Here is a 57,671-nt window from a genome sequence, read left to right as displayed (position 1 = left end):
TCATGGTAAAAACAGCTTCCTTATGGCACTTTGCTGTAATAATATCTTTTATAAGCAGTTGTTTGGAGGGATAAAAGCCTATCTTCCTGAAAAAAGACAGAGTGAAAGGTGTAAAATCTATCCCTTGTAGTAGCCATATTTAATCTGATTGATCCTTAGCTAGGGGAAACCAGTTTTAGAGTGAAGAAACCGCACTTCAGGTAGGAAGATACAATCACCGAACTACAAGAGATTATTATTTCATTGGAGGAACTATCTGAGTGGAAATGAAAGGAGGACTTTTATGGGATACGATGTGAGCTTCCACCCGATTTCACCAGAAGAAATGCGGGAATGGTACTTTACCCCTCTTACATGGATACAGCAAGGTCAGGAGAAAAAGGTGCTGATCTTTGCAACACAGCATGGAATGGAAGATTTCTATGCAAAAAAATATCTGGATACTCTGCGGGTCGGAGCTGGGACAGAGTCCAGCGAGCTGTTTGACAAGAGCCATGGCTTCTATCTTGCAGTAATTCAGGGATTTTTCCGGGATTATTATTACACCCGTGGGAGCAGCTTTTCCTTTTTGGTGGAGGAAAAGCCAGAATATGCGCAGTATTTCACTCCATGGGAACAGGTGGTGCCAATTGCCTTTCCTAACCCGGCGGAAAATCGGATCATAGAAAATTATTGCTCCGGTGTGTACCTGTCTCCAGAGCAGGTTGCGCGGCTTTTACGGAATCTGGAGCAGGAACCGAAGGTACAGGAAGATCTGGAGAGGCTTTGGAGTGGTGGACAGCTTGCGGTGCTGAAAAAGGCCCTCACTGCTGCGGCGGAGCTGGGTGTTGGTCTTCTGGAAGCCACCGAGGTGGTGGAGCCCAACCCCATTCACCCCAATGAGAGTACGAGCTATTCCAACTTGTACCACTGCGATCGGGATGGCGTGTATCTCTACATGGATACCGTCAGTAGACAACTGGAGGATGCTCTCAGAGGAAGAGGGGGACAGGCATGAGCAACAAGATGTTTCATCAAAGCTTGGACGATAAAAAAATTGTACCTTAGCGTACCGTTTCTCGTCCAAATGCTGTTTAAAAAGCCAGTAGTCGTGCCGGATAAAGAAAAAAATCCAATATATTAGTATTAGGTGAAATAATTTTTGATGATAATACAGTTATCTTATATGGACAAATGTGAAAAAACTTTTTTATAGAAGAACATAACACAGCAACCAAACACTTTTTTATTAACAAGGGTTCATAGAAATTTTTGAGCGATGTTATTTGCAAATCCATCCGATTTCTGTTAACGAATGTTTGAAAACTCTTTTGGAAAAACTCGAACCTATGACTTACCGCCTTTTTTAGCAAAAGGTAAAATCTCGTTAGCAAATGTTAGCAAACCGAGGCTTTCCACAAAAAAGCCGCAAACCTTGATAAATTAAGGAGTTTCGGCATCTTTGCTGGGAAGCGTTGATAAAAAAGATATCCGCTACAAGTGCGGGAATAAAAGTTCAAAATAAAGAAAAAAATCTACGGTCGCGAATTGTTAATTATAGGTTTGGATTTATGCTACAAAAAAGATATCGCTACCAACGGGAGCATCTTCGTTCAAACGAAAGAAAAGAGTCTGAACGCAAATTGCGTCCAGACTCCGTCTGGCGTCCCTGGCGAGATTCGAACTCACGGCCTTTCGCTTAGGAGGCGAACGCTCTATCCTGCTGAGCTACAGAGACATCTATTCAATTAAAACTGCTACCTATCGTTTTTTTCATTACAACCTTAAGAGGTGGACGATCTATCTAGCTGAGTTACAGAAATATCTTATATATTATATAATAATTGTGATAAAAACGCAAGAGTTTTTTTATAGCAACTATTTTATACTTTTCCGATACGAATTGAAAATAAGATACGATTCTTATTGGAATAATCTGATTTTATTTAGAGTTTGTTGGCCTTGATAAAACTGTAATTTAATGAAATCGAGAAGTAAGTATTATAAACCATTCTCAATAAGAATAATAAAAATAACGTTAAAACTTTTTTTCTTCAAATTTGAATGAATTATTAGTAGGCATATATTCTAGAATTGTTACAAATAATCACAAAAGGCTGGTTCTAATAAAACCAGCCTTTTGTATTATATTGAGAGAAAAGAGAAGAAGAAAACGTTAGTTAATTATTTTTTTCTGCGTGTAATAGCCAATGCTGCACCTGCAACTGCCAATGCTGCGATTCCAGCAATTGGAGCAAAGTCGCCTGTTTTCGCTGCATTTGCTTTGGTTGTAGTAGATTCTTGCCCTGTTTGTGTTCCATCAACAGTATTGCCATTGTCTGTTGGTGTTTCAGCTGGGGTACCATCTACTGCTACCAACCCGTCTATTGCTGTTCTTACTGCATTTACAGCTAAGTCTACATCGTCTTGGGTTGCATTTTCATCTGCTAATACTGCGTTTGCATTATTTACTGCTGCTTCCAATACGCTGTAAGATTCTGCTGTATATGCACTTGCATCCAGTTTGCTTGCTTCTGCAAGAACATCTTCCAAAACGGATTTATCTGCTTTAAATCTTAGTTCCATCATAGCATCAAGTAATGCACTGGATACTGTGTCGATTTCAGCTTGCATTGCATTGTCATCTTCGTAAACCGCACGAGCTGCTTTCAGTGCGTCAACAAATTCTTGTTTGCCAGCTTCTACGTACCGGTCTAGGTTTGTTTCGATGCTGCCTGCTGCGGAAATCAAACTACCAAGGGAAGCTTTGTCACCTTGTACAAATCCGAGTTTATGGATTTCATTTAATAATGTTCTCCAAGCATTATCCACTGTATCCTGGTCCGCTGTGATATCTGCTGCAACGTTTTTCGCGTTTGTCAAAGCTGCTTCAAATGTTTCACGAACCATTGGGATTACATTCTGATATGCTTCATCTTGCATTTGTGCATCTGCGTAATCAATTACATCGTTCAAGATAGTTTTGTTTGTTTCTACAGCTGGAACGTAGCCATCTGCTAAGGAAACTGTCAGAACACCATCGTTAACAGCGAAGTTATAAGAACCAGCAGCAACGCGGAAACTTGCAACTTCCATGTCATTGTGGATGGTCATACCTGTGAATTCGATACCAGTGATATTTGTGAAGTTTTCCACTGCGGAAGCTTCAACTGGTAGATAAAGTGTAGCTGTTGTGTTCGCTGGAACAGTGGTATTATAAGTAGTTAATTTTCCGTTTTCAGCAGTCCAACCGCTTTCAATTACACCATAGTAAGAGTCATAAGAAGCTTGAACATCATTGATTCCGCCTGTTGTATCAATAGAAGGTGTTAAATCAATGTGTTTGAAGCCTGGATTTGCTTCATCTCTGCTGATACCAGCCATTTCTTGGTACATCCACTCTAAGCAAGCGCCGAAGGAGAAGTGGTTAAAGGAGTTCATACCAGGTTCCATAAAGCTGTTTTCTTTCGAGTAGGAGTTCCAACGTTCCCAGATAGAAGTAGCGCCCTGTTCTACAGAGTACAACCAGGATGGGAATTGATTTTGTTGTAACAGTTTATAAGCGTATTCACGTTGGCCATTTCCGGACAGAGATGGCAGGATTACGTTTAAGCCTAAGAATCCAACTGCCAAAGTATCTTCTGCATAGCCAGGACGGAAGGAACCATCTTCATTTTTAATGCTTTCCAACAGTTTGGAAATGATGTACTGTCTGTGTGCTTCATCTTTGTAGAAGCCGAGTTTCAGTGCCCAGGAAATAGCTGTCTGAGAGTTATCCACATATTCGGTGTGGTAAGTATCACCTTCGGATTTACCATCAGCGGTTGCACTGAGGATGTCTCCATTTTCAGCAACATATTTTTCAAAGAAGAATGCTTTTGTTTCATCAAAGATCTGGTTGTATTTATCAACTTTTTCTTGATAACCTAATGCTTCTGCCATTTTAGCCATTAATTGAGCATCGTATGCGCGATAACAAAGATTTAAATATTGGATAGAGCAAGCCTGTAAAGATACCCAGTCTCCATACCAATTTTCATTATAACCTTCACCATTTGGACCAATTGCATCCATGTAAGCATCCATCTGGTCAAAACTTTCTTCGATAATAGAGATATCACCGGTTTGTTGATACAGAGTCCATGGAAGAACAATACCAACGTCACTCCAACCACTACTTACATTTTTACCATAACCTTGTTGAGCGGGCATAACTGCGGTATAAAGGTCATTATAACTAGCAGCCTGATCATCACAAATTGCCTGATAGTTTTGCAGGAATGCTACAGAATCAAAGTTAAAGGTACCTGTTCCTGCAAACAGCTGTACGTCACCTGTCCAACCACAACGTTCGTTTCTCTGTGGGCAGTCTGTTGGAATGGAGAGGAAGTTGCTTCTCTGGCTCCACAGAACATTGCTGAACAGTTGGTTTAAGTCTGCGTTATTTGTTGTGATGTTACCAGTTTGTTTGGTTGCGGATGTAATTGGCACACCAACAACATTTTTAATGGTAACTGGTTTTGTAGCAGTGATTTGAACGTATTGGAAACCGAAGAAGGTAAAGTCTGGACGATAAGTTACTTCAGCTTCTTCACCAAATTTGTATACTGCTGTTTTTTCACCTCTAAGGCTAGCAGTATAAATGGTACCATCTGGACCTGTACTACCGCCTCTTGGCATATCTGGGTTTTTATTACCATCGTTTAACATTTCAGCATGGCTGAATACGACAGTAGTACCTGGTTCTGCTTCCATAGTGGTTTCCAGAACACCAGCCATATTTTGGCCCAGGTTTACAATTAATCTTTCGCCAGGTTGAATGGTTACTTCTTCATTCATCAGGTCTACGTTGTGTCTTACAACTTCGCCCAGAACATGTTCAGAAGTGCCACCTTCTTCTTTAGAATAGTTGATTTCAGAATCTTTGTAGGTGAAAGAACTGGTTTGAGGATACTGGTTGTTTTCTTCATTATAGTAAGCAACCGCTGCACCGTTGTTGGAAATGATATCTCCATTATAAGTGATGATGCGAACATCATTCCAGTCTTCAGACTGTGTGGTGTCAAAGCTTGGTAAATTCCATCCTGGAACTTCCTTGCTTGCGTCGTATTTTTCACCGCCCCATTTAACGCCGTCTACAAAGTTATCTGGATCGGTTGTAGCGTTTGGATCAAAGGATCCATTGGTATAGAAATCGTGATTGTAGATAGGGCCGTTTTTATTGTATTCCCAAGTATCATCGGTAGCGATGGTTTGTTCTGTGCCATCTTCGTATTCAATTACCAATTTACCAATCATCGCTAGGTCAAGATCGCCTTCACCGCCAATAGCAACACCTTTGTATCCGTTAGCGGAGATGCTGCTCTTATACCAGCCTCTACCGAGTTCAGCACTCAATACCAAGTCTGTGCCAGAGATATAATCAGTTACATCATAGGTTTGATATTGGATATAGTTGTTATAGTTTACCCAGCCTGGATCAAATGCGGTTTCGCCTTTTTCACTTTCAACCAATTGGCCGTTGATGTACGCTTTGTAATCACCCAAAGCGGTCATGTACAATTTCGCATTTTTGATAGTTTTATCCTGAATGGTCTGTTTTGGGCTACGCATCATTGCTACTGCGTAATCGGTTTCGCCAGGGGATACCCATTTTGCGTCATCCCAGCCGTCTACACCCGTAGAAAAAGTAGTGTCAGCAGTTGCCTGGTTTCCGTAGTTATCCCAAGAGGTAACAGAAACAACATAATCTGTCTCTGGAGCCAATGGGGTTTTGCTTGCATATTCAACAGCAATACTGTTATCGCTGTTTACTTTTCCGCTATCCCAAGCCAGATTACCATCTGTATCTTTTACTACAATCTGATAAGCAGTTTGTTCTGCGCCAACCAAGTTGGAATCCATTTTCCAACCAAAACGTGGAGCTTCAACATCAATTCCTTCTGGGGAATCCACATATTCAACAGTTAAATCTTTCAGGTTTACGTTTGTATCTGGTGTTGCTGATACATTAATGCTAGCCATTAGTGTTGTCATTGTTAATGAAGTTGCAACCAGTGCAGATAAAACTTTTGCCCATTTTTTGTTCTTCATAATACAATAATTTCCTCCTTTATGATAGATTACCTTTTGAATAAAGCGAATACCAAAATTGGTATAAACTGTTTCCCTCCTTCTCATTTATATTTGCGGTTTATTTTTTCTCCATTCTTTATGTCCAGCATACTTTTTAACCCCAATACCGAACTTGTGGAGAGCCATCCGCCTTGATTGCTATTATGCACTACTTTATGCAATTTGTATATTGTCCAGTGGGTAAAAGCTTAACTTTTAGGTAAAAAATCAAGTTAACATTTGGGTACAATATTCTCTTTTGGATATTTTTTCATAAAAATCTACCATTTTGTGATAATTTATGATAAAATAGATGCAAAAGGAATTTTGGGAGGAAAAGATATGTTTAAAGTATTTAAAAAATTATCATTATTGATCGTATTGGTCTTTGTTTTAATTTTTATTGTATCTAATGCGATTATTGATGTTTCTTATTATACTTATTTTGAACATATGATGGCGGATAAGCTAAGCCAATCGGTTGAAGTTGCAAGTTCTTCTTACACACAAAGTTTTTTTGATACGATTAAAAGGGAAGCTGTAAAATTAGTAACGGAAGAACCATTAAAAAACTTTTTAGATGGTTCTAATGCTCCAGAAGATACACAGGAATTTTTAACTTACCGTACTGATGTATCTGTTTCAGAATATATTGAGGTATATTCTGCCCAAAGGGATGAAGCGGTTTTTTACGATGAACAAGGGGATTATTTCGGAACTAGGAACGGCAGTGCGGAAGTGGACTTTTCAAATAGTGACAGAGTTTTTTCATCAGTAGCGATTCCAAATGCCCAGGGCGAAATGGACCCCAATAATCCATTTCAATATCGTACTTTGATCTACCAAAAAATATCGGAGGATGGTTCTTATATCGCTTCTGGATTGTGCGCTCATGTGACAAGAGTCAGTATTTTATCCGGGCTTATCCTTCCAAAAAATATCTCTTATACCGATATTCGGAATGGGATAGTAACAAATACTGGCAGCAATATGTATTTAGTGAATTCCGATGGGGTTATTTTATCGGATTACTTTTTACAAAGCACTGGAAAATCATTAAAGGATTATGACCTGGATGCTCAATTTAAAAATAGTCCATTTGATGAGGAAAATAAATATTTTGATTATAATGAGCCATCCCGCTTGGTTAGTTGTGGATATCAGCCAAAACCGGGGTTATATATTGTAGGGGTAATACAAAAGCAGGATATTATTTCCGCGATTCTCCCAACATTATTGATTATTGGCATCTCTATTTTTGTGGTACTGGCGATTTTCTGTACCCTCTGCCTATTGATCTTATACCGTGCGTTTTCCCCGTATGAAAAACTGGTGAAAAAGGTATCTGAAACCTCGAATTCTCAGCTTGATGGCGCCCAATTATTGGATGAAGCGATTCAAAAAGGATTAAAAGCAAAACAAAAAGCATATGAAATGGCGATTTCCGATTATATTTTGGATATCGAAACCGATGTGGATACCATTACAGAATTGGAACAATGCTATATTGGTTCCTATACCCCTGTTATTTGCCAAATTGATAATTATAATCGGATTTCCTACCATACAAAAGCAACCCATAAATGCCGCGAAGTAATTGAGAGCATTTTTGGATTAATTGGAAAAACATTATGTGTGCACTTGGATAAAAACAAACTGTTTTTTATCCTGTGTGGCGATACAACCACAATCGCTCTAAAAGAGGTGTTGACAGATTGCCAAAATGCATTAAAAAATTCCGAAATTAGTACTTCTTATATTATAGGGCAGACCCAAACGCAGTTAAAGGATATTAAAGACTCCTATGATGAGATGCAAAAAAATATGTTTATGTCAATTTGTTATGGACCTGGTAATATCCTTACGGAAATTCAGGAAGTAGATCCAGTAGAGTTCCCAACCAACACAATCTCTGCTTTAATTGGAAGCATAAACACTTGTGATACCGAAAAGGTTACCAAATTGTTAGACCAAATCTTTGAAGATTTCCAGGGAAAAGTTAGTCCGCTCATCCCCATTTACCTGCTTCAGATTGCCTTGAATGTCATCAGTCATATCACTTCGTTTGACAGCAACCAGACCCTTTTTGATTATCAGGATATCCTCAATAAAATAACAGAGGCATCCAGCCTATCGGATGCTAGGACGGTTCTTTCCCAATTGTGCTTTGATGCTTGTAGCTATTTGGTTTCTTTCCAAAATAAATCCAAAAGCAAACAGGATATTGAACAAAAAATGATTGACTACTTAAATGAAAACTACAGCAACCCCAATCTTTCCCTTACCTATATTTCCAATATCTTTGGTTATTCTCCAAAATATCTGGGTCGTATTTTCAAAAATTATACCAACACCTTCTTTACCCAGTATTTAACTACCTTACGTATGGAAAAAGCACGGGATTTAATCTTAAATACCGATTTACCAATTGCGGATATTTTTGAATCGGTTGGTGTAACTACCTTGCAGCATTTTTACCGGCTGTTTAAAAAGCAGTTTGGAAATTCTCCCGCCGCTATGCGGAAAAACAAACCAAAAGAATAAATTTGTTTGCCCAGCTTTTTTGCTGGGCTTTTTTAGGTGCTTTAGCTGGAAGCCGGAACGCACATCTTTGCGTTGTGTGGCAACATCAGATGTGATTACTATTCAGCAAGCCACTTCAATATAGCAAGCAATGCAAACATATACATGTTTGCGATTTTGGCGGATTTTCTCCCCGCCAAATAACTCCCAAGCCCCCAAGATCGTCCCCTTCATTGACGGCTGCGAATCCTGTGGACGCTGAAATGTGAAATAAACAAAAAACTCTAAATGGTTTGTCCATTCACATAGAGTTTTCTTATTTCTCGTTCACTTGGCATAGGTCAGTATTTTTACAATACTTCTTTATGCACCTCTGCTATTTTTGGGCACACTATAAAACTCAATCGAAATAAAGAATATTATTCCGTTTAATAGTACTACAGAGAACCCCCTATTATGATACCAATGTACTTTTTCCTTAGAAAACTGTAGCGCTTTTTTAAGTCATCCAAATAATTGTGGTCAAGCATTAGTACATTTTGTTTAAGTGACTTATATTCATAATCGTGATCTGACAAACAGGTAACTAAAATAATCCCAAGTCCTATCACAACACATATTGCACAAAAAATCAGACCGACGACCGTATTTTTACCGAAAAGAAAAAGCGGAACAGATTATTATGCCAATACCAATCGCTATTCTGCGGGAAAAATTTTTCTCGTGTAAAATTCACGATTCGGCTTTTTCACGGCTTACATAACACCCATCTGTTGATTGTGTATCAAAAGATAGTCAATGGAAACTTCAAAAATATTATTAAGTATCATTAACTTTTCTGTTTCAGGAAAACCTTGATTATTTTCCTATTTGCTAATCGCCTGACAAGTGGTGTTAACCTTCTCTTCCAATGCCTCTTGTGACAGACCTCTTTCTTTTCTCAGCTTAAATAGTTTTTCACCAAATGCCATAGAGGGTACCTCCTTCTGTTTGAATTCTAATAATATTATATCAAAACAGAACTTTTTAATCTATCACTCTGAAAATGCACTTTGTCAACTACGGGTTGCGCCTTTGTTTTTCATAGGGTGAGCCTGTATTTAGTTGCTTTGTTATTTTCTCAATCAACACATTTGAATTTTTCGCCTCAATTGGGATGCTGTATTCATTTGCTTTATTGCAAACGAATAGCCTCAAATCATTTGTGAGAAGCATAAAACCGATATCGAGATAATTTTGATGAACATAGTTATACAGTTCAAAACCATTTCCATCTGGCATATTCAAATCCGAACCTACAAGCTCCGCTTGATCTATTTCGAGAAATTGTTTTGCAGACTGTAAACTATCTGTTTCCGCAACAGAAAAACCATTTTTCTGGAAAAATTTCGCTAATAGCTGCCGAATAAAAGAGTCATCATCGACAAGCAAAATTGTTTTCATTTTCTCGCCTCTAATCTTTTTTTAGGAATAGGGAAAAGATGCTGCCATTTTCATTAGATATTACTTTGATATACCCGTTCTGCTTATTCACAATATCACGGGTAAGATAGAGACCGATCCCTACGCCGTCAACTCCCGCCGACTGCTTTCCACGGTAAAACCTACCGAAGATCTTTGCCTGTTCTTCTTCGGGAATCCCAATTCCGTTGTCGGATATATCCAGCCGCAGATAGGATGGGTATTCGATAATTTTTAAACCCACAACACCACCGTTTGAGGTGTATTTCACAGCATTGTCAAGCACGTTGGTAATGGCTTCTGCCGTCCAGTTAAAATCGAGCAGGGCTTCAAAGGTCTGTTCGCAGTCAAAGGTAATGGTGATGTTTTTTCCCCTTGCCTTGGCATAAACCGTTTTTACCGCCTGCAAAACAATATCGTTTAGGCTGTTTCGTTCGGGTTTTAGACGGATAATGCCACTTTCCAAACGGGACATTTTAATCAGGCTGTTTGTCAAAAAGGTCAGCTTTTCCAGGGATATTTGCAGAGTGGCAATATATTCGTTTCGCTCCTCGTCGGATAATCCTGTATCACCGAGCAGCTGCGCAAAGGTGTTCGCCGCCGCTACCGGCGTTTTGATTTGGTGGGAAATATCAGAAATCAAAGTCTTAATATGCTCTTTTTCCTGTGCCAGCATTTGATTCTGCGCTCTTAAAATATTGCGGAGCTTTAGAAGCTGGTGCTGCAGCCGTGCGGTCAGGGTGTCCTCAGCTTCTGAAAAAACCGTCCGTTCCTGCTGCTCCACCAAAGCTTCAATGAGCAGTGTGATCTCTTCCAAGAGGTTATCGTTATAGCGGTTGTGCAGAAAGTCCAGCAGAAACAACAATCCGCATAAAAACACAAAAGCAGCAACGATAAAAAGCATACGGAAAAGAATGTCCTCCATAAAAAAGAACACACCAATCGATACCGCCGCTGTGGCAGCACCTGCCATTAAAATCAGTTTTCTGTAAATTCCAAAATGCTTCATCGTCATTCTCCAAAGGTATAGCCCATACCAAAAACCGTCACAATGTATTCCTGCTTTTCATCATTCAGCTTCTGCCGCAGCCGCTTAATGTTCACACGCACCGTATTGTCATCCACAAAGTTCCCGTCTATATCCCAAAGCTGTTCCAAAAGCATGGCCTTTGTAACAACCCTGCCCCTGTTTTCCATCAGATAAAGGAGAAGTTTGTATTCCGTTGAGGTCAGGTGTATTTCCTGTCCCTTCATCAAAACAAGGCACTTTTCCTTATCCACTTCTAAATCCCGGTATCGGACGCGGGCAGTTCCGCCACCGGTCCGTTTTAAGACCGCCAGCACCTTTTTCCGCAAAACTTCAATAGGAAAGGGTTTGGAAATATAATCGTCGCAGCCCGCCGAAAAGCCGGAAAGCATATCTTCCTCGGTGTCGTTGGCGGTCAGGAACAAAACAGGTGTTTCAGAAGTTTCACGGATTTTTTCACAAAGGGCAAGGCCGCTGCCGTCGGGCAGGTTAATATCCAGAAGGAACAAATCAAACTTTTGCTTTTGGTATTGCTGCAAGGCTTCCAGATAGCCATAGACTGCTGTAACCGTATGCTCGTCCTTTTTTAAGGCGATAGAAATGCCCTTGCTCAAAATTTTGTCATCTTCAAGGAGAAAAATATTTGCCATAGCCGCAGAACACACCACCTTCCTCAATATACAGAGTTGCGGGAACAGACGCAGCAGCGCTGCGTCCGTCCCGCAAACTCACTTAGTTTTCAAAATTGTGCAGCCGCTCAATGACCGTTTCATCTGAAGTCGCCTTGTAAACAATGGCAGGAACGCTCAGGCAGATCACAAAGATTGCTGCGATCAAACCGATGACAAGTGCAACAGGGTACTCAAATACCGCATAGTTTGCTATGTGGGGAACGGCGTCCGCCACCAACATTAGGAAAGTATTTCCAAAAGTCATAATCAACAACGTAGAGATGAGAGCGTAAATACCGCCTTCCAAGGTCAATATCTTTCTAATCTGCTTTTTCGTTGTACCAATGCTTTCCATAATAGCAAATTCATTTTTTCTTGCTACTACGCCGGTCAGCATCACATTAACAAAGTTAATCAAGCCAATGATAATGAGCAGAATTGCTGCACCGTTTCCTAACAGATTGACAGAATAGAACGTCTGATTAAATAGTTCTTTCTGGTTAACAGCAGATTTCATCTGCCACTCCGATGTGGTCAAGGTACTGTTGATTGCCTGTAATTCGCTGTCAATTTGTTCCAAGTCATTGAAATTCTTAATATCCACGCCGATTGCGGAAATGATCGGTTCTGTCGTCAGGCGTTCCATACCCGCTTCGCTGACGAAGATGATATTCGGCACAATATGAATGTCTTTTCGTCTGCCAATACTATCGGAAAGATTATTCCCATAATCGTCATAGTAAAAAGCTCCGTCGATTTTGAAATCGGTTGCCTTGCCATCAGTGCTGTCGGCGGTCAGCGTCAGTGTTTCACCCACTAAAGCGGTATTGGGAGCGTTATATTCGGTATCTTTTCCTGCAATCGCTGTTTCGCCACGCTTGAATGCTTCCATGTCAATGGGCGTATCCGGATGCTTGGCATTGTATTCTTCCAGCGCCTTGTCATCGTCAAGCGTTGTGATATAGCAGCCGTACTCACCGGATTCAGCGTACCCTTTCAGCGTCTCTATCGTCTGTTCATAGGATTGCCCTTTGGACTTATATCTGCTGTCCTCATATTGGATTTTCATAAAGCCTTCCAAAGCGGTTTCATCAAAGTCAATGCCCGCCCAAACGGTCTTTTGAACATCCACATTTTCAATACCATTGACTTGCTTGATCTGTTCCACAAAATGTTCGTCAAACTGCGGTACTTCCTTGTTGGGCTGTTCAGCCTGCTCAAACTGGATATCGTTGTACTCAAAGTGATAATCCATATATTCTTTAATAAAGTTTTCGGCGTTCATACTTCTTATGACTCCGTTTACGCCTAAAATCATGGTGATACCCATAAAGAGGGACATAAACACAAGAATCGCACGTTTTTTGTCACGGAATACATTGTGGAACGCCATCACGTGCAGCTTACCGCCATTGGTAGAATTTCTGCTTTTCGTTTTCTTCGGCGCGAAGTTCTGGAATTTCAGCGCTTCCACAGGGGAAATTTTTGCCGCCGCTTTTGCCGGCGCATTGCAGGCAATCCAAACTGTTACCGCCGAAAAGAGGATAGACAGGATATAGATCGACGGATGGAAGAACACCTCGGCATCCATTATCGACTTGCCCTGTTCAAAGCCCTCATTCAAGACAAGAGGAACAATGCCAAAGGAAACGGCGGTAGCTAACAAAATGCCAATGGGAATACCGATACAGGCAAACTTAACCGCCTGACTTTTCACCAGCGATTTGATCTGCGCCTGTGTTGTACCCAGCGTTTTCATCAAACCATAAAAACGGGTATCCTTTGAAATGGAGATATATAGGATATTGTAAATGAGCAGATAACCGCTGCCAATGATGAAGAATACCAAGAGGATCACCATTGCGATAACTGAACCGCTTGATGATTTCATTGAAGCCGAACCGCTAAAAGACTGGTTCTCGTTTAACTCCACATCTTTTTGAATCCGTATAAAATCGTCGGGCATTTTCTTCAGCGATAAAGAGAGAACGCCGTCCTGTGCCATTGTATAGCCTGCGTTTTTACAATAGCTTTCTGAAACAAAGCCCATTCCCGTGCCTGCATAGGAATGGAACCAGCCGCTTAATGTGAAAGTCCTTTCCTGCTGACCGTTTTTATCATAGTAGGACAAGGGGATTTCCATATTCAGCTTCGGGTCTGTAATGCCAAGCTGTGAAAGTGCGTCCTCCGATAGCATGATTTCATTTTCGCTTGCGGGGTATTTGCCCTCCAAATCCTTAATGGCTTCCTGATAGTGTTTTTCCCATTCAGTGGTGTCGTAATACTGGAGTGCAATGGAAAGCTCTCGTCCCTCGTCATTCTTCTCGGCAACCGAGCCGACCATATACTGCGTACCAATGGTTTTGACATAATCTAAGTTTCTAATCTGCTGTTCCTGCTCCGCCGTCGGCATCGCAAGGGACACATTTGCGGTTGTACCGGCCGTTCGTACCTGCATTAACTTCATATTTTCCATATAGTTAATGCCTAAACTGAACACCGTGGTGATCATAAAGGTGGTGAGGACGATTGCAAACACCGCAAACAGATTGCGGGTGCGGTTTGCTTTCATCATGCCTTTTTCCACCCGCTTGACCGCACTTTTATTCCGGTTAGCGTGCATACTTCACACCTCCCAAAATAACCTTGCCGTCCTCAATGCGGATTGTGCGGTCTGCCATTTGAGCGATTTCTTCATTGTGAGTAATCATAATGGTGGTCTGATGAAATTGTCTGCTGATGGATTGCATTAGCAGAATCACGTCCATACTGGTTTTAGAGTCCAGATTTCCAGTAGGCTCGTCAGCAAGGATAATAGCGGGCTTTGTTGCAAGTGCACGGGCAATCGCCACTCTCTGCTGCTGGCCGCCGGAGAGATTGTTCGGCATATTTTTGAGCTTTCGCTCCAAACCGAGGGTGTGGATAATTTCTTTTACAAAATCCGTATCGGTCTTGCCACCGTCGATCTCAATGGGGTACACGATGTTCTCATACACATTGAGGACCGGAAGCAGATTGTAGTTCTGAAAAACAAAGCCGATGTTTCTGCGGCGAAAAATGGTTAATTCCTCGTCCTTCATTTTCAAAAGCTCCTTGCCCCGAATCGTGACGCTACCGGAAGTAGGACGGTCTAACCCGCCGATCATATTCAGCAGGGTGGATTTACCGCTGCCCGATGTACCGATAACGGCAACAAACTCGCCTTCTTCTACAGAGATAGACACCCCGTCCAAAGCGTGGACTTCGCTTTCTCCATTGCCATATATCTTGCGTAAATCTTTTGTTTCAAGAATTGCCATAACTAAAACCTCCAAGTTCTTTTTATGATTTTAGTATAGCGTCCACTTCTTACAATCTCATTACAATGCAACAGAAATCCGCCGTTTTTTATTCTAAAGTTTTTTTCACAGATTCCAACCACTCCTCAATGGCCTGTGCCAAAACATATTGCTGTTGTAGAACAGCCCTACCCGTTACTGGAATATCTGTATCGTTTTTTTTCAAATTGATATTATTTTCCAGATATATTTTTAATTGTTTTACACTATTATCAATGTTTTTCAAACACTTTTTTCGGCTTTCCAGCGGTATATTTTCCAAATTGACAATAACCGCATTAAAGTCAAGAAAAATATTAACCGGTTTACAAGAAAGTTCGTCCATTAGTTTTTCAAATTGTTGTTCTCCTTTTTCAGTTAACGAATACACTGCCTTTTCCGGCATCTTTCCCTCTTTCTCAATCCGACTTATAATATACCCCTTTTTCTCCAATTGAATTACTTTTTTATAAATGGATGGTGTACTAATCTTTACCCATTTTGAAATGTTTCGGTATTCTACCAATTTTTGAAGGTCATATGCACCTAAAGGTTGTTTTTTCAATATTCCCAACACAATCAAATCAATAGTTGCCATATTGTTTCCTCCTTTACTATCTTGACAAGCACTATAAATTATAGTATAATACCGCTTGTATTTCAAGTACTATATTTTATAGTACTATAATTTATTTTATTTATCAAATGAAAGGAGAACACTATGGACAACCAAAACAAAAAATTGGAGTTATTAGGAAACGCTCCAATTCCAAAAGCCCTTTTAGCTATGGGTATTCCAACAATGATTGGTATGCTCATTAACGCTTTATACAATCTTGTTGACGCCTATTTTGTAGGCGGATTAGGAGAAAGTCAAATGGCTGCCATCTCGGTTGTATATCCACTCGGTCAAATAGTTGTGGGTTTAGGATTACTTTTTGGTAATGGAGCAGCATCTTACATTTCCCGATTGTTAGGACAACAAAACAAGGAGCAGGCGAATAAAGTGGCAAGCACTGCACTATATAGCAGCCTTATTGTAGGTGCAATTATAATCGTTTTCTCAATCATCTTTTTAAACCCCATCCTAAGACTTTTAGGTGCAACAGAAAGTGTCCTTCCTCATGCAGCTACCTATGCTGGTATTTACATTGTTTCCTGCATTTTTAGTGTTTTTAATGTCACAATGAACAATATCGTGACAAGTGAAGGAGCGGCAAAAACTACAATGTGTGCCTTGTTGTTAGGTGCAGCCCTCAATATCGGTTTAGATCCATTATTCATATACACTTTTAATTTTGGTGTTATGGGAGCTGCTATTGCAACAGCAATTTCACAGATGGTATCTACTCTTGTGTATCTACTCTATATATTCAGACAGAAAAGTACTTTTCAATTCAAAATAAAGGACTATACCTTTTCTAAAGAGATTCTATCTGAAATTTTCAAAATCGGCATTCCGACGCTTGTGTTTCAGCTATTGACAAGTATTTCTATTTCTCTAATAAACAATGCCGCAGGCAATTACAGCGATGCAGCCATAGCAGGAATGGGTGTTGTTACCCGTCTTATATCTATGGGCAGTTTAACAGTATTTGGTTTTATCAAAGGCTTTCAACCGATTGCAGGTTACAGTTATGGGGCGAAAAAATTTGATCGTCTGCATACTGCAATCAAAATCTCCATCTTATGGTCAACCATTTTCTGTATAATCGTAGGTTTATTTTTCAGTCTGTTTTCTACAATTATCGTTTCACAGTTTACAATTGGAAACGTAGAAATGATTAACATAGGAGCTTCCTCTTTAAGAATAAACGGTATTACATTTATGCTGTTTGGATTCTATACGGTATATTCGTCTTTGTTCCTTGCCCTTGGAAAAGGAAAAGAGGGGTTTATTCTTGGAGCTTGCCGACAAGGCATCTGTTTCATCCCTGTTATCTTAATTTTACCACTTGCATGGGGATTAAACGGTATTTTGTATGCACAACCGATTGCCGATATACTTTCTGCCCTTATCACAGTAGTGATGGCAATTCCATTACATAAAAATTTAAGTGTTAAGCGAAAAAACCTATGATCTTCCCCAAAATGGATTGTGATGTAAAAACAAAAATACCCTATTCTAAACCCGGAATTCTCATTTTTTACTTTTATGGATGGATATCTTTTTTTGTCAACACTTTTCAGACTGAGTCTAAATGTAATTTGCGTTTGGATTTTTTTATATAGAAAAATAATTATATTCCTATACATGATTCTAAATCATAAAATAACATATAAACCTTGCTTTATGTTTTGTTTTTTACATTTTATTACTGTTCTATCTAATTAGATCAGCTTGATATTTTTATTGTAAGTCTATTTTAGATTTGTGGATTTTTTGTTATTTTAGTTTTACTTTGTTATAAGCTGAAAACTCTTTAAACATAGATTATATTGTTATTAGTAAACGGATAACATACAAACGAGAAAAACTAGGTTTAAAACAACGTGATGTCTGCGAAATAGCAGATATCAATGATAAAAATTGAAAATACTATTGAAAAAGCTAGTTTATCTGTTTTCAATTTTAGATTATCTTATAAATAGACTACAAGGCGAAAAAACAATTTAATCTGTTGATGATTTATATTCTCAAATGATACAACGTTCCGAAGAGCAGCTCTACTTTATTAAAATGTAAGTATCAGTACTATTAAAAAAACAGGAACTTAATTAGCATCATATTAAATACAGAAGAAATTAGAAAACATTTTGATCAGAGAGAAATTTTAAAACTTTCAAAAATAGCACTATGTTAACTTATCTATCTTTTTTCATCCTTTTCAGCTTGCTTAAAGCTCTCCCTTAGAAATTATTCCATGACGCTTTTTCCATATCCAAAGACATCATATGTAAACACGACATCTATTCAATCGATGCCATGTATTTTTGCATAGGTTCTCAGATATATTGCTTTAACTTTATGAATCGGATTAAAATTACAAAAGGCTGGTTTTTTAACCAGCCTTTTGATAATATCGAAAGAAAAATAGAATAGGAACTATTGATTCGTTATTTTTTCTTACGAGTAAGTAATAATGCTGCACCAGCTAAAGTGATCACTGCTAAGCCCGCAATTGGAGCAAAATCTCCTGTTTTTGCTGCGTTTGCTTTTGGTGTGGTAGATTCTTGTCCTGTTTGTGTACCGTCTACATGATTATTTTCGGCTGGTGTTTCTACTGTTACCAACCCTTTCATTGCTTCTTGTACTCTTGTTGTTGCTGCATCTACTTCCTCTTGGCTTGCGTTTTCATCCGCCATCACTTCGTTCGCTTTTGCTACTGCTGCTTGCAGTATTCCATAGCTTTCTGCTGTGTAGCTGCTTCCATCAATTTCTCCTGCTACCTTTATTACAGTTTCCAAAATTGATTTGTCCGCTTTGAATCGCAGTTGCAACATTCCGCTTAACAGTTCATCGATCGCTGCGTTCACTTCTTCCTGGCTCGCATTGGCATTCTCATAGACTTCCTGTGCTTTTTCTTGAATCCCTGCGAATACTTCCCATGTTGCTGGAGTGTAGTCTTCTTCCTGGTATCCTGCACATTCATCTAACAGTGCTTTTAACTGACTCTTGTCTGCCAGTTTTTCCAATGCCTCATAGGCTGCTTTCAGGTCATTGTATGCTTTGTCAATTTCCTTCTGCATTGCTTCTTCGTCTGCTAATACCGTTTCCGCATTTGCCAATGCTGTTTTGAAGTTTTCTTTCGCCGCTCCATCACGGTACTGGCTCAGGTCGGTATCTTTTACCTGATCATACAGTTCCTGTAAAGCTGTCTTGTCACCTTTTTGGAATCCTAGCTTATGGATTTCTTTCAGCAAGGTTTGCCATGCAGTGTTTACTTCTTCCTGGGTTGCGGATGGATTATTATATACATTCTGTGCTTCTTCCAATGCTTTGTCAAAGCTCTGTTGCACTGATGGAATCGCATTGTTGTATTCATCTGTTCCTTTCAGATGGTTTGCTTCTACGATTACTTTGTCCAGGATGGTTTTATTCGTATCTACAGGTGGTTCTGGTGTTTCGGTTACCACCAATACTGGATGGGTTTCGCCTTGTTCCCAAACGGTTTCTGGATTACCCTGGTTTAGTAAATCAACTAGGCTTCCATCGATGAATTGTTCATTTTCAATGGTTCGGCTGTTTTCAATATTACCAGTATGGCTGGATGCGGTAATGCTAGTGTTTGCGTAACAGTTGATAATAGTACCTTTATTGTTTCCGCTGTCATCCTGATTGTCGCTGACAAATCCGCCAGTACGTCCACCGGTAACAGTAATATCTTTTGCATAGGAATTTTGAATGGTACCATTGCGGTTTAAGCCTAAAAATCCAGCGGCTACACGTCCACCTACACTTACATTGGCATTGATGACATAAGAATTGTCAATCAATCCTCCAGAAAGGGTACCTGCCAAACCTCCCGCACGAAGGTCAGCTACGCCATCATGTGTAATGGTTACGTTTTCGACACCCAAATTTTTTACAGTACCTGTAACAGTACCAAACAAACCAAAGGTTGCGTATTTAGAGGTACCTGGGATGGTGATATTAGATACCACATGGCCGTTTCCGTTAAAGGTACCAGCAAATCCAGCGCCAGAAGTAGTTGAATTGCTAGTGCCAATTGGTGTCCAATTGATGCCAGATAAATCAATATCTGTATTCAATTCCACATATTTATCTTGAAAACTATCACCAGAATTTACAGTATTGGCAAACAGCTTGAATTGATCCAAGCTATTAATTTGATATGGATTGGACTCGCTTCCATCCTGCGCAATAGGAACCAGATTTTCGATTGCGCTGTTTAATAAGTCGGTTGCTTGTTGTACCTGTTCCGCGGTAGCATCTTTGTTATTTTGTACTTCCTGCGCTTTTGCCAAAGCTTCTGTTAAAGCACGGTAAGAATCAGCTGTGTAGAAGAATTCGTTGATATTAGAAGCATTGCTGATCGCTTCTTCCAATTCAGCTTTATTTACAACCGTGCTGGAGAAGCTGTAAGAACCAGATTGCAGTTCAAAGATTGCTTTTCCGTTTTCGGTTCCAATATATTCAATTCCTTCTACTGCCTCTTTTGTAACATCTTTGCCACTTTCATAAATTGCGGTTGCTTTGTCAGAAGGCAAGTAAAGGGTAGCGGTAGTATTTGCTGGAACAATAGCATTGTAGGTAAAGTCATTTCCATCCAGTTTCCATCCACTTTCAATCAAACCATATTGAGAGTTGTAGGAACCATTTGCGTAGGTCATACTGCCACCATATACTGGTTGTAAACTAAAGTGTTTGTATGCAGGGGATGCTGGATCAACTGTGATACCTAGCACGCCACTGTATAGCCATCTGGCAACTGTACCAAATGCAAAATGGTTAAACGAATTCATAGTAGGATTCCCAAAACCGCTTGGGGAATAAGAATCCCAACGTTCCCAGATGGTTGTAGCCCCTTGGGTAACGGGATAAAGGAAGGAAGGAAATTCGGTATCTTCCAATAAGGAATAGGCAATATCTTCATGGCCATACTCACAGAGAACAGGGAGCAAAAATCCGGTAGAGATAAATCCGGTAGAAATTTTGCCATTGTATTTATCGCTTTGGATTACAGCAGCCAATTGGTCCGCTGTTGCCTGTTTCATATCATCTGGAACAACGTCAAATGCAAGGCCAATGACATAAGAGGTTTGTGTGTTGACAATTGTTTGTCCATTTTCTTTTAAGTAGAATTTTGCCCAAGCGTCTTTAAACCCTTGTGCGTATCCAGCAAACCGTTCTGCATCCTCAGTTTTGCCAATTGCGGTTGCCATCTCTGTCATTAAATCACAAACGTATGCACAGAAAGCGGTATCCGTTAACGCAACTGGTGTTTCTTCTTTGTCCAAAGCAAGCCAATCGCCATATTGGGTTTGGGAAGTGCGCAGGTGGTTTTCATCCCTATCTGCATATAGGTATTCGATATAATTTACCATTTTGTCATAGGAACGTTCGATAATTCCAACATCCCCATAACGGATATACATATTATATGGGATGATAACGCCGCCATCAGCCCAGCCGTTATAAGCAGGGTCATTTCTATCATTTGGCGGTGCGCCAGGTGCGCTATTTGGGAATGCTCCATTGTCAAATACACAGTCATTTACTGACATAAGGTACTGGTCAAAAAATGCTTTTACATCCATGTTGTAGCCAGAAGTATCTGAGAACACCTGAGAGTCGCCAGTATAGCCATAACGTTCGTCACGTTGTGGACAGTCGGTTGGAATGGATAAAAAGTTGGATCGCTGTCCCCAGTATACATTCCGTTCCAGACGATTTACCAGTGAATTGGAGGATTCAAAGCTTCCAGTATCCTCCATATCAGAGTACAAAACAATCCCTTTTACGCTAACAATGTCTTCCAGGTCAATCCCACTGATTTCGACATACCGGAATCCATGATAGGTAAAGGAAGGACGGTATGTTTCTGGCCCGCCGCCTTTTGCGGTGTAGTAATCATTTGGTTTCGCGTTTCTCAGGGTTCCCAAGTACAGGGTGCCTGGATCGCCATCCGCATTTGGTTCCCCATTGTTGAGGGCTTCTGCATGGCGCATCATTATTTGAGTGCCAGCCTCAGTATTTACCGTTAATTCTACAACACCGGCAAAGTTTTGGCCAAAGTCAAAAATATGCAGGCCTTCTTTTGGCTCTGTAACAGCAACTGGTTCTAAAATTTCCATTGGTTTAACAGAACCGGAAATCTGTGAAATAATCTGGCCAATCCCCAAAGCTTCCGCTGTGGTTGTGCCAACTTTACTGTAATGATATGGTTTTAAGGTTCTGGTAGCATCGTATACCTCGCCGTTATACATATCATTGCTTAAAATTGGACCATCATCGGTGTATTCCCAACTATCATCCGTTACAATGGTTTGAGTGGAACCATCTGCATAAGTAATGACCATTTTCGCAATAAATGCTTCCTGAACACCTTTAATTTCATATGCGATGGCACCAAGGTACCACCCTTTTCCGATGGTAGCGCTGATGGTGTTTTGTCCATCTTTGATAAGGTCGGTTACATTATATGCCTGGTAAGTGATATGATCTTCATATTGAGTAAATCCAGGGGCAAGCGCTTCATCCCCAGCTTTTTTATCATTAAAGGTCAATTCATATAGCCCTGCCGCAGTGGCGTAAATACGTGCGTTTACCACATTTTCCGCAGTTTGATCCAAGTCGAACTGTTTCCGGAAAATTGGAGCAGCTACCTTACCGGAATAAGTACTTGCTTCGTTTGGAAGGCCAACATTGGAATACCATGGAGCGCTTCCATATGGAACCACTTCGTTTTCATTTGCTCTGTTTGGATATTTCCATATATTGCGGTCGCTGTCATCATAAGAAATAGAGGTATAATCCTCTGTAATATTAGTAGAATTACTAGCCAGCCATGTTTCATCTGTGACAAAAATGTCATGGGTACCATCGGTATAAGTCAGTACGATTTTAGCAACCAAACCGCCATCTCCAACTTGCTTGTTGACAATAGATGCAGTAAAAATATTTTCGCCATTCGGGTTGATCATATCGGTCAAATAGATTACCCGGCCGGTTCTCCAGATATCCCCTTCGTTTGGAATATCCGCAATCTGTGTCCCATTAAAGTGGGCAACGCCATAATCGTCAGCAGTAAAAGCAACATAAGCGTTTTCCAGGGTTTTATTGGCATCTGGCTGGAATTTGAATCGGAAATAAGCGGTTTCTGGCTGAGCTTTTGTACTGCCTGCCCAAATCCAGTTCGCTCCATCCAAGGTCACCAAATCTTTTGGGTAAGGGTAGGTTCCACCACGTACAATCCAATCCGCATCGTCAAATCCACCTGATAACACGCCCATTTCAAAAGTAGCAGCATCAGAAACCACCTGTTTTCCGTCTTTATCCCAGATGGTTACTTTCCAATAATAGGTGGTGTATGCTTCCAGAGGATCCCCTGCATAGGTAATGCCAATAGAAACATCTCCTGTTTGTTTTTGAGAATCCCAAACAACATTTTGGAAATTATCGTCTTTGGCAACAACCACTTGGTAAGCGGTTTGTTTTTGTCCTCTGATTGTGGAACTCATTTTCCAACTAAAAATAGGGTTTGGGGTATCAATCCCCATGGGATTCTCCAAATCATTGGTTTTCATCCCCACAATTTGTGTTTCCTGCTCCGATGCAGCAAAACTGTTGATTGGCATAATCATAGTAAACACCATTGCGATTGCCAGCACCAGTGCTAAAATTTTGTTTCTTTTCAACTCTTTTACCTCCATGAGATGATATTAGAGGCTTTCTACACGAAAGCACCATTATTTTTTGTTGTAATGAATTGTCCTCCTTGTGTATCCTAGATTCGGGCAAAATAACCCTATATACAATAACTATTATAATAAAATTTTTGTTAAAATAATATTCATAAACACAACAAAAAAACAAGATTAAATTTGTATAATTATTAAATAATAGAGGTAAAAAGGAACAAATCCTCCTTATCTATTATAATTGTTATAGTCATGACTCTGGGGAGTACTCCCACACCCTTAAGAGGTATTACTATGCGCCGCATACAAATTTTATGTAATGAAGATCGCATACCGGGCGCGATAAAAATCGGACGCACTTGGGCAATCCCTGATGATGAGCCGAAACCGGCAGATGCTCGAATTAAAAGTGGAAGGTATATCAAGACTTCCACTGAAAACGAAAAGAAAGCCACATTTTTATACCAGTACCTCCTACAATAATGGGATAAGTCGGCACAGAGAGTTAAGTTCTTCCAATACGGGAAAGGTCATTTGCGATAATAGCTGTATGGAGGTTTATTATGCCTACATTGAATAAAATATTTGACAAGTGCGGCGTTGCGCTGTATCAAAACGAAAGTCTTGATCATTATTATCAAGAACCGTATCAGGACGAGGGTGATGAAATCAAAGTAATCGGAGAACCGTTTGAAACGGACAAGTCAAAGAAAATACGAAAATATGACCTCTATGTAGAAGATCGCACTTTCTCTAATTTTTTATTCTTCATGGATGGTTCTAGACGGACATATAAAATTGGCGATATTGTGATTGAGGGCAAGAAAATTTATCCAGTAGTCGTTGCTCAAATCAGAGCTGGCTGTACTGAAAGAGGCAGTGAGAAAAAGCTCCACTCACATCAGGCAATACAGCGAAAGAATCTTTTACTATTAAGCGACAAAGTCAACACGGTAGATTTCAAAGAAATCCAACAGCGTATTACCAGAACAAAGGTCGCACAAGAAATGTTTCTGGAAGTGGTCGAGTATCGCTTTGAGCCGGAAAAACATAATATTCTTGTTAATGCTGCAATCGCAAAAGCCAACACTATGATGCATGATATGGAAATAGAAATTCTGTCAAATATGGTCAAATCTGGAGTGTTGGACACTGACCGCATGCTAGTGGTAGACGGACCGCTTCAATTTCTCCGTCAAGACACAGGAAAAACCGAGTTTGCTGATCTGTTTTACAATGTAATAGGTGTTTCAAAGAGTTTCAATCCTATGCTCCCCACATCCAGCAAATCCAAACGCGGAGGAACACAAATAGGCGCAGAACTTTTGAAACTTGAATATGGTGAACGTACCCCGGTGTTTTTGAAAGAAAATGACCGTGGCAGGCGATTTGGGGTATGGTATCTAAGAATACGTCCCAAAAACAAAGTTTCAAATCCTCTCGAAGGAATAATCAAAATTGAGAAAATGGTGTTAGAGGATTATTACGACAGTGGAATTCCAACAGATGTTGTCGATACAATTTCTTTATCATTGCTCAATGAAGGTTCACCAACTTGTTATGGGCGCGATGAACGGTGGGCAAGTCATCTATACCCGGTATATCTGACAGAAACACTTATCAAGTCCACATTTGAAAGCGACCTGGTGTTTATCAATAATTTTAAACGAGATTTTCGATAATAAGAGGAGATAGAAAAATGAGTACAAGAAAGCTGATTGGCAAGGTATCTGCCACAGAAAAGAATCCTTCATCCTGCGATGAGTTCCAATTTTGGCTGTCTGATGATACAATTCTGAGTCCGTTCGACATTGTCCTTGTACATAACAAAACGGACGATTCGATCACATATGGCGTTGTTCAAGATATTTTCCATATTACAGATGGTACAGGTCATATCAGCAATTACGTTTCCTCCGATTTTGGCAATGTGGATATTGCTCCTATGACAAGACGTCTGTCTCTTTCCTATGCCAAAGTGTCGGTCATTCATAACACCAAAGAAAACTTCATGCCGGTATTCAAAGGATCTGCTGTATATACGGCGTTTGAAATGAAAACCCTGGCAGATGCTGGAAGAGTTGGAACCGAAGCGTATTCTATCAGTGCTGACTTTAAAATGGAAGGGACACGGGAAACAAATGGAAACGTCCATGACGGCATTTACTATGTTTTTGGTGCGACCAGTGCGGCAGAAACTGATTTTTATCAGGCATTCATTGATTTTAGTTCTTTCCTAAATGGAACAAACGCTCCTAAAATGACCGTCACAAAAGGCAGCGAACCAAACGTTCCTATCTTAGAGGTAGATTTATCTAACCTGATTACAACTGAGAACTATAAAGACACACATAATTTTAAAATTGATGTAATCAGTGCAAATAAAATCAACTATTATCTGGATGGACAGATGATTGGCTCCACTACTACAATCGACGCTACTATGGAAAATGCTACTTTTGGCTTTAAAATTACCGGAAACACTAATGATGCTATGTTGTTGCCAATTACAAAAGCTGAGGTTACTAATCTCTGTGTTCAAACAGGCGATAGAATATTGTGCGATAATGATGATCTCAAGAACATCAATACTACTGTTACAAACGCCAGCAGTAGAGGGTATACCATTAAAGATGATGTATATTATCCATCCGTAGCTAGTAAAGAATACCCTGCTTATTTATACGGAGTAAATACTTACACCGAAAATAGATATCGAATTATTTTGCCGCATACTGGTCAGATTGTTCCATATATTAAACTTGGAGGAAACACCGAAGCAGGTAAATTGATTGAAATGTGGACAAATACCAATTACTTTGGTGGGCAACGATCAGAATATGTAACAAAAGCCGGCGAGCAGGAATATGAAGCAAAAGGCTGGATCAACGGCGATCAGCTTTTCTTTAAAGTTCCATTTGGTGTAGAAATTATCGCAGCAGGATACCGGGAAACAGGCTATGATGTAACAACTGGTGCGGAAGTTGGTCAAGATACTGATTTTATCGGTTACTTTGACAGTGTTATCGATGAAAATGATTCTTCCGTATCACAATTTACTGGTGGTCATACTTGGTCCGAAGATGAAGCAAACACAGATAATAACTTCTACGATGAACTCTGGAAAAAATCTGTACGAACCGTATATGAAACCATCCGTGACCAGTATATGGACTGTGCCGCTCAGGAACGAGCACAATATATTGGAGATGCTGTAAACGAGATGGAAGAAGGTTTCTATTCTATAGGACCAGAATTAAACGATCTAAGCAAAAAAGCTCTTTATAATATTGTGGATTATCAATTCTCCAAACCTGGTACAGATGGCAGAGAAACTGATTATTTCACAAGTAACGTCCGACCAGGAAGACAAACCCAGGAAATTATTGTACAGTCTTTAGCAACAGCACACGCTGCTTATAACTATTATTTATTTACAGGAGATCAGGAAGTTCCTGGCTATACTTATCAAAGATTATTTAATATCCTTACCATGCACGACATGGAAACAGAAGGTGAATATGCAGGTCTTGTAAAAATCCGTACCAAAAATATGGGCGGCTGGGGTGCCACATGGCTTGACTGGGGTAATAACCAGGATACCTTGTTAACTCACAATGTTTGGTGGTACACTTCTGCGAAAGCTGTCCGCCAATTGGCAGACGCAGAAGGTTCTGGAGCAACCCAGGAACAAAAAGATTGGTTGGATAGCCGCATGAAGAGTATAGAAGATAATTTCTATAAATTCTGGAATGAGGATTTACAGGCATATGCAGTGCCTTGGAGTGAATCTTCCTGGACAAACGCTACCCCTTTGGAAAATGGTTCCCATGTTGTAGATGATAGAATGAATGCACTTGGTGTTATTTGCGGATTAATTCCGGAAGAAAAATATCCAGCCATGCGGAATGTATTTATGGGCACAGAGAATTCTCCAGCCTATGAAAACGCAAGCATTTATATGGAAAAATACGTAATTGAAGCACTTTATAAAATGGGTTATGCTGAAGACGCTATGCAGCGTTCTGCAAAACGTCATATGGATATGGTCAACGAAAAAGAAATTTCCGCCATGCCAGAACATTGGGATTATAGAACCAATGGTTCCGTAGGTCATGGATGGTCTGGAGGCGGTATGATCGCTATGTCCCGTTATGCAGCCGGTATTGAACCAACTGAACCAGGATATGTAGCTTGGCATGTAATCCCTCAAATGGGCAACTACCATTCCATTGATACCCGTGTACCATCTGAAATCGGTAATATTGATGTAACTATCAATAAGACAGATACTACTTTGGACATGACAGTGGTTTCCCCGGGAAACAACGCAGAAATTTGGGTCCCAGTAGAAGACGGTCAGCAGGTTGTAACAGCGAGTAACGCAGTATTCAAAGGAATCGAAGAAGCTTATCAGAAAACTTATGCTGTTTATGAAATTTCTGAAGCAGGAAGTTATATCTTTACGGCTTCTGAAACCAATAAGGATATTCTGGATTCTATCATTGAATACGCAGAGAAGGCCAAAGCAAGCGGAGAATATGACAATGCCATTGAAAGTGTACAGAAATCCTTTGATACAGCACTGGAAAATGCGAAAACAGTAGCGGAAAATGAAAATGCAAGTCAAGAAGAAATTGATCAAGCATGGAAAACACTGCTGAATGAAATCCACAAATTAGGATTTGTAGCTGGTGATAAAGACAGCTTAGCTAGTTTAATTGAAGCAGCGGAAAAAATTGACCTGAGTAAATATGTAGAAGCAGGAAAAGTAGAATTTACTATAGCCTTGGAAGCAGCAGTAGCAGTATATGAAGATGGCGACGCTATGCAAGCAGAAGTAAATGAAGCAGCAGATAACCTGTTAAATGCAATGCTGAACCTGAGATTCAAAGCGGATAAGTCTGTTTTAGAAGATGTTCTTGCGGAAGCAGGCAAAGTGGATACGAACGCATATACAGCGGAGAGCTATGCGGCACTGACAGCGGCGGTAGCAGAAGCAAATGCGATCATGAAAAATGAAAACGCAAGCCAGGAAGAAGTAGAGGCAGCAGTAACAAACGTACAAGCTGCAATGGATCAGTTAGTAGCAGTAGATGGAAGTGTTTCAGAAGAAACAACACCGTCCACTGATGATACAGCTACTCAAACTGGACAGAAATCAACCACCCCAAAAGCAAACGCGGCGAAAACAGGCGACTTCGCACCAATTGCAGGATTGGCAGCGATCAGTCTGGCAGGCATAGCACTGTGGATCACCCGTAAGAAAAAATAATCAATTGTAAATTTCTTTTTCTCTCATATAAAAAACACCAGCTTTTCTATTAGAAAGGCTGGTGTTTTTTTATATGAGAGATTATAATTGTTACAATTAAATAGAGAAAAATATAGCTGAAGATTATATGGTATTAAATTTTTTTAACGTAGTATGTTTCTTTCGATATTCTGCAGGGGTAATGCCGCAATATTGTTTAAAAATTTTTTCAAAATAGCTTCGTTCATGGTAGCCTAGTTTATCTGCAATTTCCTCAATCGAAAGATTCGTATAGGATAGTAGATAGTAGGAATTTTTCAATCGGATACTCCGTAAAATATCTGAAAAAGTCCGTCCAGTCTGTTTTTTAATATATTTACTCATAGATGTTGTCGTATAATGGAAATGATCTGACATATCTTGTAAAGTTACAGTTTTATAATGTTGTGAAATATACTCTATCAAACTAGAAAATTCTAAATTTTTATCAGGTGACGTTTGTGTAAGAAAATCTTGGTATTGTTCCGCCAGCTCATATAGTAAACAGATGAAATTCGCTTTTTTTACCTGTTGTTTTTTAACCGGGTTTTGGACACATTCCACAATCAGTTTTCTTAAATAAAATTCACAATCTGTATCGGTTAAAATATCAAAAATGTAAAATTTGGATTTGTTTTTTCGGTTATAGATAGAATCTAAGAAAAATCCTAAAAAACTGTCGTTTTCACTCATTAGTTGAACAAAAACTTCATCAAATAATTTTGTGCTTATCAAAATATTTAGGATACTAGAATTAGGATAAACATACATAGTATGCAAAGTATTTGTATTCATCATGCATAGTTGGTTTTGATAAAAGGTATGTTCTACCCCATCTAAAAAACATTGGCAGCTTCCTTGATATACATAGATTAACTCAAAATATTCATGGCAATGGTACAGTAAATTTCCATTAGAAGAAAATTTTTGTGCTCGATAAAAATCAGGCATTATTTTAATATTCTGATTGAAATTATTATGGTTAGAGAACAGTATTTTTTCCTGATATACTACATATTTTAGATTTTGTCTATTTTTTAAAACTGGTAGGGATAAATTCAAATTTTTAAAATGTTTTTGGTTGTGAATAGACTTTATAAACTGCTCCATAAATTGCTGTATGATCTGATGATATTGTTTCATAATAATTCCTTCTAAATCAAAATTTGTTGAAATAAACTAATTTTATTTATGTTTTATTTTATATTATAACAACAAGAAGCAAAAAAGTATATATAACCAGACAAAAATTTATCTACCATAAAAGAAAAAAATTTTTTATACTTTAGATATCATTTAAATTCAAGGAGGAAATAAAATGAAACAAACTAGAAAACATAAGGTGGTTGCTTGTATGTTAGCCGCCCTCATAGCTGTCAGTGCAGGATCATATTCTATGACTGCATTGGCGCAAACAGATTCAAGTGGAACCAATACATTATCAAATGAATTTAAAAATGTTCCAAAAGAAGCAAAATCCAGAATCCGTTATTGGGTTCCACAAGCTGCTATGGATGATAGTGATATAAAGAAAGATATCAAAAATATTGCAGATATGGGATATGGTGAGATTGAAGTAGTAGCTATTACGGTTTTTGGAAATATAGGTGAAGAGAATAGTTGGGGCACAGATAATTGGAACCATAAGATGAAAACTGTTTTACAAGCAGCAAAAGAATATGGCATTACGGTCGATTTTACCAATGGACCAGCATGGCCAATTGCAATGCCAAATATCTTTAGCGCCGATGATGAAGCGGCGTTATATGAGATGACTTATGGCACTATAGATATTGAAGGAGGAACGACTTATCAAGGAATTGTTCCAGAACGGACTACCATCCGGCAAGAGGGCACAACCAAATTAAACGCTGTATTGGCTTACCGAAAAACAGCGGATAAAACAATTGATTTTAACAGTAGGATAGATTTAACTGACCAGGTTGTACTGGACCAAGAAAATCAGGCGAACAGTACTATCACCTTTACCGCTCCAAATGACGGAGATTGGGTGTTGTTCAGCTTTTTTGAACAGCCTGCTACACAAAAAACTTCCGGTTATTATGTCATTGATCATATTGGATTAGCAGGAGCACAGGCAGCAATTGATTTTTGGGAAAACAATCTGATTCCAGAAATCAAAGACTATTTGGATGTAGTAGATTCTATTTTCTGTGATTCTCTAGAATATAATGTAGCGATGGAGTGGACAAGAGGATTTGAGGATATTTTCTATCAACAAAAAGGATATGATATTACTCCATATCTACCTGTAATTGGACAAACGGGAACATACCCAACAACTAATATTGCGGGTTACCAATTTAGTGATAATAAATTAACAGAGCAAGTAAAAAACGATTATTTAGAAGTGGTTTCCTATTGCTATAATGAGTACCATTTAAAACCAATGCAGCAGATGGCAGAAAAATATGGCTTAAACTTGCGTTATCAGGTGGGATATAATAAACCATTTGAAGTGGAATCTGCCGCATTATATACCGGAATTCCAGAGGGAGAGGCCCTTGGAAGAAAATCAATTGATAATTTGCGTGCTATGTCAGGGGCAGTTCACATGGGAGATAAACCACAGTATTCTTTTGAGGGTGCAGCAGAAGGTGGAAACTGTTATGGTCAAACTTGGGAAGATTTGATGTGGTGGCTCAAACGCAGTTGGGCTGGTGGTGTTAATATGCAAACATTACATGGAGCAGGATATTCTGGAGGATATCATGGAACAGGGAATCAAAATGGAAATGTTCCAGGTAAAAAATGGCCAGCATTTGCTTTGTTTGGTGGTGTTGTATCAAATGTTTGGAACTGTGTTACGTCCTCAGAACAATCTTCTTATTATGTTGACTATATGGGACGTCATAATTATATTTTACAAAAAACTGCAAAAATGGATGTAGCTGTTTACCGCAATGAATATTTAAACGATGGCGTTGGAGGAGATGGCAGCTATATTTATCCAGATGATGGCATACTAAACAGTTATGGATATAGCTATGAATTTGTTTCTCCTACTTTGTTGGATTTGGAAAACGCTATGATCACCAATGGATATCTGGATGAAGAAGGTCCAGCTTATAAAGCAATGGTCATCCATAACCAGAAAGGGATGCCGGAAGAAACAGCGGAAAAATTGCTTTCTATGGTAGAACAGGGATTCAAACTAGTATTTGTAGGGGAGACTCCATCCCAGGAAATGTATTATGAGGATGTGCTATCTGGAAATAGCGACGAAAAGCTGCAACAGATAATACAACAAATATTAAATCATAAAAATGTCATTCATGTGGACAACTATGACCAGGTACCACAGGCATTAGAACAGTTAGGAGTTCAGCCAGATGCGGATTATGAAACTCCAGCCGATGTATTGTCTATGCACACAACGGATGAAAATATAGATTATTACTACCTCTATAATTACAATAAAGTTCCTTATGACCAAGGTGCTTCTCAGGATACCTCAGCAGATGCTTCCTATCCTGGAATTGATAAAGAAAAATATTTTAAAGATAAGACGGTAAACCTTACTTTGGAAGGAGAAGGAAAACCATATTTGCTCAACGCCTGGACAGGTGAAATCATCCCGATTGCAGAATATAAATTAGAAAATGGCAAAGTAAATCTCACTTTAGATTTTAAAGGTGACGAGGAATTGATGATTGCTATTTTAGACGACCAAACCGCAATTCAAAATGGAATCCAGCCAATGGATACCTATGTGGAATCTTCACAAACCCAGTCTGGAAATCTGGAATATGTAGACGGAAATCTGGTATTCAAATCCACAGAGCCAGGAGAATATCAATTCCAATTAAACAATGGAACCGTTATAATAAATACCCCAGAAGTACAAGGTAGTTTACCAATTGAAAACTGGAACCTAAAAGTCAATTATATAACAGCACCGGAAAATGGAAGTACCTCCTATTATGATTCGGTATGGAAAGAATCAGAAATCATTCAATTAGACCAGTTAAAATCCTGGAGCGAAATCAAAGGAATTGAAACAGCTTCTGGAGTTGGAACCTATATGGCAACATTCAACCTAGAAAAAGGCTGGGCAGAAGGATATGGTGCTACCATAGATTTAGGCGATGTAGAGGATAGCTTTACTATAACAGTAAATGGAACAGAAGTTCCATTCCCGAATCAGTTGGATACTGTAGTAGATATTGGACCATATGTAAAATCTGGAGAAAATACAATTGAAATAGAAGTAGCATCTACATTATACAATACAGTGAATAACAAAGCAGAAAAAATATCTGGCTTATTAGGAAATGAAGGCATTGTTAGTGTAAGACCATATGCCTGTGTAGAAATAGAAGAAACAGCGGATAAAGGTATCTTAAATTCTGTGATTGCATACGCAGAGAATGCGAAATCAAGCGGGGAATATGACAACGCCATTGAAAGCGTACAAAAATCCTTTGACGCAGCGCTGATAAACGCCAAAGCAATAGCAGAAAATAATGGGGCAACCCAAGCAGAAGTAGATGTGGCATGGCAGACACTGCTGAATGAAATCCACAAATTAGGCTTTATCGCAGGAGATAAAACAGAATTAGCAAGCTTAATCGCAGCGGCGGAAGAAATCAATGGAGAATTAGACCGTTATGTAGAAGCAGGCAAAGCGGAATTCACCGCAACACTGGAAACAGCACAAACAGTATACAAGAATGGCGACGCAATGCAGGCAGAAATCAATGAAGTAGCGGATGATTTGTTAAATGCAATGTTGAACTTGCGGTTTAAAGCGGATAAAAGTATTCTGGAAGAAGTAATAGTAGAGGCAAACAAGATTGATGCATCTGCATATACAACAGAAAGTTACGCAGCACTGACAGGAGCAGTAAATGAAGCAAAAGTGGTACTGGGAAATGAAAACGCAAGCCAGAAAGAGGTAGACGCAGCAGTAACTAATATACAGAGTGCAATGGATAGCTTAGTAGCAGTAGAAGGTATAAAAGAAATACCATCTACAGAAGAAAATACTACCCAAACAGGGCAGGAAATGACAACTACCAAAGCGAATGCAGCGAAAACAGGCGATGTTGTTCCAATTGTAGGCTTGACAACAATCATATTAGCAGGAACAGCATTATTATTTGCCCGTAAAAAAAGATAGATGATTGTAAATTTCATTTATTTATTATAAAAACATCTCCAGCTTTCAATGAAAGTTGGAGACGTTTTGTTTTTTTCTGTATATGTAAATTAAATTTAATAAAAAGCCATGTCTTATTTCTATATATTATAAATCAAATAAAAGGTAAATAAATAACTTTTGAATAGAAAACCACATTAGTAGTTATGAGTTCTTAGTAGCGTTCTCTCCTTTATATTGTTTGCGATATTCTGCAGGGGATAACAAAAATTTGGATTTAAAAAGTTTATAAAAATAACTTGCGTCATTAAACCCTACCAATGATATAATTTCTGAGATAGGAAGATCGTTGGATTCAAGGTACTGTTTTGCCTTATTTAACTTAAATTCTTTTATAATTTCCACATAATTTTTGTTTGTATGCTTTTTGATCATGCGAGAAACATAGCTGGGGGAGTAACCAAATTTTTCTGCAATGGAATCCAATGTTGCGGTAGAAGAATGTTGATTCATATATGCAATAATATCTGCTACTGTACGGTTTTTTTGTTCACCATTTATGGTATTCGCGTTATTTTTATAATACATCCTAGTAAGCTCAGCAAATAAGTAAATTAGCATGGATTCGATTACCTTTTGAAAACAAACATTTTTATTAATATATTCCATAATGATGGTCTCCATAATAATAGCAATTTTACTTTCTGGATCATAAGGAAAATACAAATAATCGTTTGCTTTATTAATCTGATACATATAGTCAATAATAAAATTAGAAAAAAGGTGGTTGTCAGAAAGCAACGTCAACATGGAGTTTTCTAAGATAGGGATCGGTATCTTTATATTAAACATACAATCTTGATCATTTAGTGTATATGGGCAATGCAAAGTATTTGGATTAAGCAGCAAAATATCTCCTTGTTTCATTTCAATCCGTTTATTTTCAAATAAATTTACATTACCACCCTGATAGATATAAACTAATTCATAATAATCATGACGGTGCAGATATCCTCTTTGGTCAAATTCAGAAGGAAGTTTATGTAGAGAGATTTCTATTGTATCTTTATAATAAGAATGAACAACCCAAAATCCATATTTGTTGACAGTCTCTACAATATATTCTTCTAATTTTGGCCTTCTAGACTTATCAAACTTTTTTTCTTTATCACGATGGATTTTAATATATTCATTGATTGAATAGATTTTTTCCTTTTTTTCCATACGAATGCCCTTTCTTCTCAATTGTTTTCATATTAAATAGTACCGTGTCTGGAAGGACTTGTCAAGCTTTGTAAGAGAAGAAAGATAGCAAAGGACAAAAAATTACCAGTATTTAGTTCATAAATGCCCATTGTAGCAAAAATGGATAAATGTTATAGTATTAATTGCAAACACAAAATATATTTTATATATTTTGTCGGAGTTTCCTGTTATATCATTAAAATATAATAGGGTTATCATTTTCTTTGTATAGTGGAAAAATAAAGTGATTGCTATAGTTATAGTTGGGCAGCATGTTTGGCGTAATTGGCTAAAAAAACCATTCTATTTTTAGTAAGATTTTTTTGTTGTAAAGCCATCATTCAAGCAATCCGAATTTTGTCCTCTTTACAAACTATCCATTTCTAAAGGAGGAAAAACGATGAAGTTAAAAAACAAAGCAAAAAAAGCCCTTGGCGTATTGCTGGCTGCTACCATGCTTTCTACAGTAGCGGCATCTGCTGTTAGCGCGATTGGCGACAATGTTGCTGGCACAGCGGATTTTGCCAGCAAACTGGAATCCCAGTATACCGACCCAGATAGGGTGTACAGTACAGAAGTGCGCTGGTGGATCGGGGAAGCATCCAATACAGATGAAGCGCTGCTGGAAGAAATCCAGGCATTGTATGACGCAGGGTTCCGTGGCGTAGAGCTATGTATGCAGTCGGATAGAAACGCACCGGATGACACCTACGCATATGGTTCCGAGATGTGGTCCCACAAGTGGAAACTGATGATGAACAAAATCCTGGATCTGGGCATGACATTGAGCTTAACATCTGGTACCAACTGGTCAACCTCAAACGTACCAGGGTTGGATCCAGATAGCCAGGAAGCAAGCCAAGTTGTGGCAATGGGGTCCCAGGTAGTCAAAGCAGGGGAAAGCATTACCGCATTGCCAAAACCATCTACCCAGAGGGAAAGCAACAAAGGGAAATTTGTTGCCGCATATGCAGGGAAACTTGCTAGTACGGATGGAGAAAGCTATGTTGTAGAACCAGGTTCTATGATTGACTTAAGTAATCAGGTGACAGCAGTAGAAGGCGCAACTGTTTATGACCAGGCAATCAACTGGACAGCTCCAGCAGATTCTGATTATGTGGTATTTGGATACTGGACCCATGGGAACTACAAAACAGCTTCCCCAGCGGCGGAAACTTGCTACGCGACCAACTACTTTGATACCAGAGGGGTTGACGCTTTACGTTCGTTCTGGGAAGAGCATTATCTGAATGACCCAGAATTGAACGAGAAGATCAAAGAGGGCGATGTACAGCTGTTTATGGACTCCATTGAGTTGAATCCTGACGGTGGTATTACCTGGTGGACAGAAGATATCCGGCAAGAATTTATCAACCGTAAAGGCTATGATATCATGCCATATCTGTTCTTAGTAGCTGGCTTGCCACAGGTACAAGCAGTACATGATCCATATTATCCACCAGCAGAGGGTACTCATGACTTAGAAAACGATAAGAACACCCGGGAAAAAATCATCAACGACTGGGTAGATGTATTGACACAATTGTATTGTGAAAATATGCTACAACCATTAAAAGAATGGTTAAATTCTGTAGGAATTGAAACACGTGCCCAGATTTCCTATGGTCGGTCATTTGAAATCACAGAACCAGCAATGTATGTAGATTATCCAGAAGCAGAGAGCTTTAACCAATACAACCAGGTTGATATTTTAAGATTACATAGTGCTGGCAACCATCTGTTGGATAAAGTTCTTTCCAGTGAAACAGGGACAGAACTCAGCACCTATTATACCCCACACCAGCTTCGTTTGGAAGATGCTTATACCATGTATGCTTCCGGTTTCCAACGTTTGATTTGGCATATTTGGAGCGCAGGCTATAGCTATGGTGAAAACGCTGCATGGCCAGGTTGGGGCTCTGGTTTTGACCGTTGGGGAACCCGTGAACCTTCCTACAAAGATTTTGATGAATTTAATGCTCATCTGGGACGTATCCAGCAGATGTTACAAACCGGTAATTCCAGAACCGATGTTGGCTTTATCCACAACAACTGGAACCAAGGTGTAAGATTTGGTGGAGAATCTGGAGATGGCCTCACTGGTATGCAGTACATGATGGCTCATCAGGGTGTTTACTATCGTTCTACTGAACTGCAGGATAACGGCTATACCTATGATTACTTTAGCCCTGATATGCTCAAAGCAGAAGGTGTTTATTTTGATGAAAATACCAAGACAGTAGAACCAGCAGGTTATAAATCTCTTGTTCTTTACCAGGATTGGTTAGATGTTGACGGTGCGAAATTAATCTATGAATGGGCACAAAAAGGCCTGCCAGTCTTTATTATGGAAGGGGCTGCGGAACGCACTACCTTTAACGATGGCAAGGACGAAGAATTGGCTTCCATTATGGAACAGATGAGAGCCCTGCCAAATGTAAAAGATGTAGAAATTTACGATGCTTCTGAAGACTTTGATTACTTTGACAAAGTAGCGGAAGGCTATGACGATGGTCTGTACGATGCAATGCAGGAAATGGGCATCCGTCCATACGCTGAATTTAATGGGGCAAACCATCAGTTATTGACCCAAACCCGTGAAGCAGAAGATGGTAGCCGTTATTTGTATGCTTATAATTACTGCTCCAACGATTACCATGAAAACAGCTTCATTGATGAAGTAAAAACAGAAGACCATGGAACCAACATCAAGACAGAAATCCGGATGGATGGCATGTATATCCCATATACCATCGATTCCTGGACAGGTGAAGTAACTGAAATTGGTAATTACTATTATGAAGATGGTCAGACTGTATTCCCAATCGATTTGGACTATGATGATATCGCTCTATATGCGTTTGAACCAGTAACCGAGGAATCATTCCACGCAACTTCAACCAACGCAGATATGGCATATGGAACAGAAAATGGTGTAGCAGTACGTGCAACTCAAAGCGGCACTTATACTACTGAACTGAGCAGTGGCAGAACAGTAACAGAAGAAATCAACGTACCAGAATCCTACCCAATTACTAACTGGGATGTAACAGTAGAATCTTGGACACCATCGGAAAATGTACTCCGTAGTGAAGAAACGATTGGTGATGTACACACAGTAAATACTAAAGTTGATACTGACAAGACAGATATCAATGTAAAACTGGATGAACTGACCACATGGAATAATATTCCTGAAGTAGGAGAAAGCGTATCTGGTATTGGATATTATGATGCGAAATTTAATTGGGATAGCAGTTCCGCTGATGGTGCATACATTGACTTTGGCGATGAATTCTATGCTGGAATGAAAGTATGGATTAATGGACAGAAAGTTGGCGGAGATGTAAGCGCAAACCCAACCAAAGCACCACAATCCATTCTGGAAAATTATGAAGGAAAAGAACAATACACCGGTGGTATTAGCTGGAATGATCCAGTAGCAGATATCAGTGAATACTTGGTAGATGGAGAAAATACGATCCACATTGAATATAGTTCTCCATTAGGAAATGTTCAACTTTCCCGTGGCGCAATTAAACCTGGCGGTGGAAGAAACTGGTGGGGTGAAATGAGACAGACAAAATACTTACCATATGGACCAAGCCAGGCAGTAATCGTTCCTTTTGTAGATTCTGAATACGAAGTAGCGGATAAAGATATTTTAAACACTGTTATTGACTATGCAGAACAACAAAAAGCATCTGATGAATTCAATAATGTCATTGCGGATGTGCAGAAAACTTTCAATGCAGCATTGGATGCAGCCAAAGCAGTTGCAGCAGATCCAGCAGCAACTCAGGATGCAGTAGACGCGGCATGGAAAACATTGATGACCGAAATCCATAAACTAGGCTTCGTGAAAGGGGATATCACTTCCTTAGAAACTCTAGTAGCATTGGCAGAAGGTTATGACATGAATGACTATGTAGAAGCAGGCCAAGCAGAATTTAAAGAAGCATTGGCAGCAGCACAGGCAATCCTTGCAGACAAAGACAACGCAATGCAGGCAGAAATCGAAACAGCAGAAACTAACCTGTTGAACGCAATGCTGAATCTGAGATATAAAGCAGATAAATCGATCTTAGAATCTGTATTGGCAGAAGCGAATGGTAAAGACGCATCTGCGTATACAGCAGAAAGCTACGCAGTATTGACAGCAGCAGTAGCAGAAGCAAATGACGTAATGGCAGATGAAAACGCAACTCAAGAGGAAGTAGATGCAGCAGTAACAAACGTACAAGCTGCAATGGATCAGTTAGTAGTAGTAGATGGAAGAGTTCCAGAAGAAACAACACCGTCCACTGATGATACAGCTACTCAAACTGGACAGGAATCTACCACACCAAAAGCAAACGCGGCGAAAACAGGCGATTTTGCTCCAATTGCAGGATTAGCAGCAATTACATTAGCAGGAGCAGCTCTGTTATTCACCCGTAAAAAAAGATAATTTATTTTGGGTAATGTTCTTGTTACAATAATATTGAAAATCTCCAACCTTTTTATATAAGGTTGGAGATTTTTTGTTCGGAAAAAGATAGTGGTTTATCAACTAAGAAAAGGTATCAATTTTTAATAAAGGATGATATCAAAGAATTGTTGAAATATAATAAAAATTAACTTATCATGCTTTTGCAATCATCATTCTACGGTACGTTGATTGAAAAATAACAGATTTTTGAGTACAATGTGTTTGGGGGTGAAAAAATGGATTGCAATAAAATTGGAGCCATGATAAGACAATTGCGAAATGAACTGAATATTACGCAAAAGCAATTAGCAGATCAAATGAACATTAGTGATAAAACAGTATCAAAATGGGAAAGGGGTCTGGGATGTCCCGATATTTCTTTACTGTCAGAATTAGCAGCCAATCTTGGGGTAACGATAGAAGATATTTTAATGGGAGAGAAATCTCAAAATGATTTTGTAGGAGGTAATATGAAAGATTCCAGTTATTATATATGTCCATCTTGTGGCAATGTAACGGTTTGCACAGGAAATGCGACAGTGTCCTGTTGTGGAAAGAAACTGTTTCCATTAGAGATTAATAAAGCTAACGAACAACATAAATTAACCATAGAACAGATTGAGGATGATTGGTATATCACCAGTGAACATCCAATGGAAAAAGAACATTATATTTCGTTTGTAGCTTTTGTTACGGGAGATAAACTACATTTTATAAAACAGTATCCTGAATGGAATTTGCAGGTTCGTATCCAAAAAAGAGGACATGGAAAATTATTGTGGTATTGTACACAACATGGATTGTTCTATCAATTGCTATAAATGAGATTGTAAGCTATTTTAAGGGAAAAGTTTAGTTTGGGTATAAATTGGTATAGGATTTGATGATCGTTAAAAACTCTCCATGGTTTTCATTCCATAGAGAGTTTTTTCGTTGTATTGTTTTTGTGAAAAGACTAGTTCTACCCATAAAAGTAAGATTTGGATATAAATATTAAATAAAAAATAGGATTTTAATAAGAATTTTGATTAAAAGAAAAATTTTCTACCACAACAGGTAGTTATCGATTGATGGATGAGGAGAACGATATAAGTAGTGGATTTTTCATATTAATTTTGTTAATAAGATTTTTTCAATTTGCAAAAAGCCTTTAAGTCCATGAGAAGTATAATCAATTTTAATCTAAATAGAGAATTCATAGCTCTAAACTAACATCAAAAAACTCAAGAGTTTAGAGGATAAAAAGTAATGTTACTTACAGGTTTTACTAATCGAAAGATTAAATTGCGACTTATATCAGTGGAAATTGGAAATTTTGAAAACAAAAATTCCTTCATTAAATATATACATATAGTAAGTATAAAATTGACTTATTCATGTAGAGATATAAAGAATGACTCGATTGTCCTTTCATTTATCAACAGAGTTATATGACTCTTTTAGTAAGGATAACCTTCTTCTTTTTTACCAATATGGGACCAAAAGTATAGCATTAATTCCCGAGCATTGGATGCGCAAAATACAGGATTTAGATCAATAACCTGTTCTGGGTCCGTAATCCCAAAACCATAAGTTACTGGAATGAAGTCTACTCCTGCTTGAATTGCTCCTTCTCCATCATATCTGCTGTCGCCAACTAAGACAGCGGAATCTTTTGATACACCCATCCGTTCTAACGCGATGGAAATCGTATCAGCCTTTGTCAAAGTTTCTTCTGCGTCTAGTCCAACAATTGTATCCATATATTCTTCCAATTGAAAATGAGAAAGGACACGATGAGCAGAAGTTTCTTTTTTTAATGTAGTGGTTGCCACATGGCAGTTCTCCTCTTTTAAAAATTTTAAAAGCCGAATGATACCTGGATATACTTTGCCATTTTTGCAACCTTCGATTAAATATTCATGCTGGATTTTTTTTGCTTTCCATGCATCTTCCTCTGTGAGATGATGAAAATTTTGATAACTGTATACTGGAGGCGGTCCAATGAATTTTCTCATTTCTTCTTTTTTGATTGGGGCTAGTCCCATTACCTTTTCTACATGCCGGATTGCTTTAAAGATACCAGGGGAAGTATCCACTAAGGTTCCATCTAAATCAAATAAAATGGTTTGGTATTGTTTTGGCATTTTTATTCTCCTATTCAAATCGATTTTTAGCAAATTAATAAGCCGTTTCATCATAAATCTTAATGATAGTTTCTTTTTTATGATATCATAACCAAGCAGTAAAATCTACAGGAAACATAAAAATAGATGTTGTTTTTTAGTTATATGTTTAAAATAATAGAAAAATTAAAAAAATATTAGAAAATAGATGAAAATAGGATGAAATTAAGATTTAATTTAATAAATTTAGAAATTTTGTCAGTTTATCACATTAGCGATTTATCGTGCTAAAGTATATAATATTATTAATATTAAAAACAAACTGCATGAAAGCAGAATTGGGGTTTATTATGGATTTTTTAAATATTATGCTAACTTTGATAAAAAGCGCAGGGTATACTGTTTCTCTGTTTGCGATTGTTATTATTTGCGCAATACCGCTGGGCTTTTGTGTTACGATGGTTGCAAGATGTAAATTTAAGCCGATTGCTTGGCTGGCAAGGGCTTATATTTATGTGGTACGTGGTACACCATTGTTATTACAACTTTTGTTCTTCTGCTTTGGATTATATTATCTGCCTTTTATTGGGCCTATGATTATGATTAAAAATCGTTTTGCAGCAGCAACCATTGCGTTTATTATCAACTACTCCGCTTATTTTGCGGAAATTTTCCGTGGTGGCTTATTAGCAGTGGATAAAGGACAATATGAAGCAGCACAAGTATTAGGTTTGCGGAAAGGCCAAACAATGATAAAAATTATCATTCCTCAAATGATTCGCGTCTGTCTGCCAACTTTAAACAATGAAGCTGTTACCTTAATTAAAGATACCGCATTAATGTATGCGGTGGGTATTGTGGAAATCCTAAATCAGGCAAAATCAATTGTAAACGGTTCGATGGATATTTCTGCTTATTTGGCAGCAGCAATTATCTATTTGGTGTTAAATACAATTTTGAGTTTTGGTTTAAAAAAGCTGGAAAAGAAATTTGCTTTTGGAAAAACCGATTGAGATTGAAAACCATACCACACAAGTATTACCGTTTTAAAATGGTAGAATGGAGTTTATGATTATGGCATTAATCCAAGTAGAAAACTTAAAAAAATCCTATGGAAAATTAGAAGTGTTAAAAGATATATCATTTGAAGTAGAGCAAGGGGATGTAATTGCGGTTATTGGCCCTTCTGGTTCCGGAAAGAGTACCATGCTGCGCAGTTTGATTAATCTCGAAAAGGTAAATGGTGGTTCTATCAAAATTGATGATAATTATCTTGTAAAAGATGGAAAATATGTTTCTGGTTCCGAGATGAAAAAGGCTACTTTAAAAATGGGGATGGTATTTCAACACTTTAACCTATTTCCTCACTTGACAGTGCGTAAGAATTTGGAACTTCCACCCAAAACAGTCCAGAAAACAGTAAAAGAAAAACTCCGTGCAGACAGCAATTATTATTTAGAAAAAGTAGGGTTGTTAGAAAAAGCGGATGTTTATCCGGCAAATTTAAGTGGTGGGCAGAAACAACGTGTTGCAATAGCTAGGGCGTTGATGATGCATCCTGAAATTTTGCTCTTTGATGAACCAACCTCTGCTTTGGACCCTGAGTTGACAGGGGAAGTATTGTCCACTATCCGCACATTGGCGGAAGAAAAAATGACAATGATTGTTGTTACACATGAAATGGGATTTGCCCGTGAAGTTGCAAATCGTGTTGTATTTATGGATCAAGGGGTCTTTTTGGAAGATGGGACTCCAGAAGAAGTATTCAATGCACCAAAAACCCAAAGAGCAAAAGATTTCTTTAATAAAGTAATTCATTAAATAGAAAAAAGCCTTCTTACTGAAAAAGAAGGCTTTTTTCTATGCAGTATAAGCTTGATTTACAAAACGATTTTTTGTTACATTATTTATGATTGAAATATTGCTAAGTGTTTAATTAGTTGAGAAAAAACTGCTAGATAAAAAATATAAATAGTAAAACAGCCTATCTTTTTAGATAGGCTGTTTTAACATAGGATATAGGGATTCTATTGATTTACATGGGAACTAGCAAATTTAATGTTCAATCATACGGCGCATCATAGAGAATTGTGGTCGCCGTACCGTAACAGAACCAACTTTACGTTTTGGTTCTACAAGCTCATACCGTTGCATACAAGCAAGTAATTTTTCTTTGGATACATCATCCATATCACACAATGGTAAACGACATTTTCCGGCGTTATATCCCATAAAGTTCATTGCCTGTTTTACAGGGATTGGATTGACATCAGAAAATAAATTTTCAATTAACTCTAAATAATAGAGCTGTAGGGTATCGCTTTCTACGGTATCTCCATTAAAATAACTTTGGCAGATTTGATGGGTATCCTCTGGTACTACATTTGCCAATACCGAAATAACACCTTTTGCACCTAGGGCTAAGGCTGATGTAATCTGGTCGTCATTTCCAGAATAGACATCTAATTGGTCACCACAAAGGGAAACTGTTTTTGCAATTTGAGAAAAGTTTCCGCTGGCTTCTTTTACTGCTACAATATTAGGGATTTTGCTTAAACGCAGATAAGTAAGAGGCATGATATTTACGCCAGTTCTACTTGGTACATTATACAGGATAACTGGAATGGAAATTGCTTCTGCACAGGCTTTAAAATGAAGATATAACCCTTCTTGGGAAGCTTTGTTGTAATAAGGAGTAACCAGTAATACAGCGTCAGCACCAACCTGTTCTGCCTGTTTGGAAAGTTCAATTGCGTGGGCTGTATTATTGCTTCCAGTCCCTGCAATGACTGGAATGCGGCGATTTACCTTTTGTACAGTGTGTTCGATTACATCTATGTGTTCTTTATCGGAAAGAGTTGATGCTTCTCCTGTCGTGCCAGTAATTACAATAGCATCTGTTTTATTTTCTATTTGGAATTCTAATAATTCGTCTAATGTCTCATAATTCACAGTTCCATCTGGGTTCATTGGAGTAATTAATGCAACACCAGAGCCCTTAAAAATAGTCTTTTTTGACATAAAAATGAATCCTTCTTTCTGAATTAACCTAAATTTAGGATTTTGTTCTGCTTATTACCTTAACACACACAGAATAAAAAGGGGATTAAGATACATTGTTTTTCCGTAAAAAAAGGATAAAGGCAAATGCGAAAAGGTAAAAACTGCAAAATTTCTTTTATTATGTGGGGAAAGTATCACTGGATTTCTGAAAAATTTGCCTATGTTGCCTAAGTTTCAACGGTATCTATTGGGCATAATTAACAAGCAGAATCAAACTATTCATAAAAAACACTTGATTATGTATTGGTTAGTATATATAATAAATAGTATATTGCGTTTTGTAAGATACCGCCTCCCAGGCGGCCAGCTTAGGTGGCGCTAAATTTACGAAAAAATAAGGAGCTAGTACCATGGGTTTACTGGATAAAATTTTTGGTAGTTACAGTGAGAAAGAGGTTAAACGAATTAAACCTCTAATGCAAAAGGTTTTGGATTTGGAACCAAAATACAAAGAGATGAGCGAGTCTGAATTAAAAGACCAGACCAACATTTTGAAAAAACGTTTGGCTGATGGTGAAACAACAGACGATATTTTGCCAGAAGCATTTGCAGTTTGTCGCGAAGCTTCCGATCGTGTATTGGGAATGCGGCATTTCCCAGTTCAGATTATTGGTGGTATCGTATTACATCAGGGACGTATTGCGGAGATGAGAACTGGTGAAGGTAAAACATTGGTTGCTACTTTGCCAGCTTACTTGAACGGTTTGACCGGAAAAGGGGTACATATTGTTACAGTCAATGATTACTTGGCAAAACGTGACTCTGAATGGATGGGTAAAGTATACCGTTATTTGGGCTTAACAGTGGGTTTGATTGTGCATGATTTGGACAATGATGCACGCCGTAAAGCATATAACTGTGATATCACATATGGTACCAATAATGAATTGGGCTTTGATTACCTGCGTGATAATATGTGTATTTATAAAGAACAAAAAGTACAACGGGAATTCTACTATGCTGTTGTCGATGAAGTTGACTCGATCTTAATTGATGAAGCGAGGACACCATTGATTATTTCCGGACAAGGGGATAAATCTACTGAACTATATACTCTGGCGGACCGTTTCGCAAAAACCTTAACTGTACATAAAGTTGCGGAATTGGACGATAAAGAAGAACAGGAATCTGTAGATGAAGATGCTGATTACATTGTGGATGAAAAAGCAAAAACAGCTACTTTGACCCAGAAAGGTGTAAAAAAGGCAGAAGAATATTTCCATGTGGAAAATATTATGGATGCTGAAAACAGCACTTTGCTGCACCACATTAACCAGGCAATTCGTGCTTATGGTATCATGAGAAGGGACAGCGATTATGTTGTAAAAGACGGCGAAGTAATTATCGTTGATGAATTTACTGGTCGTTTGATGATTGGCCGCCGCTATAACGAAGGCTTGCATCAGGCAATTGAGGCAAAAGAAGGTGTAAAAGTAGCAAGGGAATCCAAAACACTGGCTACTATTACCTTCCAGAACTTCTTCCGTTTGTATAAAAAACTGTCCGGTATGACTGGTACCGCAATGACAGAAGAAGGGGAATTCCGTGAAATCTACAAATTAGACGTTGTGGAAATCCCAACCAACAATCCTGTACAAAGAAAAGACTATAATGATGTAGTATATAAGACAGAACAGGGTAAATTTAACGCAGTAATTGAACAAATTATTGAATGCCATGAAAAAGGGCAACCTGTACTGGTTGGTACTGTTACCATCGAGAAATCTGAATTGTTAAGCTCTATGCTGAAACGCAGAGGGGTTAAACACGAAGTATTAAACGCGAAATTCCATGAAAAAGAAGCGGAAATCGTTGCACAGGCTGGTAAAAAAGGTGCGGTAACCATCGCAACCAATATGGCTGGCCGTGGTACCGATATCATGCTTGGCGGTAACGCTGAATTTATGGCAAAAGCGGAAATGCGGAAAAAAGGCTATACCGAAGAGTTGATTGCAGAAGCAACTAGCTATGGTGAAACCGACAATCAAGAAATTTTGGAAGCAAGGGAAACTTTCCAAAAATTAAATAAAAAACATAAAGATGAAATTGCTGGTGAAGCGGAAGAGGTAAAAGAAGCTGGTGGTTTATTCATCATTGGTACCGAACGTCATGATTCTAGACGTATTGATAACCAGCTGCGTGGTCGTTCTGGACGTCAAGGTGACCCTGGTGCTAGCCGTTTCTATCTGTCTTTGGAAGACGATTTGATGCGTCTGTTCGGCGGTGAAAAACTTCAGGCAATGATGAATGCACTGAAAATTGAAGAAGACCAGCCAATTGAAAATAAAATGCTGACCAATTCTATTGAGTCTGCACAACGCAAAGTAGAAGGCAGAAACTTCAGCATCCGTAAATCAGTATTGCAGTACGATGATGTTATGAACTCCCAACGTGAACTGATCTACGCACAGAGAAATAAAGTATTAAACGGTGAAAACCTCCGTGATTATATCGTAAATATGATTAAGGATATGGTAAGTGAAACGGTGGACCGTTATGTGGTAGAAACAGAGGTACACGATGATTGGAACATCGAAGGGCTGAAAAATTACTTCCTCCACTATATTTTGGAAGAGGATGATTTGGTTTACACTCCACAAGAATTGGAAGATGAAACGATTGATCATATCAAAGAAATTATTACAGAAAAAGCTTTGGCAAAATACGAAGCAAAAGAACAGGAAGTTATGCCAGAACGTATGCGCGAACTGGAACGTGTTGTTCTGCTGAAAGTGGTTGACTCCAAGTGGATGGATCACATTGATGCAATGGACGAATTAAAACGTGGTATTACCTTACGTGCATATGCTCAGAGGGACCCAGTAATTGAATATCGTATTGAAGGCTTTAACATGTTTGATGATATGATTGCCTCTATCAAAGAAGATACTGTACGTCTGCTCTTAACAGTACGTATCCGTAGCGAAGAAGAACCAAAGAGGGAACAAGTTGCAAAACCAACAGGAACTTCCGGCGGATCTGATACAGGTGCTGTTTCCAATCAGCCTGTGAGAAAAACTAAAGTAGGACGGAATGATCCATGTCCATGTGGCAGCGGCAAAAAGTATAAAAAATGCTGTGGCAGAGATGAAAATACAGAAGATTAATTCTAGTATGAAATAATATTAAAAGAGAAAAATCCAACCAGAAATTTCTGGTTGGATTTTTCTCTTTTATGATTAAGTGAGACAAAGGTAAAAACTCAAAAAATCAGCACTATGAGGATGGATTAAGATATATCTAATTTGGTAAAATAAAGATAGTTTAATCCTTTAAAATTAAGTAGGATAATTTCTGTTTCGTTTGGAATACTCAGTAAAATATTAGAAGTTGTAGCGAAAGGTTATTTTTCTAATTGGAATGGAAAAATTGTAATATACTAAAAGAGCCTAGTAAAAGAAATTGATAATTATTTTTTCAAGTTTAATCACTAAGTGGTTTTAATAAATGGAATACTGATAATATTGCTAGTGGCTAAATCTTTAATGCATCTATTTATTTAAGTTTTTAAATGAAATCAGATCATTTTGATTTTTAATATTTTGAGAAGAGAGAGTTTCTGAATCAAAGAAGATTTAAACTAAAACTTATTCAGCTTGTTCTGGTGTAGCTATCAGCATATCTTTTTTATGGAAAGATTTTTTTACTGCTAAAAAGATTGCGTTACAGATAGGAACGACCATAGAAATGCCAAAACAAAGAAGGAGCTGTATGCCGCTTAATGGTACTGTACGGAACAATAAATTACATTGTGGTAGGTAAATTGCCAACAAAACAATGATGGCGGAAATTAGAACGGAACCAACTAATTTCATATTGTTAAATAGAGGAATGGAAAATATGGATTTTGTTTCGCTTTTACATTCGAATACATGGATTAATTGGGTAAGCACCAGGGTGAAAAACGCTCCTGTCCTGGCAGCATCTACACTTAAGGTCATACGGAACATCGTAATAAAAACGGTTAGCGTTGTTAATCCAATCAACACACCACGGAAAATAATCGTATACACTAATCCATGAGCAAAGATGCTTTCTTCTGGGTGGCGTGGACGCTGTTTCATGACATCTTTTTCAGCAGGGTCCAATCCAAGGGAAATCGCAGGTAGTCCATCTGTTACCAAGTTTACCAATAAAATCTGCATGGGGAGCAGAGGCACAGGCATCCCCATCAACATTCCAGCGAACATGGTCAATACTTCCCCAATATTGCAGGAGAGCAAGTAACGGATAAATTTCCGTATATTTTGGTAGATAACGCGGCCTTCTTCAATTGCGGCAACTAAAGTGGAGAAATTATCATCTAATAGGATGACATCCGCCGCTTGTTTTGTGACATCACTTCCAGTGATCCCCATAGAAACCCCAATGTTGGCTTCTTTAATAGCAGGGGCGTCATTTACTCCATCTCCAGTCATAGCAATTACATTCCCTTTTCGCTTTAAGGAACGGACAATTTTTAACTTATGGCTAGGGCTGACACGGGCAAATACCGTGACTTTCTGTACTACATGATCTAAATCTTGGTCACTCATCTTTTCCAGCTCCCGTCCTGTTAGGCAAAGGTCACCTTTTTGATAAATGCCAATTTGCTTTGCGATAGCACAAGCAGTCAGTTTGTGGTCTCCTGTAATCATAACCGTTTTGACACCTGCTTTTCGGCAAGTAATTACTGCTTGTTTTGCTTCTTTTCTTGGAGGATCCATCATGCCAGATAATCCGAGGAAAATTAAATTTTTTTCCTGTGGTGTTCCTGATACAGGAGCATAGGCAAATCCTAGTACCCTCATCCCTGAGCCAGCCATCTTGTTATTTTGCTGCTCCAGTCTCTTCTTGTCTGCAGGGGTGATCATAGCGGCAGTATTTCCTTGTTGAATCCGGCTTGATTTTTCTAGAATGACATCATATGCTCCTTTGGTGAAAATCCATTCCCGACCTGCTTTGTCTTTGACAATGACGGACATACATTTTCTGGTACTATCAAATGGAATTTCCTCCATGCGTACATACTCTGTTTTCAAGCTTTCTGAGGTGATACCAGCTTTGGCGGCAGCCAATAAAAGGGCGGTTTCTGTGGGCTCTCCAACTGCTTTCCATCCAGATTTCCCTTTTTGATGGGAATGTTGTAACTGAGCATTGTTACACAGGACACAGATTTCCAGTATTCTCTTATAAGTGGGGTTAGAAGTTGGTTTGATAGGAACTCCTTGTTCGATAAATTGATTGTCATGGGAGATTTCTACAGATTGGTTAAAAGTAATCAATTGTTGGACTGTCATCTTATTTTCGGTTAAAGTCCCTGTTTTATCAGAACAAATAACTCCTGTACATCCCAGTGTTTCTACTGCATGGAGTTTTCGGATTAATGCTTTTCTGCGAATCATCCGTTTTACTGCTAAAGCTAAGGAGATTGTGACAATAGCGGGTAATCCTTCTGGGACTGCTGCAACAGCCAGAGAAACACCGGTAATAATCATCTGCATCAATGGTTCACCCCGAAGCAATCCTGCCACTGCGACAATAGCCGAAACAGCTAAGCAGCCAATCCCAATTAGTTTTCCAAGTTCGTTTAATTTGTTTTGCAACGGGGTCAGGTCCTCTTTGATTTCGGAAAGCATATGGGCGATTTTTCCCATTTGAGTAGACATTCCTGTGGAAATAATCTGAGCTTTTCCATGGCCTTTTGTTACCGTTGTACCCATATAAACCAAGTAGGGTTGATTTAATTTGTTTTCTAAGGTGGCAGAAGAGTTTTCCTGTTTATGGACAGGGACGGATTCTCCGGTGAGTACTGATTCATCTGTTTGTAGAGAAACAGATTCCAATAAAATTGCGTCAGCTGGTATGCGGTCTCCAGCTTCAATTTCAATTACGTCACCAGGAACCAGCTTTTCGGTTTCTAGACGCACCAACTCGCCATTTCGGTAAACTTTTGCCATAGGGGCAGACATCTGTTTTAAAGTTTCCAGTGTTTTTTCTGTTTTAAATTCCTGGATAAATCCCATAATAGCATTGGCGAGAACGATAACCGCAATAGAGATTGCTTCCACCAGCTCCCCCATAAAAATAGAAGCAGCAGTAGAAATTAATAAAATCATCACGAGAGCATCTCGGAACTGGGATACAAAAATGGGAAGTGCCTTTACTTTTTTTCCGGATTTTAATCGGTTTTCACCATAAGAGGCTAGAAGCCGTTCCGCCTGAGCAGAAGTTAATCCCTTTTTTTCAAGAGCTGGCTGCTGCCTTATTGGAGTGGGCTCAGATAAATCACGGTTCATAAATTCCAACCATTTCACATTCATTCCTCCATCCTTGGTGGACAACATTTCTTACTGCTATAGGTATGAATGAAATGTCTGCTTTATGATTGGAAAAATCGCAATAAAAAACCCTTGAGGAAGTATCCTCAAAGGTAAACTTTTGTTTTTAACAATTTACACCTTTATTTCTGATACAAGAAATGGTACAATAATACAAGATTTTATTCTTCTGACAATTTGTGTTCGCAATTTTTTATGAGGTTTAACAGAGCCGATTTATCCGCAGGGTAACGCTGGTCTAAAACCTCCATCGAGATAGCAAGCTTGTCTTTGTTGCTGATTTGTTCCAGTTCTTTTGGAAGCGCACCCGTAGTAATTGCGGAGATAACTGCTTCATTTAGCAGCATGGCGGATTGTGCCTTTGCTGTTGCCAGTTCTTTTGGAAGCATAAACATTTCTTCATTATTATTTCTATTTGCCTGGAATATCAAACGGAACAGCCGGTATACACTTAGCGTCATAAAAGAAGATGCTTCGTTAATCAGTGTTTTATTTTCTGATTTTGCTAATAAATCGAATAGAATATTCATAGAACTGAACAGTAATTTTTTGTTATATACTGCGGCCAGTGTTTTGGGGTTAGGAAGTTCTTTTTTTTCAGCGGCATCTGGAAGTTCTTCCATGGTTAAAGTGGTACCTTGCCGTTCAGGAGACCTGCCCAATAAAAAATCGCAGGACACATGGTAAAAATCAGCAGCTTTTACAACAAAGGCTAAACCGCATTCACGGATTCCTTTTTCATAGTGGGATAATAATGCCTGGGATACTCCCAGTTCTTGTGCAGCCTGTTTTTGGCTGATTCCTTTCTCTTTGCGAAGTAAGGTCAAAATTCTTGGAAATTCTGAATTCATTAGTTTATCCTCCAAAATTGATAACGTATAGTAAATTATAGTATACCAGCTACCTTTTGTAAAGGAATTTTTGAAGAAAAAACATAGTTTTTTAGAAAAAATGTCGGTGCTGTTTTTGGGCATTTTGTCTATTGACATTAAACTATAGTAGATAAAAGAAACAAGATATACAATATTTAGTGGAATAGGAGATTTAGTTGACATGAAAACCTTTAAGCTTTACATGATTCGCCATGGAATTACACAGGGAAATTTAGAAGGAAAATATATTGGTTCTACAGATTTACCTCTTTGCGAACAGGGAAGGGAAGAGATTGAAACCTTGGTAGATACCTGTGAATATCCACATGTACAAAAAGTATATTGTAGCCCTTTAAAACGTGCAGTAGAAACGGCAGACATTATTTATCCGGATACTTTTCTACAAAAAGTGGATGCTTTAAAAGAATATGATTTTGGTGTATTTGAGAACCAAAGTTTGGAACAACTAAAAGAGGATGCCGCTTTTCAAGAATGGATGGAAGGTGATATGGACACTGCCCCGCCTCAAGGAGAAAGTAAAGAACAGTTCCAAAAAAGACTGGAATTTGGTATCAATCAAATTTTTATGGATATGATGCAAAATGATATTACTAGTGCGGCATTAATTACTCATGGAGGTGTGATTGCGGCACTGTTAGCCGCCTATGGTTTGCCACAACGTGGAGAGTTAGAGTGGCAGACAGAAAGTGGAAAAGGCTATACTGTAATGACTTACACCCAGCTTTGGATGAGGGACCAGTTTTTTGAGGTATATGATCCAATTCCTTATTCTACCTTAGAAGATGGTTTTTCTTCTATTCAGGAATATAGTTTTTGGGATGTAGAGGAACAGAATGAAGAAATCGAATAGAATGGAAGTGATAGAATGACGGTAAACAGCCATATCAGAAGGAATACCGGACGCGCTTTACAGGCAAACTGGAGTAAAGGGATTGCCATTGGGCTGGTTTTCCTAAGTATCCATCTTTTGTTATTATTAGTAGAAAAAACAACATATACTTTTTTATCCAGTTCCGGATACAAAAATTTGTTTAGTTCTATTACTGCTGTACAAAAATGGATTACCAATGGCCACTATGATGCAATAGCCCATCTGATTACCCTCTTGATTGTGGGAATTGTTTCGCTATTTTTGGTATCTCCTATTTGGTTTGGCAGTATTAAATGGGCATATGCAGTGGCTTCCGGTGAGAATTCCCCCATTGCCTTGGTGTTTTATTTTTATACCAGCGCAAAACGCTATTTTCACAGTATTGGTATTATCTTATCTGTTTTTTTCCGAATGTTGGGATATTTGATTGTATCTTTATTACCTGCCTGTGCTATGTATTCTTTAGCGTGGTTTTATCAGTCTTCTGGCTATTATAGTGCTTATATTTATTGGGTCATGCTAGGATTTACTTGGCTATTGTTATTTACAGGATTAATCTTTTTTATTTATGTTTGTTCTAAATACTATTTGGTGGGGTTTTTATTTGTAGAAGATAGTTCTTTGAAAATAGCACAAATGATCCGGCTTTCTTCCTGTATGATGAAAGGGGAACGGTTCCAATTAATTATGTTATTGATTTGTATGGTTCCATTATTGGTGTTGTGTGTAATATTTATCCCTATTATTTTTGTTATTCCTTATCTATCAGTAGAACTAGCATTATTTGCAAAATATCAGATTGAACATGCCAAACGGGAGGTACTGGCGGAAAGTTTATAAAATTAACCTTTTCTATTACGTCAAATTATGCTATAATAAATCGGATATAGAAATTTTTAAGGGGTAATTGAAATGGCAAATACCAAAAATATACAAAGAATTGTCGTAAAAGTAGGTACCTCCACTTTAGCACATCCCACAGGTATGTTGAATATCCGTCATGTGGAACATCTGGTAAAAGTGCTTTCCGATTTAAAAAATGCTGGAAAAGAGATTATTCTAGTTTCTTCTGGTTCCATAGGGGTTGGTTCTGGAAAATTGGGGTTAAAACAACGTCCTGCTGATATTCCTTCCAAACAGGCATGTGCTGCAATTGGCCAGTGTGAATTAATGTATGTATATGATAAATTGTTTGGGGAATATAATCACATTGTTTCTCAGTTATTGCTTACAAAATATATTATTGACGGTGGCAGGCGTGAAGTAAATGTGTTAAACACGTTAAATGCGTTGCTGCAATATAACGCAATTCCAATTATTAATGAAAATGATACGGTTTCTACCGAAGAAATTGAATTTGGTGACAACGATACCTTATCCGCTATTGTAGCGAAGATAGCAAAAGCGGATTTACTGGTATTACTTACTGATATTGATGGATTGTACGACAAGAATCCTGCCAAATATCCAGAAGCACAATTAATTAAACAAGTAGATATTATTGATGACCATATCCGTGAAATTGCGGGAGGACGAGGCAGTTCTTTGGGAACTGGCGGAATGATTACGAAAATTCACGCGGCGGAAATCGCAACAGAAGCGGGAATCCCAATGTTTATTATTAATGGGGAAAAACCGGATTTGTTGTATCAAGTAATAGAAGGACAAAAAGTAGGGACCTATTTCCCAGTAAATCATCAGTAAAATAGAGATGGAGGATGGTTATGGTTGAACAATTAGGAAAAAATGCGAAAGCAGTGTCCAGCATCATCAATACTGCTTCCACACAAAAAAAGAATGAAGCTTTACAGTTGATTGCCGAGAAACTGGATCAATCCGTTGTGCTGATTATGGAAAAAAATCAGCAGGATATTGAAACTGCCCGTTCCATGGGAATTCCAGAAACAATGATTGACCGATTATTATTGAATGAAGCTCGAATTCATTCCATGGCAAATGCAGTAAGGGAGTTAATCCAGTTAGAGGATCCTACTGGTGTTGTAGAAACTGGATTTACTCGTCCAAATGGATTGAAAATGACAAAAGTGCGTGTTCCAATGGGGGTAATTGGAATTATATTTGAATCCCGTCCCAATGTGTCAGTAGATGCTGCGACTCTTTGCTTAAAAGCAGGAAATGCTGTAATTTTGCGTGGTGGAAAAGAAGCGATCCAATCTAATACGGTACTGGTGGACTTAATGCGAGAAGCGGTAGAACAAGCTGGATTTCCCAAAGATATTATTCAGCTGGTTACGGATACTTCCCGAGAAAGTTCCACTCAATTAATGAAACTAAATGGCTATTTGGATGTACTGATTCCTAGAGGGGGTTCTGGACTGATTCAAGCTGTGGTACAAAACGCTACTGTCCCTGTTATCGAAACCGGTACAGGAAACTGCCATATCTATGTGGATCAAGATGCAGATTTGGAAATGGCTGCTGAAATTGTGTACAACGCAAAAACCAGCCGTCCATCTGTATGCAACGCAGCTGAGAGCCTATTGGTACATAAGGAAATTGCGGAAAAATTTTTACCAATGGTAAAACAAAAATTAGATGAAAAATCTGTACAGCTATTTGGTTGTCCAGAAACAATACGAATTTTAGGAGAAAGTGTATTTCCAGCAACCGAAGAGGATTATGCTACTGAGTATTTGGATTATAAAATGTCAGTGCGTGTGGTACAAGATATTGACCAGGCAATCTCCCACATTCAAACCTATTCTACAGGACATTCGGAAGCGATTATCACCAATTCTTTACCAGCATCTGAAAAATTTACAGCACAGGTGGATTCCGCTGCTGTTTATGTCAATGCTTCTACCCGTTTTACCGATGGCGGTGAGTTTGGCTTTGGTGCGGAAATAGGTATTTCTACCCAAAAACTTCATGCAAGAGGTCCTATGGGGCTCCCTGAACTGACTACGATTAAATATATTATCCATGGAACAGGACAGGTTCGATAAATAAAGCAGGAGGATACTTATATGAGTAAGCAGAAGGATCAAAACCAAGATGTGAAACAGGCTCCAGTAGAGCAACCTGTACCACAGGAAACAGAAACCCTAGATAAGGCGGAATCCTCCAAAAAAGAAATGCCAAAGGCTGTATTGACGGCACCTGTGGAGGAAGAACAGCAGTATCATAATGGACCAAATAAATTTGTATTAGCCATGAAAAAATTTTGGAATGGTTTGCGCCATATGGATAAAAATGTGGTTTTTGGTGGTATTATTGGTATTTTTGCAGTAATCGGAGTAATCGTGACAGGAATAAAACTGGTTGATGTAATTGGCGATGTTGCGACCAATCAAAAAGAAATTGCAAAATTTGAACAATTTTTAACTCCCGTTGTGATGCTAGACCCTGCACCAGTAGATGATATGAATAAACTGGGGGATTCCACTATTGTTTCTGCGGCGTTATGGGATATTATTTTAAACGCTGACCAATCCGAGTACGCAAGTGATGATTTTTCCATTTATATTCCAGCGGTTGATGTAGAATCCCATGTCAAAAAGTTATTTGGAAATGATATTACCTATCAAAATGTAGCGGTTACTGATAATGAATATATTTTTGAATATTCTCCAGATACCAAGATGTATATGGTTCCAAAAGAGATTCAGTTCCAAAATTATAGCCCTAAAGTAGAAAAAATAACAAAATCAGAGGGCATGTATCTAATTAAGGTGGGATATATTGCCCAGAATAATGCTTGGGGTAGTAATTTGAAAGGGAACCACACGGAGGAACCATTCAAATATGTAGAATACCAGTTAAAATCAGATGAGAAGAACCAGTTTTATATCGTAGGGATGGAGCAGGTAAAAGAAAATACATCTTCCACAGAAACAACAAGTTCAACAGATGCTAGTAATTCTTCCTCCCAGGGACAGAGTGAGGAAACTGAAAATACTCAAACAGATGAGACATCTTCTAATCAAACAAATATTTATACAGAAGATGATACTATGGAATCTTCCAGTTCTCAGATAGAGATCCAACCGGAAGGTTAAATTGATGGTAAATGAAATCTCATAAATTGGATATCTTGTTATGAAAAAGATAAGTGTATTTTTATTTGCCTGTATTTTAGTGCTTTTTTCCAGTTCATGCTCTTTGAGAGGACCTCACTTAATGGAACGTCTTTTTGACACTGACACAGAGGTTGCGAATCGTAACTTTGAACAAATGATAGAAGCAGTACAAAACCGGGATACCGATTCCTTAAAAACATTGTTTTCCAAAAACGCAGTAGAAAGTTCAGAGAATTTTGAAAAAGACGCTATTGCTTTATTTGATTTTTTTCAGGGAGAAATGGTTTCCTATGATGATTGGGGTGGAGGAGGTGCTGATGCAAGCAGGGATCAGACAGGTGAATGGAAATTCATACTCTCCACTTATGATGTAGAAACAGATAAAGCTCAATATCGTTTTGCAATCAAACAATTTACGAAAGATACCACTGATCCAGACAATATAGGTATTGATTCGTTATATGTTATCAGAGCGGAAAATTCTAATTTGCAATATGCCTATTGGGGAGAACATAAGTGGAACCTAGGAATTACCGTTGAATAGAAAAATTAAGAAAAAGCTACTATGTAAAAAACATAGTAGCTTTTTCATTTGCTTTAAAGTTTTGCACACTTTATTTGATGTTATTTATCTGGATTATTAAGGAAAGAAGATAACTGTTTAAATACATTGACAGATTTTTGTTTCATATCGAAAGAAATTATCTGGATAAAAGTAGTTTTGGTTTATAGCGTTTTATAAGAGTAACAGAAAAGACTTCTTGTTTTTTATCAGTAAGATAAAACCCGTTGGATTAGTAAAAAGCAAGGTTCTTTGGATTATCTTTATTG

At 38.4% G+C, this 57,671-nt stretch carries 32 protein-coding genes and 1 tRNA gene (1 of these 33 only partly in view); 17 read left to right on the top strand and 16 right to left on the bottom strand.

Features of this window, described 5'->3' with window-relative positions; all coding sequences use genetic code 11:
• Positions 1-283 precede the first annotated feature (283 nt).
• The gene (locus H8Z77_RS05515) at positions 284-997 is read left to right on the top strand and encodes a hypothetical protein (protein ID WP_186996414.1); all 714 of its coding nucleotides are present in this window, start codon (positions 284-286) and stop codon (positions 995-997) included.
• Positions 998-1,640: 643 nt separating this feature from the next.
• Here H8Z77_RS05515 and H8Z77_RS05510 read toward each other — a convergent pair.
• Positions 1,641-1,717 (bottom strand) — tRNA-Arg (locus tag H8Z77_RS05510).
• Between the two features lie 446 nt (positions 1,718-2,163).
• Positions 2,164-6,072, bottom strand: coding sequence for a family 78 glycoside hydrolase catalytic domain (locus H8Z77_RS05505; RefSeq protein WP_186996413.1), 3,909 nt, complete (start codon positions 6,070-6,072; stop codon positions 2,164-2,166).
• A gap of 363 nt (positions 6,073-6,435) precedes the next feature.
• On the opposite strand from H8Z77_RS05505, the gene H8Z77_RS05500 reads away from it, so the two are divergent.
• A complete protein-coding gene (locus H8Z77_RS05500; protein WP_186996412.1) occupies positions 6,436-8,637 on the top strand; it encodes a helix-turn-helix domain-containing protein in 2,202 nt (733 codons plus the stop codon).
• A gap of 1,038 nt (positions 8,638-9,675) precedes the next feature.
• On the opposite strand, the gene H8Z77_RS05490 is transcribed toward H8Z77_RS05500, so the two are convergent.
• The 6 genes from H8Z77_RS05490 to H8Z77_RS05465 form a co-directional block, all read right to left on the bottom strand.
• The gene (locus H8Z77_RS05490; protein ID WP_186996411.1) at positions 9,676-10,059 is read right to left on the bottom strand and encodes a response regulator; all 384 of its coding nucleotides are present in this window, start codon (positions 10,057-10,059) and stop codon (positions 9,676-9,678) included.
• 10 nt (positions 10,060-10,069) lie between these two features.
• A complete protein-coding gene (locus H8Z77_RS05485) occupies positions 10,070-11,092 on the bottom strand; it encodes a sensor histidine kinase (RefSeq protein ID WP_286165464.1) in 1,023 nt (340 codons plus the stop codon).
• Positions 11,089-11,754 (bottom strand): response regulator transcription factor, encoded by a 666-nt coding sequence (locus tag H8Z77_RS05480; protein WP_177827858.1) that lies wholly within the window; start codon positions 11,752-11,754, stop codon positions 11,089-11,091. Before H8Z77_RS05480 ends, H8Z77_RS05485 begins: the two co-directional genes overlap by 4 nt.
• A gap of 82 nt (positions 11,755-11,836) precedes the next feature.
• Complete coding sequence (locus H8Z77_RS05475; RefSeq protein WP_186996410.1) at positions 11,837-14,398, bottom strand: ABC transporter permease; 2,562 nt, start codon at positions 14,396-14,398, stop codon at positions 11,837-11,839.
• Complete coding sequence (locus tag H8Z77_RS05470) at positions 14,388-15,074, bottom strand: ABC transporter ATP-binding protein (protein ID WP_186996409.1); 687 nt, start codon at positions 15,072-15,074, stop codon at positions 14,388-14,390. The genes H8Z77_RS05475 and H8Z77_RS05470 overlap by 11 nt, the downstream gene beginning before the upstream one ends.
• An 88-nt stretch (positions 15,075-15,162) precedes the next feature.
• Positions 15,163-15,690 carry a PadR family transcriptional regulator gene (locus H8Z77_RS05465; RefSeq protein ID WP_186996408.1) on the bottom strand — a complete coding sequence of 176 codons (528 nt, stop codon included), beginning with the start codon at positions 15,688-15,690 and terminating at the stop codon, positions 15,163-15,165.
• A 123-nt stretch (positions 15,691-15,813) separates the two neighbouring features.
• Between H8Z77_RS05465 and H8Z77_RS05460 the strand changes: the two genes are divergently transcribed.
• Positions 15,814-17,172: an MATE family efflux transporter gene (locus H8Z77_RS05460; RefSeq protein ID WP_186996407.1), complete on the top strand. Its 1,359-nt coding sequence runs from the start codon at positions 15,814-15,816 to the stop codon at positions 17,170-17,172.
• 977 nt (positions 17,173-18,149) lie between these two features.
• On the opposite strand, the gene H8Z77_RS05455 is transcribed toward H8Z77_RS05460, so the two are convergent.
• Positions 18,150-23,414 (bottom strand): family 78 glycoside hydrolase catalytic domain, encoded by a 5,265-nt coding sequence (locus H8Z77_RS05455; RefSeq protein ID WP_186996406.1) that lies wholly within the window; start codon positions 23,412-23,414, stop codon positions 18,150-18,152.
• Between the two features lie 566 nt (positions 23,415-23,980).
• Between H8Z77_RS05455 and H8Z77_RS05450 the strand changes: the two genes are divergently transcribed.
• Both H8Z77_RS05450 and H8Z77_RS05445 read left to right on the top strand, forming a co-directional pair.
• Positions 23,981-25,099: a hypothetical protein gene (locus H8Z77_RS05450; protein WP_186996405.1), complete on the top strand. Its 1,119-nt coding sequence runs from the start codon at positions 23,981-23,983 to the stop codon at positions 25,097-25,099.
• Positions 25,100-25,116: 17 nt separating this feature from the next.
• A complete protein-coding gene (locus H8Z77_RS05445) occupies positions 25,117-28,692 on the top strand; it encodes an alpha-L-rhamnosidase C-terminal domain-containing protein (RefSeq protein ID WP_186996404.1) in 3,576 nt (1,191 codons plus the stop codon).
• Between the two features lie 123 nt (positions 28,693-28,815).
• Here the strand turns inward: H8Z77_RS05445 and H8Z77_RS05440 are convergent, their stop codons facing one another.
• On the bottom strand, positions 28,816-29,853 hold the full coding sequence (locus H8Z77_RS05440) for an AraC family transcriptional regulator (RefSeq protein ID WP_186996403.1): 1,038 nt from the start codon (positions 29,851-29,853) through the stop codon (positions 28,816-28,818).
• Between the two features lie 175 nt (positions 29,854-30,028).
• Between H8Z77_RS05440 and H8Z77_RS05435 the strand changes: the two genes are divergently transcribed.
• Positions 30,029-33,853, top strand: a complete 3,825-nt coding sequence (locus H8Z77_RS05435) for a glycosyl hydrolase (protein ID WP_186996402.1) — start codon at positions 30,029-30,031, stop codon at positions 33,851-33,853.
• A 183-nt stretch (positions 33,854-34,036) separates the two neighbouring features.
• On the opposite strand, the gene H8Z77_RS05430 is transcribed toward H8Z77_RS05435, so the two are convergent.
• Positions 34,037-35,056: an AraC family transcriptional regulator gene (locus H8Z77_RS05430; protein WP_069989160.1), complete on the bottom strand. Its 1,020-nt coding sequence runs from the start codon at positions 35,054-35,056 to the stop codon at positions 34,037-34,039.
• A gap of 421 nt (positions 35,057-35,477) precedes the next feature.
• On the opposite strand from H8Z77_RS05430, the gene H8Z77_RS05425 reads away from it, so the two are divergent.
• Positions 35,478-39,527 carry a glycosyl hydrolase gene (locus H8Z77_RS05425; protein WP_186996401.1) on the top strand — a complete coding sequence of 1,350 codons (4,050 nt, stop codon included), beginning with the start codon at positions 35,478-35,480 and terminating at the stop codon, positions 39,525-39,527.
• Between the two features lie 257 nt (positions 39,528-39,784).
• Entirely contained in the window at positions 39,785-40,369 is a 585-nt protein-coding gene (locus H8Z77_RS05420; protein WP_069989158.1) for a helix-turn-helix domain-containing protein, read from the top strand.
• 618 nt (positions 40,370-40,987) lie between these two features.
• On the opposite strand, the gene H8Z77_RS05415 is transcribed toward H8Z77_RS05420, so the two are convergent.
• Entirely contained in the window at positions 40,988-41,674 is a 687-nt protein-coding gene (locus tag H8Z77_RS05415) for an HAD hydrolase-like protein (protein ID WP_069989157.1), read from the bottom strand.
• A 329-nt stretch (positions 41,675-42,003) separates the two neighbouring features.
• On the opposite strand from H8Z77_RS05415, the gene H8Z77_RS05410 reads away from it, so the two are divergent.
• Together H8Z77_RS05410 and H8Z77_RS05405 are read left to right on the top strand one after the other, a co-directional pair.
• Positions 42,004-42,666, top strand: a complete 663-nt coding sequence (locus tag H8Z77_RS05410; protein WP_083256481.1) for an amino acid ABC transporter permease — start codon at positions 42,004-42,006, stop codon at positions 42,664-42,666.
• A gap of 61 nt (positions 42,667-42,727) precedes the next feature.
• Complete coding sequence (locus H8Z77_RS05405) at positions 42,728-43,474, top strand: amino acid ABC transporter ATP-binding protein (RefSeq protein WP_186996400.1); 747 nt, start codon at positions 42,728-42,730, stop codon at positions 43,472-43,474.
• A 234-nt stretch (positions 43,475-43,708) separates the two neighbouring features.
• Here H8Z77_RS05405 and dapA read toward each other — a convergent pair whose 3' ends face one another.
• Positions 43,709-44,674, bottom strand: coding sequence for a 4-hydroxy-tetrahydrodipicolinate synthase (gene dapA, locus H8Z77_RS05400; RefSeq protein ID WP_186996399.1), 966 nt, complete (start codon positions 44,672-44,674; stop codon positions 43,709-43,711).
• 392 nt (positions 44,675-45,066) lie between these two features.
• On the opposite strand from dapA, the gene secA reads away from it, so the two are divergent.
• Positions 45,067-47,823 (top strand): preprotein translocase subunit SecA, encoded by a 2,757-nt coding sequence (secA, locus tag H8Z77_RS05395; RefSeq protein WP_069989152.1) that lies wholly within the window; start codon positions 45,067-45,069, stop codon positions 47,821-47,823.
• A gap of 480 nt (positions 47,824-48,303) precedes the next feature.
• Here secA and H8Z77_RS05390 read toward each other — a convergent pair whose 3' ends face one another.
• Together H8Z77_RS05390 and H8Z77_RS05385 are read right to left on the bottom strand one after the other, a co-directional pair.
• Positions 48,304-51,012: a cation-translocating P-type ATPase gene (locus tag H8Z77_RS05390; protein WP_366471916.1), complete on the bottom strand. Its 2,709-nt coding sequence runs from the start codon at positions 51,010-51,012 to the stop codon at positions 48,304-48,306.
• A 185-nt stretch (positions 51,013-51,197) separates the two neighbouring features.
• Positions 51,198-51,887 carry a helix-turn-helix domain-containing protein gene (locus H8Z77_RS05385; protein ID WP_069989151.1) on the bottom strand — a complete coding sequence of 230 codons (690 nt, stop codon included), beginning with the start codon at positions 51,885-51,887 and terminating at the stop codon, positions 51,198-51,200.
• A 202-nt stretch (positions 51,888-52,089) separates the two neighbouring features.
• Here H8Z77_RS05385 and H8Z77_RS05380 point away from each other — a divergent pair, with 202 nt between their 5' ends.
• The 6 genes from H8Z77_RS05380 (at position 52,090) to H8Z77_RS05355 (ending at position 57,384) form a co-directional block, all read left to right on the top strand.
• Positions 52,090-52,779, top strand: coding sequence for a histidine phosphatase family protein (locus H8Z77_RS05380; RefSeq protein WP_186996398.1), 690 nt, complete (start codon positions 52,090-52,092; stop codon positions 52,777-52,779).
• Between the two features lie 15 nt (positions 52,780-52,794).
• The gene (locus tag H8Z77_RS05375) at positions 52,795-53,640 is read left to right on the top strand and encodes a DUF975 family protein (protein ID WP_186996397.1); all 846 of its coding nucleotides are present in this window, start codon (positions 52,795-52,797) and stop codon (positions 53,638-53,640) included.
• Positions 53,641-53,712: 72 nt separating this feature from the next.
• Positions 53,713-54,504 carry a glutamate 5-kinase gene (proB, locus tag H8Z77_RS05370; protein ID WP_186996396.1) on the top strand — a complete coding sequence of 264 codons (792 nt, stop codon included), beginning with the start codon at positions 53,713-53,715 and terminating at the stop codon, positions 54,502-54,504.
• 14 nt (positions 54,505-54,518) lie between these two features.
• On the top strand, positions 54,519-55,766 hold the full coding sequence (locus tag H8Z77_RS05365; protein WP_186996395.1) for a glutamate-5-semialdehyde dehydrogenase: 1,248 nt from the start codon (positions 54,519-54,521) through the stop codon (positions 55,764-55,766).
• A gap of 21 nt (positions 55,767-55,787) precedes the next feature.
• Positions 55,788-56,819: a hypothetical protein gene (locus H8Z77_RS05360; protein WP_186996394.1), complete on the top strand. Its 1,032-nt coding sequence runs from the start codon at positions 55,788-55,790 to the stop codon at positions 56,817-56,819.
• A 121-nt stretch (positions 56,820-56,940) separates the two neighbouring features.
• Positions 56,941-57,384 carry a DUF5104 domain-containing protein gene (locus H8Z77_RS05355; protein ID WP_186996393.1) on the top strand — a complete coding sequence of 148 codons (444 nt, stop codon included), beginning with the start codon at positions 56,941-56,943 and terminating at the stop codon, positions 57,382-57,384.
• A 192-nt stretch (positions 57,385-57,576) separates the two neighbouring features.
• Here the strand turns inward: H8Z77_RS05355 and H8Z77_RS05350 are convergent, their stop codons facing one another.
• Positions 57,577-57,671, bottom strand: the end of a protein-coding gene (locus tag H8Z77_RS05350) for a GNAT family N-acetyltransferase (protein ID WP_186996392.1). Its footprint extends 316 nt past the window's final position; the window shows 95 of its 411 coding nt (coding positions 317-411); its start codon lies beyond the right edge, outside the window; it ends in the stop codon at positions 57,577-57,579.

Source organism: Clostridium facile, from assembly GCF_014297275.1.
GTDB lineage: Bacteria > Bacillota > Clostridia > Oscillospirales > Ruminococcaceae > Massilioclostridium > Massilioclostridium facile.
The sequence above is the reverse complement of the archived record's forward strand: the minus strand, read 5'-3'. Positions and strand labels throughout refer to the sequence as shown.

Bases quoted from the DNA above. Each gene is read 5' to 3' on its own strand.
- H8Z77_RS05440 (WP_186996403.1), bottom strand. From the start codon at position 29,853: ATGAAACAATATCATCAGATCATACAGCAATTTATGGAGCAGTTTATA.
- H8Z77_RS05470 (WP_186996409.1), bottom strand. From the start codon at position 15,074: ATGGCAATTCTTGAAACAAAAGATTTACGCAAGATATATGGCAATGGA.
- H8Z77_RS05420 (WP_069989158.1), top strand. From the start codon at position 39,785: ATGGATTGCAATAAAATTGGAGCCATGATAAGACAATTGCGAAATGAA.
- H8Z77_RS05465 (WP_186996408.1), bottom strand. From the start codon at position 15,690: ATGGCAACTATTGATTTGATTGTGTTGGGAATATTGAAAAAACAACCT.
- H8Z77_RS05360 (WP_186996394.1), top strand. From the start codon at position 55,788: ATGAGTAAGCAGAAGGATCAAAACCAAGATGTGAAACAGGCTCCAGTA.
- H8Z77_RS05515 (WP_186996414.1), top strand. From the start codon at position 284: ATGGGATACGATGTGAGCTTCCACCCGATTTCACCAGAAGAAATGCGG.
- secA (WP_069989152.1), top strand. From the start codon at position 45,067: ATGGGTTTACTGGATAAAATTTTTGGTAGTTACAGTGAGAAAGAGGTT.
- H8Z77_RS05355 (WP_186996393.1), top strand. From the start codon at position 56,941: ATGGAACGTCTTTTTGACACTGACACAGAGGTTGCGAATCGTAACTTT.
- H8Z77_RS05435 (WP_186996402.1), top strand. From the start codon at position 30,029: ATGAAACAAACTAGAAAACATAAGGTGGTTGCTTGTATGTTAGCCGCC.
- H8Z77_RS05380 (WP_186996398.1), top strand. From the start codon at position 52,090: ATGAAAACCTTTAAGCTTTACATGATTCGCCATGGAATTACACAGGGA.
- H8Z77_RS05430 (WP_069989160.1), bottom strand. From the start codon at position 35,056: ATGGAAAAAAAGGAAAAAATCTATTCAATCAATGAATATATTAAAATC.
- H8Z77_RS05415 (WP_069989157.1), bottom strand. From the start codon at position 41,674: ATGCCAAAACAATACCAAACCATTTTATTTGATTTAGATGGAACCTTA.
- H8Z77_RS05405 (WP_186996400.1), top strand. From the start codon at position 42,728: ATGGCATTAATCCAAGTAGAAAACTTAAAAAAATCCTATGGAAAATTA.
- proB (WP_186996396.1), top strand. From the start codon at position 53,713: ATGGCAAATACCAAAAATATACAAAGAATTGTCGTAAAAGTAGGTACC.
- H8Z77_RS05385 (WP_069989151.1), bottom strand. From the start codon at position 51,887: ATGAATTCAGAATTTCCAAGAATTTTGACCTTACTTCGCAAAGAGAAA.
- H8Z77_RS05485 (WP_286165464.1), bottom strand. From the start codon at position 11,092: ATGACGATGAAGCATTTTGGAATTTACAGAAAACTGATTTTAATGGCA.
- H8Z77_RS05450 (WP_186996405.1), top strand. From the start codon at position 23,981: ATGCCTACATTGAATAAAATATTTGACAAGTGCGGCGTTGCGCTGTAT.
- H8Z77_RS05365 (WP_186996395.1), top strand. From the start codon at position 54,519: ATGGTTATGGTTGAACAATTAGGAAAAAATGCGAAAGCAGTGTCCAGC.
- H8Z77_RS05460 (WP_186996407.1), top strand. From the start codon at position 15,814: ATGGACAACCAAAACAAAAAATTGGAGTTATTAGGAAACGCTCCAATT.
- H8Z77_RS05490 (WP_186996411.1), bottom strand. From the start codon at position 10,059: ATGAAAACAATTTTGCTTGTCGATGATGACTCTTTTATTCGGCAGCTA.
- H8Z77_RS05480 (WP_177827858.1), bottom strand. From the start codon at position 11,754: ATGGCAAATATTTTTCTCCTTGAAGATGACAAAATTTTGAGCAAGGGC.
- H8Z77_RS05505 (WP_186996413.1), bottom strand. From the start codon at position 6,072: ATGAAGAACAAAAAATGGGCAAAAGTTTTATCTGCACTGGTTGCAACT.
- H8Z77_RS05500 (WP_186996412.1), top strand. From the start codon at position 6,436: ATGTTTAAAGTATTTAAAAAATTATCATTATTGATCGTATTGGTCTTT.
- H8Z77_RS05375 (WP_186996397.1), top strand. From the start codon at position 52,795: ATGACGGTAAACAGCCATATCAGAAGGAATACCGGACGCGCTTTACAG.
- H8Z77_RS05410 (WP_083256481.1), top strand. From the start codon at position 42,004: ATGGATTTTTTAAATATTATGCTAACTTTGATAAAAAGCGCAGGGTAT.
- H8Z77_RS05475 (WP_186996410.1), bottom strand. From the start codon at position 14,398: ATGCACGCTAACCGGAATAAAAGTGCGGTCAAGCGGGTGGAAAAAGGC.
- H8Z77_RS05425 (WP_186996401.1), top strand. From the start codon at position 35,478: ATGAAGTTAAAAAACAAAGCAAAAAAAGCCCTTGGCGTATTGCTGGCT.
- H8Z77_RS05445 (WP_186996404.1), top strand. From the start codon at position 25,117: ATGAGTACAAGAAAGCTGATTGGCAAGGTATCTGCCACAGAAAAGAAT.
- dapA (WP_186996399.1), bottom strand. From the start codon at position 44,674: ATGTCAAAAAAGACTATTTTTAAGGGCTCTGGTGTTGCATTAATTACT.